At 60.7% G+C, this 57165-nt stretch carries 55 protein-coding genes (1 of these 55 running past the window's edge); 16 read left to right on the plus strand and 39 right to left on the minus strand.

Translation table 11 applies throughout. The annotated features are described in order from the left end of the window. The 25 genes from flgK to motA all read right to left on the minus strand — a co-directional run. Positions 1 to 1465 carry the 5' portion of a flagellar hook-associated protein FlgK gene (gene flgK, locus BLW80_RS08810; protein ID WP_093757662.1) on the minus strand. Its footprint begins 5 nt before the window's first position, so only the first 1465 of its 1470 coding nucleotides appear in the window; the start codon lies at positions 1463 to 1465; its stop codon lies off the left edge, out of view. A 32-nt stretch (positions 1466 to 1497) separates the two neighbouring features. Beyond that, the gene (locus tag BLW80_RS08815) at positions 1498 to 2748 is read right to left on the minus strand and encodes a flagellar hook protein FlgE (RefSeq protein WP_093757663.1); all 1251 of its coding nucleotides are present in this window, start codon (positions 2746 to 2748) and stop codon (positions 1498 to 1500) included. A gap of 74 nt (positions 2749 to 2822) precedes the next feature. Then, complete coding sequence (locus BLW80_RS08820; protein WP_093757664.1) at positions 2823 to 3308, minus strand: transglycosylase SLT domain-containing protein; 486 nt, start codon at positions 3306 to 3308, stop codon at positions 2823 to 2825. A gap of 43 nt (positions 3309 to 3351) precedes the next feature. Further along, positions 3352 to 4575, minus strand: a complete 1224-nt coding sequence (gene fliK / locus BLW80_RS08825) for a flagellar hook-length control protein FliK (protein WP_093757665.1) — start codon at positions 4573 to 4575, stop codon at positions 3352 to 3354. After that, positions 4572 to 5759 (minus strand): chemotaxis protein, encoded by a 1188-nt coding sequence (locus BLW80_RS08830; RefSeq protein ID WP_093757666.1) that lies wholly within the window; start codon positions 5757 to 5759, stop codon positions 4572 to 4574. Before BLW80_RS08830 ends, fliK begins: the two co-directional genes overlap by 4 nt. Continuing rightward, on the minus strand, positions 5756 to 7093 hold the full coding sequence (locus BLW80_RS08835) for a MotB family protein (protein ID WP_093757667.1): 1338 nt from the start codon (positions 7091 to 7093) through the stop codon (positions 5756 to 5758). The genes BLW80_RS08830 and BLW80_RS08835 overlap by 4 nt, the downstream gene beginning before the upstream one ends. A 1-nt stretch (position 7094) precedes the next feature. Next, the gene (locus BLW80_RS08840; protein ID WP_093757668.1) at positions 7095 to 7790 is read right to left on the minus strand and encodes a FliH/SctL family protein; all 696 of its coding nucleotides are present in this window, start codon (positions 7788 to 7790) and stop codon (positions 7095 to 7097) included. Then, positions 7787 to 9430, minus strand: a complete 1644-nt coding sequence (fliF, locus tag BLW80_RS08845) for a flagellar basal-body MS-ring/collar protein FliF (protein WP_093757669.1) — start codon at positions 9428 to 9430, stop codon at positions 7787 to 7789. The genes BLW80_RS08840 and fliF overlap by 4 nt, the downstream gene beginning before the upstream one ends. A gap of 129 nt (positions 9431 to 9559) precedes the next feature. Then, positions 9560 to 10813: a flagellin N-terminal helical domain-containing protein gene (locus BLW80_RS08850; protein ID WP_093757670.1), complete on the minus strand. Its 1254-nt coding sequence runs from the start codon at positions 10811 to 10813 to the stop codon at positions 9560 to 9562. A gap of 222 nt (positions 10814 to 11035) precedes the next feature. Beyond that, positions 11036 to 11773, minus strand: coding sequence for a flagellar type III secretion system pore protein FliP (gene fliP, locus BLW80_RS08855; RefSeq protein WP_093757671.1), 738 nt, complete (start codon positions 11771 to 11773; stop codon positions 11036 to 11038). Further along, entirely contained in the window at positions 11770 to 12255 is a 486-nt protein-coding gene (locus BLW80_RS08860; RefSeq protein WP_244528073.1) for a flagellar basal body-associated FliL family protein, read from the minus strand. Before BLW80_RS08860 ends, fliP begins: the two co-directional genes overlap by 4 nt. Positions 12256 to 12267: 12 nt before the next feature. Next, positions 12268 to 12963, minus strand: a complete 696-nt coding sequence (flgH, locus tag BLW80_RS08865) for a flagellar basal body L-ring protein FlgH (RefSeq protein ID WP_089263698.1) — start codon at positions 12961 to 12963, stop codon at positions 12268 to 12270. Positions 12964 to 12968: 5 nt separating this feature from the next. Then, positions 12969 to 13625, minus strand: coding sequence for a MotE family protein (locus BLW80_RS30725; protein ID WP_244528074.1), 657 nt, complete (start codon positions 13623 to 13625; stop codon positions 12969 to 12971). Between the two features lie 66 nt (positions 13626 to 13691). Continuing rightward, positions 13692 to 14792, minus strand: a complete 1101-nt coding sequence (gene flgI / locus BLW80_RS08875; RefSeq protein ID WP_170849648.1) for a flagellar basal body P-ring protein FlgI — start codon at positions 14790 to 14792, stop codon at positions 13692 to 13694. Further along, a complete protein-coding gene (gene flgA / locus BLW80_RS08880) occupies positions 14792 to 15268 on the minus strand; it encodes a flagellar basal body P-ring formation chaperone FlgA (protein ID WP_093757673.1) in 477 nt (158 codons plus the stop codon). Before flgA ends, flgI begins: the two co-directional genes overlap by 1 nt. A gap of 24 nt (positions 15269 to 15292) precedes the next feature. Beyond that, the gene (gene flgG, locus BLW80_RS08885; RefSeq protein WP_093757674.1) at positions 15293 to 16081 is read right to left on the minus strand and encodes a flagellar basal-body rod protein FlgG; all 789 of its coding nucleotides are present in this window, start codon (positions 16079 to 16081) and stop codon (positions 15293 to 15295) included. Positions 16082 to 16090: 9 nt separating this feature from the next. Then, the gene (gene fliE, locus BLW80_RS08890) at positions 16091 to 16411 is read right to left on the minus strand and encodes a flagellar hook-basal body complex protein FliE (RefSeq protein ID WP_068729891.1); all 321 of its coding nucleotides are present in this window, start codon (positions 16409 to 16411) and stop codon (positions 16091 to 16093) included. Positions 16412 to 16413: 2 nt separating this feature from the next. Then, positions 16414 to 16830: a flagellar basal body rod protein FlgC gene (flgC, locus tag BLW80_RS08895; protein ID WP_089263697.1), complete on the minus strand. Its 417-nt coding sequence runs from the start codon at positions 16828 to 16830 to the stop codon at positions 16414 to 16416. Between the two features lie 11 nt (positions 16831 to 16841). Continuing rightward, positions 16842 to 17219 carry a flagellar basal body rod protein FlgB gene (gene flgB, locus BLW80_RS08900; protein WP_068729893.1) on the minus strand — a complete coding sequence of 126 codons (378 nt, stop codon included), beginning with the start codon at positions 17217 to 17219 and terminating at the stop codon, positions 16842 to 16844. Between the two features lie 93 nt (positions 17220 to 17312). Further along, positions 17313 to 18389: a flagellar biosynthesis protein FlhB gene (flhB, locus tag BLW80_RS08905; protein ID WP_093757675.1), complete on the minus strand. Its 1077-nt coding sequence runs from the start codon at positions 18387 to 18389 to the stop codon at positions 17313 to 17315. Between the two features lie 12 nt (positions 18390 to 18401). Then, positions 18402 to 19439: a flagellar motor switch protein FliG gene (locus BLW80_RS08910; protein WP_093757676.1), complete on the minus strand. Its 1038-nt coding sequence runs from the start codon at positions 19437 to 19439 to the stop codon at positions 18402 to 18404. A 12-nt stretch (positions 19440 to 19451) separates the two neighbouring features. Next, the gene (gene fliN / locus BLW80_RS08915; RefSeq protein ID WP_093757677.1) at positions 19452 to 19850 is read right to left on the minus strand and encodes a flagellar motor switch protein FliN; all 399 of its coding nucleotides are present in this window, start codon (positions 19848 to 19850) and stop codon (positions 19452 to 19454) included. A 33-nt stretch (positions 19851 to 19883) separates the two neighbouring features. Continuing rightward, positions 19884 to 20168: a hypothetical protein gene (locus BLW80_RS08920; protein ID WP_093757678.1), complete on the minus strand. Its 285-nt coding sequence runs from the start codon at positions 20166 to 20168 to the stop codon at positions 19884 to 19886. Continuing rightward, positions 20149 to 21084, minus strand: a complete 936-nt coding sequence (locus tag BLW80_RS08925) for a FliM/FliN family flagellar motor switch protein (RefSeq protein ID WP_089263426.1) — start codon at positions 21082 to 21084, stop codon at positions 20149 to 20151. Before BLW80_RS08925 ends, BLW80_RS08920 begins: the two co-directional genes overlap by 20 nt. After that, a complete protein-coding gene (gene motA / locus BLW80_RS08930; protein WP_256461226.1) occupies positions 21084 to 21989 on the minus strand; it encodes a flagellar motor stator protein MotA in 906 nt (301 codons plus the stop codon). Before motA ends, BLW80_RS08925 begins: the two co-directional genes overlap by 1 nt. Before the next feature lie 154 nt (positions 21990 to 22143). Here motA and BLW80_RS08935 point away from each other — a divergent pair, with 154 nt between their 5' ends. The 3 genes from BLW80_RS08935 to fliI are packed head-to-tail and all read left to right on the plus strand — an operon-like array spanning position 22144 to position 25058. Beyond that, positions 22144 to 22926 (plus strand): DUF1217 domain-containing protein, encoded by a 783-nt coding sequence (locus BLW80_RS08935; RefSeq protein ID WP_093758188.1) that lies wholly within the window; start codon positions 22144 to 22146, stop codon positions 22924 to 22926. Between the two features lies 1 nt (position 22927). Further along, positions 22928 to 23698, plus strand: coding sequence for a flagellar basal-body rod protein FlgF (gene flgF, locus BLW80_RS08940; RefSeq protein ID WP_093757679.1), 771 nt, complete (start codon positions 22928 to 22930; stop codon positions 23696 to 23698). A gap of 28 nt (positions 23699 to 23726) precedes the next feature. Further along, positions 23727 to 25058: a flagellar protein export ATPase FliI gene (fliI, locus tag BLW80_RS08945; RefSeq protein WP_089263423.1), complete on the plus strand. Its 1332-nt coding sequence runs from the start codon at positions 23727 to 23729 to the stop codon at positions 25056 to 25058. 15 nt (positions 25059 to 25073) lie between these two features. On the opposite strand, the gene hutH is transcribed toward fliI, so the two are convergent. Then, the gene (gene hutH, locus BLW80_RS08950; protein WP_093757680.1) at positions 25074 to 26600 is read right to left on the minus strand and encodes a histidine ammonia-lyase; all 1527 of its coding nucleotides are present in this window, start codon (positions 26598 to 26600) and stop codon (positions 25074 to 25076) included. Positions 26601 to 26760: 160 nt separating this feature from the next. Beyond that, entirely contained in the window at positions 26761 to 27090 is a 330-nt protein-coding gene (locus BLW80_RS08955) for a GCG_CRPN prefix-to-repeats domain-containing protein (RefSeq protein WP_231078751.1), read from the minus strand. A 425-nt stretch (positions 27091 to 27515) separates the two neighbouring features. Here BLW80_RS08955 and BLW80_RS08960 point away from each other — a divergent pair, with 425 nt between their 5' ends. Beyond that, entirely contained in the window at positions 27516 to 28196 is a 681-nt protein-coding gene (locus BLW80_RS08960) for a spermidine synthase (protein ID WP_093757681.1), read from the plus strand. A gap of 24 nt (positions 28197 to 28220) precedes the next feature. On the opposite strand, the gene BLW80_RS08965 is transcribed toward BLW80_RS08960, so the two are convergent. Together BLW80_RS08965 and BLW80_RS08970 are read right to left on the minus strand one after the other, a co-directional pair. Further along, entirely contained in the window at positions 28221 to 28478 is a 258-nt protein-coding gene (locus tag BLW80_RS08965; protein ID WP_089263421.1) for a DUF3551 domain-containing protein, read from the minus strand. Between the two features lie 158 nt (positions 28479 to 28636). Further along, positions 28637 to 29626 carry a Bug family tripartite tricarboxylate transporter substrate binding protein gene (locus tag BLW80_RS08970; RefSeq protein WP_093757682.1) on the minus strand — a complete coding sequence of 330 codons (990 nt, stop codon included), beginning with the start codon at positions 29624 to 29626 and terminating at the stop codon, positions 28637 to 28639. Positions 29627 to 29780: 154 nt separating this feature from the next. Here BLW80_RS08970 and BLW80_RS08975 point away from each other — a divergent pair, with 154 nt between their 5' ends. Both BLW80_RS08975 and BLW80_RS08980 read left to right on the plus strand, forming a co-directional pair. Then, entirely contained in the window at positions 29781 to 30194 is a 414-nt protein-coding gene (locus tag BLW80_RS08975; protein ID WP_093757683.1) for a VOC family protein, read from the plus strand. Between the two features lie 122 nt (positions 30195 to 30316). Continuing rightward, the gene (locus BLW80_RS08980) at positions 30317 to 31912 is read left to right on the plus strand and encodes an AMP-binding protein (protein ID WP_244528077.1); all 1596 of its coding nucleotides are present in this window, start codon (positions 30317 to 30319) and stop codon (positions 31910 to 31912) included. Between the two features lie 12 nt (positions 31913 to 31924). Here the strand turns inward: BLW80_RS08980 and BLW80_RS08985 are convergent, their stop codons facing one another. Further along, positions 31925 to 33019 carry an HD-GYP domain-containing protein gene (locus BLW80_RS08985; protein WP_089263417.1) on the minus strand — a complete coding sequence of 365 codons (1095 nt, stop codon included), beginning with the start codon at positions 33017 to 33019 and terminating at the stop codon, positions 31925 to 31927. Positions 33020 to 33234: 215 nt separating this feature from the next. Between BLW80_RS08985 and BLW80_RS08990 the strand changes: the two genes are divergently transcribed. Both BLW80_RS08990 and BLW80_RS08995 read left to right on the plus strand, forming a co-directional pair. Next, on the plus strand, positions 33235 to 33576 hold the full coding sequence (locus tag BLW80_RS08990) for a hypothetical protein (RefSeq protein ID WP_093757685.1): 342 nt from the start codon (positions 33235 to 33237) through the stop codon (positions 33574 to 33576). 76 nt (positions 33577 to 33652) lie between these two features. Beyond that, positions 33653 to 34324, plus strand: a complete 672-nt coding sequence (locus tag BLW80_RS08995; protein ID WP_089263694.1) for a dienelactone hydrolase family protein — start codon at positions 33653 to 33655, stop codon at positions 34322 to 34324. Between the two features lie 162 nt (positions 34325 to 34486). Here BLW80_RS08995 and BLW80_RS09000 read toward each other — a convergent pair whose 3' ends face one another. The 4 genes from BLW80_RS09000 to BLW80_RS09015 form a co-directional block, all read right to left on the minus strand. Further along, positions 34487 to 35488, minus strand: a complete 1002-nt coding sequence (locus BLW80_RS09000) for a Bug family tripartite tricarboxylate transporter substrate binding protein (protein WP_093757686.1) — start codon at positions 35486 to 35488, stop codon at positions 34487 to 34489. Positions 35489 to 35715: 227 nt separating this feature from the next. Continuing rightward, entirely contained in the window at positions 35716 to 36342 is a 627-nt protein-coding gene (locus tag BLW80_RS09005; RefSeq protein WP_093757687.1) for a polysaccharide biosynthesis/export family protein, read from the minus strand. Between the two features lie 183 nt (positions 36343 to 36525). Then, on the minus strand, positions 36526 to 37182 hold the full coding sequence (gene msrA, locus BLW80_RS09010; RefSeq protein WP_093757688.1) for a peptide-methionine (S)-S-oxide reductase MsrA: 657 nt from the start codon (positions 37180 to 37182) through the stop codon (positions 36526 to 36528). A 184-nt stretch (positions 37183 to 37366) separates the two neighbouring features. Continuing rightward, positions 37367 to 37681 carry a hypothetical protein gene (locus tag BLW80_RS09015; RefSeq protein WP_068729932.1) on the minus strand — a complete coding sequence of 105 codons (315 nt, stop codon included), beginning with the start codon at positions 37679 to 37681 and terminating at the stop codon, positions 37367 to 37369. A 355-nt stretch (positions 37682 to 38036) separates the two neighbouring features. On the opposite strand from BLW80_RS09015, the gene rpsT reads away from it, so the two are divergent. The 7 genes from rpsT (at position 38037) to gyrB (ending at position 49874) form a co-directional block, all read left to right on the plus strand. Next, positions 38037 to 38303 carry a 30S ribosomal protein S20 gene (rpsT, locus tag BLW80_RS09020; protein ID WP_068729934.1) on the plus strand — a complete coding sequence of 89 codons (267 nt, stop codon included), beginning with the start codon at positions 38037 to 38039 and terminating at the stop codon, positions 38301 to 38303. Between the two features lie 1225 nt (positions 38304 to 39528). Continuing rightward, complete coding sequence (gene dnaA, locus BLW80_RS09025) at positions 39529 to 40962, plus strand: chromosomal replication initiator protein DnaA (protein ID WP_089263412.1); 1434 nt, start codon at positions 39529 to 39531, stop codon at positions 40960 to 40962. Between the two features lie 244 nt (positions 40963 to 41206). Next, the gene (gene dnaN, locus BLW80_RS09030) at positions 41207 to 42325 is read left to right on the plus strand and encodes a DNA polymerase III subunit beta (protein WP_089263411.1); all 1119 of its coding nucleotides are present in this window, start codon (positions 41207 to 41209) and stop codon (positions 42323 to 42325) included. Positions 42326 to 42534: 209 nt separating this feature from the next. Further along, positions 42535 to 43683: a DNA replication/repair protein RecF gene (gene recF / locus BLW80_RS09035; protein ID WP_093757689.1), complete on the plus strand. Its 1149-nt coding sequence runs from the start codon at positions 42535 to 42537 to the stop codon at positions 43681 to 43683. Between the two features lie 160 nt (positions 43684 to 43843). Next, on the plus strand, positions 43844 to 45961 hold the full coding sequence (locus BLW80_RS09040) for a hypothetical protein (protein ID WP_139285797.1): 2118 nt from the start codon (positions 43844 to 43846) through the stop codon (positions 45959 to 45961). Between the two features lie 93 nt (positions 45962 to 46054). After that, the gene (locus tag BLW80_RS09045) at positions 46055 to 47206 is read left to right on the plus strand and encodes an FUSC family protein (RefSeq protein WP_093757691.1); all 1152 of its coding nucleotides are present in this window, start codon (positions 46055 to 46057) and stop codon (positions 47204 to 47206) included. A 226-nt stretch (positions 47207 to 47432) separates the two neighbouring features. Continuing rightward, on the plus strand, positions 47433 to 49874 hold the full coding sequence (gene gyrB, locus BLW80_RS09050) for a DNA topoisomerase (ATP-hydrolyzing) subunit B (RefSeq protein ID WP_093757692.1): 2442 nt from the start codon (positions 47433 to 47435) through the stop codon (positions 49872 to 49874). Between the two features lie 66 nt (positions 49875 to 49940). Here the strand turns inward: gyrB and BLW80_RS09055 are convergent, their stop codons facing one another. The 4 genes from BLW80_RS09055 to BLW80_RS09070 all read right to left on the minus strand — a co-directional run bounded on the left by BLW80_RS09055 (position 49941) and on the right by BLW80_RS09070 (position 54719). Further along, entirely contained in the window at positions 49941 to 51170 is a 1230-nt protein-coding gene (locus tag BLW80_RS09055) for an ABC transporter substrate-binding protein (RefSeq protein ID WP_093757693.1), read from the minus strand. A 76-nt stretch (positions 51171 to 51246) separates the two neighbouring features. After that, positions 51247 to 52005 carry an enoyl-CoA hydratase/isomerase family protein gene (locus BLW80_RS09060; RefSeq protein ID WP_093757694.1) on the minus strand — a complete coding sequence of 253 codons (759 nt, stop codon included), beginning with the start codon at positions 52003 to 52005 and terminating at the stop codon, positions 51247 to 51249. Continuing rightward, positions 52005 to 53243 carry a CaiB/BaiF CoA transferase family protein gene (locus BLW80_RS09065; RefSeq protein WP_244528078.1) on the minus strand — a complete coding sequence of 413 codons (1239 nt, stop codon included), beginning with the start codon at positions 53241 to 53243 and terminating at the stop codon, positions 52005 to 52007. The genes BLW80_RS09060 and BLW80_RS09065 overlap by 1 nt, the downstream gene beginning before the upstream one ends. 165 nt (positions 53244 to 53408) lie before the next feature. Then, a complete protein-coding gene (locus BLW80_RS09070) occupies positions 53409 to 54719 on the minus strand; it encodes a hydroxymethylglutaryl-CoA reductase, degradative (protein ID WP_093758190.1) in 1311 nt (436 codons plus the stop codon). A 273-nt stretch (positions 54720 to 54992) separates the two neighbouring features. Between BLW80_RS09070 and BLW80_RS09075 the strand changes: the two genes are divergently transcribed. Further along, positions 54993 to 56387: an aminotransferase-like domain-containing protein gene (locus BLW80_RS09075; protein WP_093757696.1), complete on the plus strand. Its 1395-nt coding sequence runs from the start codon at positions 54993 to 54995 to the stop codon at positions 56385 to 56387. Positions 56388 to 56401: 14 nt separating this feature from the next. Here the strand turns inward: BLW80_RS09075 and BLW80_RS09080 are convergent, their stop codons facing one another. Beyond that, complete coding sequence (locus tag BLW80_RS09080) at positions 56402 to 57103, minus strand: GntR family transcriptional regulator (RefSeq protein ID WP_093757697.1); 702 nt, start codon at positions 57101 to 57103, stop codon at positions 56402 to 56404. Positions 57104 to 57165: the final 62 nt, after the last annotated feature.

Genomic DNA, 57165 nt, shown 5'->3' on the forward strand with positions numbered 1-57165 from the left:
CCACCGCCATCAGGAGTTCTTTCAGCATATCGTCGATCGTCGAGATGAGCTTCGACGATGCAGAGAAGGTGCGCTCGACCTGCAGCATGAAAGACATTTCGTCATCCATATTGACGCCATTGACATTCGACAGCGCGTCGGCGCTACGCTCCAGGAGCGTCTGACTATAGGTCGCCTCGTCGCCCACGCTCTTGCGCTGCGATTCCAGCCAACTCACCGACGAGCCGGCAAAGTCGACAAGGCTTCCGCTGGGTTTGCCCAGGGCAGCCGGATCGAAGGTTCGAGATGCCGCCATGCCGTCGACGAGGCCCTGAATACGGGCGAAAAAGCCTGCTTCGCCTCCGGTATTGTAGACGTAGTTTGCGCCGTTGATGCCGCCGTCGCGAATCAGGCTCGGATTGCCACCCAGCGCTTGATCGACCAGAGCAGTAACCTTGATCGTCCCGGCGAGCCCGACATTGATCACGCCCGTGGTCGGCATGGTCGGTCCACCGGCATAGGTGAATAGTCCGGCTTGATCTGGCCCAGCGGCAGCGGTCTGGTCCTTTTCTGCAAAGACCTCGATCACGCCACGCGCTATTTCGTCAAGCTGGTTCTGATAGGTTACCATCTTGTCGTCGCGAAGCGTCGCCAGGCCAGCGAGCTTGCCGGAGCTGATCGGCATGATCGCGTTAGCGCCGGTGACGGGAACGCCGTCGATGACCACAGCGTTACCCGTTGTGCCGGCCGTGTAGGAATTTGTCGGACTGAAGGTTACGGAGCGAGCGGTACGCTCGAACAACGTGACCCCAGAATCCGTATAGACAACCATGTCATTGTTTGCGCGGGTGGCAAACGTGATCCCGACCTCCTGGGACAGCTTCGACAGAATACTATCGCGCGTATCGAGGTAGTCGGTGACGTCGGAGCCGGAGATCGTTCCCTTGATGATCGCCGTATTCACCGTCTCGAACTGAGCCAGCAACTGATTGATATTGCCAACCGAGGTCGCCATCTCGGCATCAGCATCAGCCCGGGTCGTTTGTACAGTATTGGTCGCATCGTTCAGAGCCGTGGCGACGCCCTTTGCCGCCGTCACGGCAGTCTGTGCAAAGGTGACGTTGTTCGGCGCCGAGGCATATTGCTGCAAGGCGTTTTTCAGCTTGGCGAGCTGGGCCGCAGCCGATTGATCGAGTTCGGGGTCGTCGATCGTGACCGCCGCAACTTTTTGCAGACCGTTGTAGAGGGCATCCTGCTGTGCCGAGGTGGAGACAGCCTTGACGACATTGTTGAACAGACCGGCACTGGCGGCCCGCTGAATACCACTGACATAGACACCGCTGCCCGGCTGGGAAACGATCAGAGCATTCTTGCGGGAGTAGCCGTCCTGATGCAGGCCGGCGACGTTGCGCGAGATGACGGAAGACTGGACGCCCGACGCCATAAGCGACGAGCGGGCCGAATTGAGTGCGACCGTAAGTGACATTGGAGACTCCCGTCAGTGATCCGCGCTGTGCGCTAGCGCTTCAGGTTGACGAGCACGTCGAGCAGGTCCGCACCGGTCTGGAACACCTTGGAATTCGCGGTGTAGCCACGCTGCGACTCGATCATCGCTGTGAGCTCGTTGGCCAGATCGACGTTGGATGCTTCGAGCGCCTCCGGCTTGATGGTGCCGAGACCGCTATTGCCCGCGAAATCGACCTGGATGTTGCCGGAGTTGGTGCTGATCGAATAGACATTCCCGACTTCGGGCGAGAGATTGTCAGGGCTCGGCACCGTCGCCAGCGGGATCTTGTAGCTCGCGATTCGCGTGCCGTCGTCGAAGATCGAATACATGGTGCCGTCTGAGCTCACCTCCACACGGTCGAGCGCGCTCGGCGCGTTGCCGTTGGTCGTGGCCTTGAACTGGAACTCGTCCGCGACCTGCGTCATACTCGACATATCGAAAGTGACGGGCGAGCCGCCCGGGATTGTGAAGGCCATCGAGGTCGGGCTTGCGGCAGCGAGGCGGCCCTTGCCGGTGGCGCTGACGTCGAAGGTAAATGTCTGGGTGGTGCCCAGCTGCGACCCGACTGCATAGGGGAAGCCGCCGCCTGCTGCCGCGCCTGCGCTGTTGTAGATCTGCACATCCCATGTATTGGCGGCTGTCTTGAACATGTACATGTCAAGTTTCACCGCATTTCCAATATTATCGTAGGTGATGACCGACGTTTTCGACGTAAAGTTCGGCGGCCCGGCGCTGATCGCAGCATTGGAATCCAGGTTGGCGCTACTGATGCCTGCCTGGGTCGTCGGATTTCCCATCAAGGACTGCTGCGCGATGTTTACGACCTCGAGATTGCCAAGGCCGTTGGCAACGACGTTCGGCTGGGCGCCATTCTTGATGTTGTAGCCCATCAGATAGTAGCCACCGGTATTGTAGAGATTGCCCTGGCCATCCGGAACGAAAGAGCCAGCGCGCGTGAGGTAAGGCGTGCCACCCGCATCGCTGACGACGAAAAAGCCACTGCCCTGAATCATCATATCGGTCGCAGAAGTCGTGTAATTCGCCGTACCGGGATCAGAGATCGCGTAACGAACCTGCGTCTCGACGCTGCCGGAATTGTAGTTTCCGGTTCCGCTGCGAAGGATCAGAGAGGAGAATTCCGTCGAGGCGCGCTTGTAGCCTGTGGTATTCACGTTCGCGATATTGTCTGCGACCGTTGCCAGCTTGTTCGACTGGGCGTTCATGCCGGAGCCGCCTGTGCGCATCACCCCATACAGACTCATCGATCATCCTCCATTTCACTTGTGAAGTATTAGAATTGAAGTTGCTTGTGCGAGGCTGGCGGTTATCCACAGGGTCATCGTGACGCAGTGCGTTCCGCGCAGAAGTCGCGTGCCTTGCTCGTCCATGACCCGAATCCGCTCGCGACAAGACTGCCGATAACGCTGCAGATGTAGCGTTTCTGGCCGACGACATTGGTCGGACCGGCGTTGTAGCGCGCGACAGCCATCGTCCAGTTTCCCTCGCGTTCACGCAGATCTTTCAGAAATCGCGCGGCATAATCGACATTACGCGCGGGATCGAACATCGCCTCTACACTTGGAAACTTTTCCCCGTGATAGCGATGATTGATCTGCATGCAGCCGAGATCGACCAGCTTAGCGCCCTTGCTCTTCTCCTCGGCGAAACGCGCAACGGCATTGCGCAGATCGGTGGCCAGCACAGTCCTACCATCGACATTGAGCGCATAGGGATTCAGCACGCCCTTGCGCCCGGTCTCGCTGAGACCGACCGCAAAGAGAACGCCGAGTGGCACATTGTGGCGACGTGCCGCGCGCGCCATCTCCCGTTCGCACGGCCCCCCGGCGCGAGCGTCAGTCGCAGCGCTAGATATACACAGTGCTGCTGCGAACCCGATTGCCATTCTGATCCTGCTGCCGCTCGGACGACCTTGGCGATTGCTCATGATCCTGCCTGTTATGCCGTGCGCCGCTCTGCGCATCGCCGGACGACCGGCCCGAAGAACCACCGTCCGCCTGCGATCCACCTGACGACGGCAGCGAAGAACGCTGATCGGACGGCGCTTGCTGTTGCTGCTGACCGTTGTTCAGATTTGCGTCGGGGGTGCGGGTATGATCGATCGCTGCGATGTCGAAGGTGTAGCCAGCCGACTGCATGGCGTCGGTGAGCGCACCGCGCTCCTGTCGCAGCATCTGCGTGGTCTCGTAGCGATCCGCAGTGAGGTGAATCTCCACAGAATCGCCGGCAAGCCGCATCTTCACCGTGACAGAGCCGAGATTGGGCGGATCGAGTTCGAGCGTCATCATGCGCACCGGCCGGCTATCCGCGACTTTGTTCGTTTCGAGCCCCGACGCGTCGGCCGCGCGAGCCCCTTCAGGTGATGCGACGGTCGCCAGATCAGCCGCCATCCGATCGACGATCTTCTGCAGCGTCGTGACCTGTTGCACGGGCTCGAAATGCGTCTCTTGCTCACGGACGGCCGCTTTCGCAACCGGAAGCGGCTTCGTATCCGTCGTCTCGGCCGTCAGCGTGAACCGTTGCGTGGCGGCCGCATCGGCGTCAGGTACGTCGGCCGTTGCAGCGAGAATGAGCTTCGTGGGATCGCGCGGAGCATCATCTGCCTTCACGTCCGATACCGAAATGCGAGACGCCGCCTTGTCATCGCTTGCCAAAGGTGAATGCGCGTGATCGAGTTTGGCCATCACCGCGCTGAGCGCAGGATCCGGTCCGCGCCAGAGGGCAGATTTTGTCGCCCCCTCCTCTCCCTTCGTGGCCTTCGAATCGTCATCATCGGTTTGATCGTCACTGACGTTCGGCTTTTGCGCGACTTCACCGGTCAATTCCGCAAGAACGGATGCCGCGTCGAGCACAGGTTTAGCGTCAACGATTTTCGCGTCATCAGCTGTCTTGATAACATGCGGCGTGACTGTTTTAGGTTCCTTTGAGACCAGGCGGAGCTGCTCGCGAAAATGATCGGCTTTCTCCTTGCCGTCCTTGGCATGGGCACCGCCGTTCAACCCACCTTTCGCTCCAGCCTTTCCGGCCGCTGTCTGGCGGAGCGCTGCCATTAGGAGATCTGCATTGTTCATCGGGCTTTCTCCTTTAATTGCTCCTGCGACGCATCGAGCAGCTTTTGCGCGCGATCGACGGCAGCGAGAGAGCGACTGAAATCAATGCGCGGCCGCATAGCCGTCTTCGCTTCGCTGCTTCCGTCGCTCCTGGCCTTTGCCTCCGGCAGCGCCTTTCGAACATTCAGTCCAATGGCAAGCGCCGCGGTTTGCAGTTCGACATCACGTTCGGATAGTTTTGCCTTGTCGATCTGCTCAAGCTCGGCGATTGCCGTACTGTGTGCAGATGTGGCAACGCGTGCCGCGGCACGATACAGGCGCGCGCGTACACGCTCGGCGCTGTCGTCATCGGACAATGCGAATACACGGTCGGCGGCGAGCACCGTCATTTCAGTCTTGCCGCGAACTAATGCCGTTCTTGCAATTAGAAGATAGAGTGCCCGCTGGCTCGCCCGGTCGAGATGATCGAGCACGGCGACAAGACGCGGGAAACGATCGGGACGCTGCACGAAGCTGAAGCGTGCCACAGAGAGCGCAAAGCGCTGGCGGAAATTGCCTGCATAGATAGAATGCCTGTATCGGCGAAAGTAGCGCACCGCGAGGGCTTCGAACTTGTCGAAGTCGTCGTCCTGCCCGACGATGAAAATCTCCCGACGCAGTGCCGCTTCCTCGACCAGCGTGCCCGGCATCATCAACCGCACCTCGTCGAGCAATGCGATCGCGACCTTCAGGTCGTCCTGCGCAACCAGTGCCGATTGCACCAGCGCAATCTCCGCACCGAGCGCCGCAGGCAGTCTGCGTGGCTTGATATTGGCGAGCTTCGACTTCGCTTCGTCCGTGCGCCCTTCGACATAGGCGATAGCGCCATCGACAATGGCCTCGTCAATATTCAGCACGTTGCGGGAGCGGAGGCTCGCCACCACTTGCGGCGACCCGCCACTCAAGAGGAAGGTGACAGCTGCGCGCGAATTGCGTGGCTCCTTCCAGACGGCAGCATCGGCTTTTAGGAAGTTCTCACCCAGGCGTTTCAGCAGGGCGGGTTGGGAATTATGAGCGTCGAGATCACCGCGTGCGATCTGATCTTGCAGCATCTGCAATGAACGAACCATCTGATATGGCTCGCGCATCTGGTCGTCCACCGACTGCGCATGTGCGCTGCCAAGACAGGCTAGAAGCGTTGCTGCAATGATCCTGGCGCTAGTCATAATATGGGAGCACGGATCAGAAGTTCGATGCGCCGGTTCTGCGCGGCGAGCGGATCATTCTGAATTTTCGGCCGGCGGTCCGCATAGCCCTCGATGCGCTCGACCCGCCCGGCGTCGAGGCCGCCGCGCACCAGCATGTGATACGCCATATGCGCACGCGCGGTCGAAAGCCGCCAATTGTCATATTCCGATGTGCGATAGACCCGGCTATCGGTGTGACCGCGCACGATGACTTGGCCGCGGTTTTGCGCGATCATCGGCGTGATCTTGTCGAGCGCACGAACGAGACCGGGCGTAGGTTCGGCCGAGCCGTTGGCAAACATTCCGTAATTCACGTCATCCGTCAGATTGATCAGGAGTCCCTCGGGGGTCTCCCTCACTTCGGCCACCGGACGCGCCGGTCCAATTGCCGCCAATGCCGCCGAGATCGCGGCCTGGAGCTTGGCGGCGTCCATCGGCTGGGCCTTTTCAGCCTGGGCTGGCGCCTTGTCAGGCTGCCCCTGAGATTTGTCAGCCGGCGCTGCGGTCTTGTCAGCCTGCGCCGGTTGCGGGCGACCCGCTGCCGGATTGGGCTTGTCGCCATCGTCGGCGAACAACCCGGCGGGCTTCGGTGCCTCCTGCTTGTCGGATTTCGCGGGAGTTGAATTCGATCCGGACATTTCCTGACCCGGGGTGCCGGTGGCATCAGGCTTGGCATCGAGCGGGCGCGGCTCCTGGCCCTCGCTCGTCGCAGCAGCAACATCCTCACCGAATGGAAGGCTGCCGGCGTCCTTGCGCCCCGACAGCTTCTTCTCGAGCGACGAGATCGACGCCATTGGCCAGTTGATCGGATCGAAGGGGTCCCGATAGGCCTCTCCGCCCTTCAACCCTTCCTTGCGATTTGGGTCGAGCGCCGCGCTGGTCTGTCCCGGACGCGGAGGACCGCCGGCAATCTCTGACAGCACCGCATAAGGATCGCGAAACAACGTCGCCTCGCCATAGCGTGGTTGCGGAGGCTGCGGACGCGCGAGCGAATCCGTCGGCTGACCTGGCTCCGGATGCGGCCACTTGCTCTCGCCTTCCACGGCCTTGCCGGGGTCAACCCGCCGGGCATCGTTGATGCCTTTACGATCCGGCGTCGAGTCCGTCAGCTTGATCGGATTGAAATAGTTGGCAACGCTCTCACGCGTTTCCTGATTGGTGGCATTGATCAGCCACATCACCAGGAAGAATGCCATCATCGCCGTCATGAAGTCGGCGTAAGCGATTTTCCAGACACTATTCTTCGTCTCGCCGCTCTCAAGCGAACTGCGGCGGCGGATGATCACTATTTCTGGCGGAAGCGGATCGGCCATCTCAGCTTTGGACCGCCATTTTCAAGCGCTCGGTCCATATCTTGAGCTGGGTCTCAAGCACGATCTGGTCGACGACAATCGACGCTTCTGTTTCGGGGCCGGCACGCAACTCCGATGCAATGGCGCGGACACCGAGCTTGCTGCGGATCAATTCGAGCAAGTCCGATGGACCGGTGATGCGCAGGACCGGGCGGCGGCTATCGGTCGTGATTGACGACAGATGCTCGATGAACGCAGTGACGGCCTGTTTCTGTACGGCGTTACTGATGAGCGGCTCGAGAAGTCGAGCGGCTACGCCAGCGATTCTTCCCTGCAACTGATCGCCCATTTCGGTGATATCACCGGCGAGCTTGGCCGCCGTCTCGTTGAGAAATTGCTGCCGTTCTTCGGCGGCCTGCGCCACAAGTGCCTGCTTCTCCTGCTCCATGCGCTGTTCGAACTCGGCGAGTGCACTCGCATAGCCTTCGGCGCGACCGCGCTCATAGCCATCATCCTCCTGCACGGGGAGCGGCTTTGGCTGCATCTGCGGCTGCGGTTGAAACGACGGTTGCTGCTTTGCCTTCTGCAGAAGCGACTGATGTTGCGGCTGCAGGCTGGAGTGATGCAGATGGTCGAACGGAACGACGCGGCTCCGCGTCTTTGGCGGCTCCGGTCGATCGAAATCGGCGATCAGACGTGCGACTTGCTCTGCGCTCATACCGCTTCCTCTTGTCTGATCCATTGTTTCAGAATCGCTGCCGCCTGCTTCTCATCGAGCTGGATGATCTGTTCCAGCCGCTTTTGCGGCGTATTCTGCATACTGCTCGAGACATCCTGGATGAGATTGGGCGGAGCCTCGCCTCCTGACAGAGCCGCGGTCGCCATCGTGCTGCCGCCACTGAGCAGCGCATTCGTCTCTGCCTGGAACTGCGTCGTCTCGTCCGTCTTCGCGCTGGCCAGGATCGTATTGATTGCCGGGCGCAGACCGAACCAGATCAGCATGCCGGCCACAGCTAGAATGGTGATGGCACTCACGAGACTGCCCGCTTGGCGCATCATCACCTCTGTGAAGGTGATCGACGGCACCGGCGCGAGATCGCGCGCACCTTCCATGAATTCGACCGCCGAAACCTGAATCTGGTCGCCGCGCGGGCGATCGATGCCAGCTGCGGTCGCAGCAATCTGCGAGATCTCCGCGACTTTGGCTTCGATCGCAGCATCGCTCACCTTGTCGCCAAGGCTCGCAATGAGACGCGGCCGGTTGACCAGAACGGCAAGGAACATCTTGTTCACCACGAAACCATCGCTCGTGGTCGTCACCGTCTTCGACGACACTTCGTAATTGGTGATGTCTTCGCGGCGCTGCTTCTCGTCATTCTGATTCTTGGCGCCGGTCGCATTGACCTGCTGATCTGGCAGGTTCTGCTGAACGGTTGTCGGTTGCTGCCGATCGAGGCTCTGCGACGTTTCCTTCTCTCGAACGGCGCGCACAGAGCGCTGCACCCGCGAATCCGGATCGTAGACCGTCTCGTTAGTCTGTTTCTTGTCGGTCGACAGCTGGGTCGCAACGCTGACCTCAAAGTTATCGAGCCCCAGATAGGGTGTCAGTGCCCGGCTCACATTCTCCTGGATCGAGCGGCTGACGACCTTCTGCAAATTGGCCATCGTGGTCGGCGTTGCCCCGACGCTGCCGCTGCCGTCATCGTCGGAAAGCAGCGAACCGTCACTGTCGAGCACGGTGACCTTGTCCGCGGTCATTCCTGGCACGGCCGCGGCCACGAGATGACGGACCGAACGTGCCGTGCGTGCATCCGCCGGACCATCCGTTCGTAATACGACCGAGGCCGACGGCGGCGACTGCTCACGCCGGAATGAGCCCCGCGCAGGCATCACGATATGAACGCGGGCTGCCTTGACTCCCTTGAGAACCTGGATCGTCCGCGCAATCTCGCCCTCGAGCGCGCGTACGCGCGTGATTTCCTGCATGAACGATGTGAGGCCGAGCGAGCCAATCTTGTCGAACAGCTCATAACCGCCGCCGGTGGTGCTGGGCAGACCCTTGTCGGCCAGCAGCGTACGCGCCTGCGCAGTCTGTCCCGGACGAACATAGACCGTATCGCCCGCCGTGTTCAGATCGAAAGCGATATTCGCGTCGCGCAGCACCGAGCTGACACGCGTCACGTCCTCGCGGCTAAGACCCGAATAGAGGACATTGTATTCCGGTCGGCTTATGTAGTACGCGCCGCCGCCAACGCCGCCGAACACAGCGAGGCCAACCACCGCGAGCAGAATGAGACGCTTCGTACCCAGCTCAAGCAGATTGTTCCAGAGCTTCTGCGCGTGCTCGCGATTGACCATAAATACCCCTGCCCACTTCCGAATCGATCATCGATTGTGAAGCTTGTCCGAGGGTTACGGAGAGCCTGAATGCGAAATGGCCGCGACCATGATTGGTCGCGGCCATTCCTATTCACGATACGAGAGCGATTAACCGCGGAACAGCGACAGGATGCTCTGGCTGCCCGAGTTGGCGATCGACAGCGCCTGGATGCCGAGCTGCTGCTGGACCTGCAGAGCCTGGAGTCGGGTCGATTCGGCGTTCATGTCCGCGTCGACGAGCTGGCCGATACCGCGATCGAGCGAGTCGGTCAGTGTCTTCACGAAGTTCTGCTGCAGGCCGATACGGTTCTTGATGGCACCGAGGTTGGTAGCCGAGTCGGTGATCTTGGCCAGCGCCTTGTCGGTACCCGAGATATAGGTCTCGAGCTTGGCGAGGTCTGAAGCGTTGTCGGTGAGCTTCGAGATATCCAGCGACGAAACGCTGAAGGTCTCCCAGGCAGCGCCGGTATAGGCATCCATGGTGGCGTCGAGAATGCCCTTCTTGGTGTCGACGGCGCCGACGATCGCGGTCAGCGTGACATTGGGCCCGAGGCCGGAAACGGCGGCGTTGATCACGATGTCGGAGTCGTTGCGGCTCTTGAATGCGAGCTGCGTGCCGGCGGTGTTGACGCCGACCGACAGACCGTCAATGCCAAGCTTGTTGATCGCGGTGGCAATGTCGGAGAGCGAGGTCTTGGCCGCAACTGCGATATTGATCGCAGGAGCTGTACCAACCGTCACGGTGATGTTGCCGCCGACGTCGGTCGCAGCAGCGTAAGCGGTAGTGGTGCCCGTCGGGAAGGCCTGGGCGTTATAGGCCGTATCCAGATTGGCGTCGTACAGCTTGACGGCGTTCAGGTCGACCGTGAGCGTGTCGATCTTGACAGCGCCACCGGCACGAGAGAACGACGACACGACGCTCTTGGTCGCGTTGTAGCTGGCCGAGGTCGAGTCGCCCGAGATCCAGTTTTCACCGTTGAACACGGCGCTGTCAGCGGTGTTCTTCAGCTGCTTCTGGAGTTCGGTGATTTCGCTCTGGATCTTCGCACGGTCAACGCCCGGCGTACGGGCAGCAACCAGCTTGGCCTTGATCGACGAGACGACGTCAACGGTCGCGCTCAGGCCGGTATACATGGTGTCGATGGTCGCGGCACCGAGACCGAGAGCGTCCTGCACGGCGCCCAGAGCCTGAACGTCCGAACGCATCGTGGTCGCGATGGACCAGTAGGCGGCGTTGTCCGACGCGGTCGACACGCGATAGCCGGTGGAGATGCGGTTCTGCGTGGTGGAGAGGTTGGACGTAACCGAACGCAGAGTCTGCAGTGCGGTCATGGCCTGGGAGTTGGTCATCAAGCTAGACATCGTATGTCCCTTTAATTTGATTGATTTGCTGGGGACATACCGGACTTTCACCGGTACGAGAGGGCGGCATCATGCCTTTGGGATGTCGATTTCTGATCGACCCAACCTGTCGTGAATTGCAAGCTAGCCGCCAAACCTTACCCAAAGCTGAAGGGAGCGGCGGCTCGTATAGTTAACAGCGATCATTTGATTCGTCACTTACCTTGTGATGAATCAAATGATCTAGAGAAACGACTTCACAAGACCGACTGCGAGCAGATTCCAGCCGTCGATCAATACGAAGAATAGTACCTTGAACGGTAGCGCGAACACCGTGGGCGGCATCATCATCATGCCCATCGACATCGTTAGCGTTGCGACGATCATGTCGATCACCAGGAACGGCATGACGACAAGAAAGCCGATTTCGAATGCGCGGCGAAGTTCCGACACCATGAAAGCCGGAATGATGATTCGCAGATCGATCCGCTGACCTTCGAGTTTTATCTTCATGCTCTCGGCAGCAAGGTTCTCGAAGGTTTGCAGATCCTTCTCACGCACATGCTGCAGCATGAAATCGCGGAACGGATCTGTGACCCGCGAATAGGCCTCCTGCTCTGTGATCTCATTCTTCATCAGGGGCTGAAGGCCGTTCACCCACGCGCGATCGAAGGTCGGCGCCATGACATAGAATGTGAGAAACAGCGCAAGGCTGATCATCACGATGTTCGCCGGCGTAGTCTGCAGGCCAAGCCCTGTGCGCAGGAATGAGAGTGCGACAACGAAGCGCGTGAAGCTCGTCACCATGATGAGCAAGCCTGGCGCCAGTGACAGCACCGTCAGCAGCGCGACCATCTGGATGATTCGGCCGCTGGCACTACCCTCGCCCTGCGGAAGCAAGGTCGACAGATCCGGAACCTGCGCCACTGCAGCGCTCGGCAAAAGCACCAGCAGAAGCAGGATCGGAATAATACGCTTCATTGCACCACCAATGTCTCGATGATCAGTTCACGTACTTTCCCGCTCGAACGCGTAAGCGCGCGTTCGTTCAGATCTTCGCGTAGATACTGCAGACCGCGGGCGCCCTCGATCTGCGTCGGTGTGAGCGTGCGCAGATAGGCTGCGACATCCTCGCCGATGCGGGCGACCACGATACTCGCCTCCTCCTCGGTCAACTTATCGGTCACGATCGAGGCCTCCATGCGGATCCAGGCATTTGGCGGCGCCGCCAGATTGGTCACGACCGGTGTGATCTTGCGCAGACGATCATTGGCATTGAAGGCCGACGAGATCGGCTTCTCCGGGACTTCCTTCTGGTTTTCACTGATGCGCTGGAACGTCGACATCAAATGCAAGCTTGCCAGCGCTCCAGCCCCGACCGAGAGCGCCGTGACGAGCAGCAGGGCGCCAAACCACTGCATGAACCCGGGGCGCTGGCCTTCATTCGCGGTGTCATCGGCCATGAGCGATCCTCATCAGAACGGCGCAACCTGGTCGTAGACCTGTTGACCCCAGTTCGGCTGCTGCACTTCCATGGACCGGCCGCGCCCGCCATACGAAATGCGGGCTTCGGCGATCTTCTCATAGGCGATGGTGTTGTTGCGGCTGATATCGATCGGGCGCACGATGCCGCCGACATTGACGATGCGCATTTCGTAATTGACGCGCATCTCCTGCGAACCGCTAACCAAGAGATTTCCGTTCGGCAACACATCGACAACGACTGCAGCGACCGAGAAGCGCACTTCCTCATTGCGGTCGATCTTGCCAGCGCCCTTGTTCGATGATTGGGATTTGACGTTGGTGTCGAAATTTCCGGCCGAGAGCCATTTGGCAATATTGGCCGAATAGTCGGACTCCACCTTGATCTGCGAGTCCCGCGACCGATCCGTCTTGTTGTCGAGGATCGCCTTGTCGTTCATCAGAATATTCACGGTCAGAAGATCACCGACCCGCGTCGCCCGCGAATCACGATAGAGGTCCTTGCGGTCATTCCAAATCGAGTGAGGGCCCGCGCTACGATAGGCGCGCCGCTCGATCGGAATTGCGCGCGCATCGACCTGCATACCGTTGCCGATCGGCGACATGTAGGGTGCCTGGCCAACCTCGGCGAGATTGCTGGCGCAGCCGGTCAGGCACGACAGTGCGACCGGAATCAGAATCACTCTCAACCACATCATTTCTTGGCTTTCCCGTCGTCGGTGCGACGCATCCCGGCGAGTGTGTCGGCGAGATGTGCGCCGCGCGCCGGTTCCATTTCATTGAGGATCGCGCTGGCGACGCGGACCCTCAGCTTGGCAAGTACGGCAGCTGCCGTATCGTCGGCCATGCTGGCGATCTGCTGCGCCGCAGCTTCGGGGTTCATGCGCGAATAGATTTCAACGACGCTGTCTTCCGCCTTCTTGAGAAATTCTTCGCGCAGCTTCAGCCATTCCTCATATTCGGCTCGCTTGGCCTCAAGTTCGGCAATGCGCAGCTTCAGCTTGGATTCAGTGGCTTCCAGCTCTTTCTGCTGCCACGCCACACGGGCATCGAGCGCCTGATCTGCGATGTTGCTGCAAAAGCGGGCGACGTCGGATTCCTGGGAGTTCGCGGCTGCGCTATCCTTTTTGTCGATGGCGCCCGTGATCAGCGCCGAATCGGCAGGCGGACGCACCACCGGGTCCTGCTTGTTTGCAGCCGGGCGGGGGCGCGCAACTTGCGGCGTCTTTGCAAATTCACCAAGGTTCAGCGGCTTTGAGAGCTTCTGCTCGGGTTCGGCCGATGCTTGTGTGGACAGCACCATACCGACCAGCATGAGAAACTTGATCGATCGATTTGCGACGCGCGCCATTCGTGTTCTCGTGATTCAGCTGAGCGAGCGTTGCACGCTTTGGCTTGCGTGACGCTGACCCGCGCCTTACTGGATGACGAGTTCCGCCTGAAGCGCACCAGCCGCCTTGATCGCCTGCAAGATCGCGATGATCCCCTGTGGTTTCAGCCCGATCTGATTGAGACCACGCACCAAACGCTGCAGATCGGCGCCGCGCAGAATTGCGATCTTGGCGCCGGGCTCATTCGCTTCGATGAAGGTCTGCGGTACCACCACGGTCTCACCACGACGGGCAAACGGCGACGGCTGCGACACGATCGGCGCCTCGGTGATTCTCACGGACAGATTGCCATGGGTCACCGCCACCGTCGAAATCTGTACATTCCGGCCGATGACCACTGTTCCCGTACGTTCGTCGACCACGACCCGCGCCGGCGTATCCGGCTCGACCAGCAGTTCCTCGATCTCGGCGATAAAGCGCACCGGCGAAGTGCCACGCGGTCGGGACAGTACGATAGTACGATAATCGCGTTCGAAGGCTACCGCCTTTTGGTAACGGCCACTGCCATGCGCGTTGATCGCATCCATGATGCGCGTTGCGGTGACGAAATCCGGGTTTTTTAACTCAAGGATGAGCGATTCCATCTCGCTGAAGCGGCCCTTAACCTCTCGTTCGATCAGCGCACCATTTGGAATGCGGCCAGCTGTGGCCACACCTTGGCTGAGCGTTTGTGCAGCGCCTTCGACGTTGTAACCGCCTACAGCGATAGCACCTTGCGCGACAGCATAGGTTTCGCCATCGGCGCCGCGTAACTGCGTCATCACCAACGTTCCACCAAGCAGGGATGATGCGTCGCCCAATGACGAGATCGCGACGTCGATTCGCGAACCACCCGCGACAAACGGCGGCAGATCGGCCGTCACAACGACGGCGGCAACGTTGCGCGTGCGCAACGAGGTGCCACGGATATTGATGCCCATATTGTCGAGCATCGATTGCAGCGATTGTTCGGTGAACGGTGCGTTGCGCAACGTGTCGCCGGTGCCCTTGAGGCCGATCACGAGGCCATAGCCGAGGATTTGGTTCTCCCGCACGCCCTTGAGATTGGCGATGTCCTTCACACGCACAGCGGCATCTGCCGCCGAGATCGAAAGCGAAAGCAGGAGACCGCAAAGGAGACGCAGCATCATCCGTTCTGAATCCGTACTGATCCGTCCTGCTGGACGATGCCCCGGATAGTGACGCCGGTATCGAGGTTGCGAAGCTGCACCATCATGCCGGCACTGCCGGACTGCAGGGATGTTGCATAGGTGACGATAATGAGCCCATCATCCTCGACGAGCACCTTCACCACAGCCCCGCGGGTGACGGCCTTCAGATCTTCGAGACCGTTGATCGGAATCAGGTGCCCCGCCAACAGTGTACGACGCGCGATGCGGCCAACGAGGGACGCACGGTCGTTGATGAAGGCACTTGCGCCCTGAATATTGGGCGCAAAATTGCGATCCATAATCATCTCATCCCGGATGACGTCACCGGGATAGATCGCCGTGGCCGGCACGGGATAGCGGACGGCATCTTCCGCAGCATTTGCGACGCCCGTGATGCCGGCCGCGAGCACGAGGCTCACGACCCAGCGGGTAATGATGGTAACTGCGCGCATCAGGCCGAGATCCCGTTCTGTGGATTACCGCATGCCCTTCGAGATGGTTGATGCCATCTCGTCAGCCGCCTGGATGACTTTTGAGTTCATTTCATAGGAACGCTGCGCCGAGATCAGCTCGGTGATTTCCTTCACCGGATCGACGTTCGAGCTCTCGAGATAGTGTTGATGCAACTTGCCGTAGCCAATGTCGCCCGCGAAACCGACAACTGGCACGCCGGATGAGACCGTCTCGCGATAGAGATTTCCGCCGAGTGGGTCCAGACCGGCTTCATTGGAGAAGTTCGCGAGCGAGAGTTGCCCGAGCTGAACAGGCGCAACGGTCCCGTCGACCTTCGCGAAGACCTGGCCGGACTCGTTGACAGTGACATCCACAGCATTCTGCGGGACAATGATCGCAGGCGTCACCAGATAGCCGTCCGGCGTCACGAGCTGGCGGTTTTCATTCAGGTTGAACGCACCCGCGCGCGTATAGAGCGTCTCGCCGTTGGGGCCTGCGATCTGGAACCAGCCGCGACCATTGATGGCGAGATCGTAGGTGTTGCCGGTTTGCGCCATGGCTCCCTGCAGATGCAGCTTGCGCACGGCAGCCGAACGGACGCCTAAACCGAGCTTCGCGCCTTCGGGCACCGCACCCTCACCGCTTCGGTTGGGCACGCCCTGTGCGCGGTCGATCTGATAGAACAGATCGGTGAATTCCGCGCGGGAGCGCTTGTACGAGGTCGTATTGATATTCGCGATATTGTTCGCGATCACTTCGACATTAAGCTGCTGCGCGCCCATACCGGTGGCAGCAATGGCCAGAGCTCTCATGATTAAACCTCAAATCGCCATTCGGCTGACTTCTTGATACGCCTGAACGACCTTGTCGCGGACGGCGACAGCCATCTGCAATGACCGTTCGGCAGACATGACCGCCTCGACCACCTTCTGTGCCGAGAGCTTGCCGTGGATGGACTGGATCGACGCGGCTTCGCCGGCCTTGATCGAACCGATGGCATCGGCTGCGACCTGTTCGAGGACGTTGTTGAAACCGACGGTGGCCGCACCGGGCTGCACCGCGGGTGTCGCGGAATTGATGACTTCGCTGGTTTTGGCGAGCTCGCCAGCACTGCTGATGACTGAGGATACCGCTTCAAGCATGGTTAGCTCCTCAAGAGATCGATGGTCATCGACACCATGGATCTCACTTGTTTGATGACCTGTAGGTTGGCCTCGAAGGACCGGTTGGTTTCCCGCATGTCGCCCATTTCAATCAACGAGTTCACATTGGGCAACTTTACATAACCCGTTGGATCGGCAGCCGGGTGGCCTGGCTCATAGTCCACGCGGAACGGCGCCTGATCGGTTCCGACATCCTTCACCTTGACCATGCGCACACCAGCGGCACGGTCCATCTCGGCTGTGAAGGTCGTGGTCTTGCGGCGATACGGATCCGAGCCTGGCGTGCGCCCGGTTGAATTGGCGTTAGCAAGGTTCTCCGACACGACACGCAAGCGGGTCGACTGCGCTTCGAGGCCGGAACTTGCGATCTGAACAGATGCTTGCAACGGATCAATCATCGTCATTTCCCTCAGGTCTTCATGCTTGTCATGAACATGCGATGAAACGATTTGACGATCGCCGTATTCAGCGAATAATCGCGATTGATGTCGCCGGCCTTCAGCATTTCCTGCTCAAGGCTGACGGAGTTGCCGGAGTGAACGGTCTCCCAGCTCTTTTCCTTGCGCATGCCCTGGGCCTCAACCGAAGAGCCGGTCGTGATATGCGCCGGCGACGTCACCGTCACAGGCACGACTTTCGATTCGAGAATCTTGTTGAACGGTTCAATGTCCTGCGCGCGATAGCCCGGCGTGTTCGCATTGGCGACATTCGCCGAGATTGCGGACTGCCGCAGCGACAGCCATCGCTCATGCGATGAGGCAACATCGAAGAGATAGACGGGTCCCACTTATCCCCCAGGCAAACATGATTCCTTGATCATGGTTTACAAATGGAAACTTGTCCGAGGCTGGAGATGCGCATCACGACATGCGCGGAGCGCTTACGCGTTCGTCTTCTGCTTGCGCGAATGCAGGAAGTAGATGATTTCCGCGACAGGGCGGAAAAACTCCGACGGAATCATCTTGTCGATGTATGCGACATCGTACATCGAGCGCGCCAGCATCTTGTCTTCCACCACCGGAACACCATTCTTCTCGGCGATTTCTCTGATCTTCAGCGCGATCAGGTCCTGCCCCTTTGCAAGTACCGTCGGCGCAGCGTCTTCGCCCTGCTTGTACTTCAGCGCAATCGCGTAATGCGTGGGATTCGCGATCACCAGCGTGGCGCGCGGAACGGCCGCCAGCATCGACTTGCGAGCGCGATCGCGCGCCAACGAACGCAACCGCGATTTGACGATCGGATCGCCTTCGGCCTGCTTGAACTCGTCCTTGATCTCCTGCTTCGTCATGCGCAGTTCGCGGCGCCAATGGAAGCGTGCCCAGACGAGATCGAGCGACACCAGGACAATGGTCGCAATGCTGATGGCGGAGACAAGCCGCATTGCGGTAGTCAGCACCAATTCCGGAACGGCCGCCGGATCGCTAAACAATGCATTCACGGCCACGGCCTCCTCAGCCCGCAGGACGATCATCACGACCAGACTGATAGCGACGAACTTGAAGACCGACTTTCCGAATTCCACACGTCCCTGCGCGCCGAAGATTCTGCCCCAACCTTTCGCTATTGAGATGCGCGAGGCTTCCGGCTGGATGCGATCGAACACAATTCGCGGTGCGTTCTGCAGGAAAGATGATGCCAGCCCGGCCAGCATCAGGACGATAACAATCGGAATAACCAGTCCCGCCGCACTCATACCGACCGCGGTGAGCAACTCAATAGCATCCGTTCCATTACGGATGCGGATGCCCGACGGATCGTCGATCAATCGGGCTAAAGTGAAAGTCAGCTTTCTGACGTTGTCGGTGGTCAGAAAGCTTTGAATAATCAGCAGTGCGAGCATAGAGGCGAAAATCGGCGCTTCGCGCGAGACCGGGATTTGGCCCTTCTCAACGGAATCACGAACCTTCTTCTCTGTCGCCTCTTCGGTTTTACTGTCCTTATCGGGTTCGTCAGACACAATGCTCTATCTTCAGGTGAATACCGGCTGATCTTCTTGATCGGGGTTGAGTTCAATTTCGCCGCGTCCGGCCATATCGAGCGCAAGATCGGTAATGGCGCGCCGGGCATCCAGGATTTCGCGCTGATTGGCGGGGATACCGTTTGCCAGTTCGTGATCCACAAGACGACGGGTGCGTGAGGCGAGCGACGACAGAATGAGCTCGCGGAATGTCGTATCCGATCCCTTGAGCGCCATCACCACACGGTCCGTCGGCACCTGATCGAAGATCAGCATGCGTGCCTTGGCGGTCAGGTTCACGATGTCGTCGAAGGTAAACAGCATGCCCTTCAGAATCTCGGCCGACTTCGGCCGCGATTCGGTGAGGTTCTTCAGCGATTCCTCCATCTGCGTCCGCTCCATCTTGTTGATGATGTCAGCCATGCGCGGATAGGTGTCGGATGCCAGGTTCCGAGCGAAGTTGATCATGAAGTCTTCGTGCATCGTTTTCTCGATAATGCCCATGGCATCCTCGACAACAGGCTTGAGGCTGAGCATACGCCGCATCAAGTCGTGCCGGATATCCGGCGGAAGATGACTCATCACGCGGGCAGCACACGCCGGCTTCACCCGCGAGAGAATGAGTGCAGCCGTTTGCGGATGCTCCTTGAGGAGATAGTTGGCGAGCAGGCTTTCGGACACGAGTGAGATGCGTTCCCACACCGACTTCGTCTTGTTGCCCAGAACTTCGGAGATAATGTCAGTAATCTGTTCCGGCGGCAGCACGCCATTCAGCAGCTTCTCCAGCTCACCGACGGTGCCGAAGATATTCGGACCTTCCGAGAAATTCTGCGCGAATTCCTCGATGATCGCCTCAAGCTCAGGCCCCGAGATGGGCTTGAGCTCGGCCGCCGCGCGCGTGACCAGTTTGATCTCTTCGGGATCGAACTCCCGAAGCAGGCCGCCCGAGAGCTCACGCCCCATGGCCAGTAGAAGAGCTGCCGCTTTCTCGGTGCCACCCAGCGGTTTGATGCTGGTGCCGGCGCGCTTAGCAGGTGCATTGAATGCCATGGGAAAATCTCTTTAAGCGTCCGGATCCCCGGCCGCTCCTCCGACGATTTCCGTCAGCGATACACCGAAACGCGAATTTTCGTCTTCCACGACCACGACCGCACCGCGCGCGACGATGCGTCCGTTGACGACGACCTCGACAGGCTCACCCACGCGGTGATCGAGCGGGATCACTGCGCCGCGGCCAAGCTTCATCAGATCCGCGACCGGCATGGTCGCTGAGCCGAGCAGCACCTGCACCGTGACCGGGATGCGCAGGATAGGTTCAAGATTTGTCAGCCGGCTGGTTTCCTCGGCAGCGCGAGCTGCAAGATCTGCCAGTTTTCCGAACGACGCGCCGTCAGCCTTGAGCGGGTCGGCGCCTGTAGCGATCGCTGCGCTTACCGGATCGATATCGAATGGTTGCTTCATATCCCCTGCCTTCTTGAAAACTCAGATCGTGGCCTAAGCCGGATTTTGTGCCGCAGTGCGAGTATCGATTTCCGCGATAGCTTTGCGCGCCTCATCTATTTTGTCGCCAAGCGCCTGAACCATTTGCCGTCCGTCCGAACTGAATTCGCGTACCATCAATACCATGTCGTCCACCGTCTCATTGGTCTTGCCGACCACCGCAGTGAACTCCCCCTGATGTGCGCGCAACTTCACGAGTTCACGATGCATCTTGGTAACGCGGATGCTCGTGAAGAGCAGAGCCGCAAAAAGGATGATGTCAACGAGCGAGGATACCATCGATAAATTCCCGTTTTTGGTCGGCCGATTCCTTGACCTGCAGTGAATAGACGCCATTCATCTGGCCGAGCTGGCACCAGAACAGGCGTTGATCATTGCATTCGAGGCGAACCATCGTGTCCGGCGTGGCGTTAAGCTTGAGCACCTGGCCGACGTGAAATTTCGCGACCTCGCCGAGAGTAAACTGTCGCTCTTCGAGAACCGCCTTCAGAACGACTTCAGTCCGTTTGATCTCGCTGTGCAGCTGACGGCTCCAGTTCGGATCGGTGGATGCCGACTCACCGGATACGATCTGCGACAGCGACTGCCGGATCGGATTAAGCGCTGCGTGCGGAATGACGATGAACATCTCGCCGCCGCGATCGAGACCCTGCAGCAGGATCTTCGCACACACGGCCATGTTGTTGAGGCGGCCGATCGCAAGATAGTCCATGCGCGTCTCGACACGTTCCAGGTTGAACGTCACGTCGGATGCGCGGTCGAATGACGCCTGCAACGCCTTGCCAAAGCGCTCGAACAGCGATTGCGCGACATGCAACTCCACATTCGAGAATACCCGCGGCATATCCAGCGGCGGCTCCGCACCATCGGCGCCGAACAGGAGCTCGATCATGGTGTAGACGAAATCGCGATCGAAACCGATCAGGATGCGCGCATCCCATGCTTGCGCATAGAACACCGCGGCAATGGCTTCGCCCTCATAGCGATCGAGGATATCGGAGAGGCGATCGCTGCCCACGCTGCTTAACGAGAAATACGACTGCGAGGGCGACATGGATCGCAGGCTTTCGGCACAAAGATTCGTCATCTGGTCGAAAATCACATGCAGCATCGGCATGCGTTCGACGGAAATTCCGGCAGCCCCTAAAAGTTGATCTGATCCTTGATCTACGCGGCCTGACTTTACTTCTGACATCAGGCCCGTGCTCCCGCTTTCGCCGAGGATTCAGCAGGTGCCGCCTTCGCGGGACCGCCGGAGATGGTTTCGCTTTCGACGACATCAATCGACGGGCGTTCACCGGGGCCGATCATCTTGCGGCCGTGTTCGATCGCGATCTGCGGCAGGGCCCCGTTCATGAAGGCGAGCAGTGACTGCTTGACGATTACATACATCCGCGCGCGCTGCTCGCGCACCAGCTTGATCTTGTGGGCCAGCGGCGCGACAAGACCGTAGGACAAGAAGATGCCGGCGAATGTGCCGACCAGAGCTGCGCCGATGAAGCCGCCGAGCAATTTCGGGGATTGGTCGAGAGCGCCCATCGCCTTGATGACGCCGAGTACCGCGGCGACGATACCGAGCGCCGGCAGTCCTTCGGCCACCATCATCAGCGAGCCATATGGTTTCATCTTGCTGCGAATGATGGTTTCGATTTCCTCGTCCATCAGCGCTTCGATCTCATGCGGCCGCGCGCTGCCCATGATGATCAGGCGGAAGTAGTCGCAGATGAAGTGCAGAAGCGGCTCATTGGCGAGAACGGTCGGGAAGGCGGTGAATATTTCTGACGATGATGGATCGTCGATATGAGCTTCCACCTCGTTGCGACCCTTGTTTCGTACCTCGCGCATCAGAGAATGCAGAAGCCCGAGCAGATCGAGGTAATGGCGTTGCTTCGGCACTGCGACCGTCAATGCCTGCACGGTGGCGCGGCCGGTGTCGACCACGGTTTTCCAGGGATTCGCAATGACATAGGTGCCCAGCGACATCCCCATGATGATGACGAACTCCCAGGGCTGCCATATCACGCTGAGATGCCCGCCCATCGCGGTGAAGCCGCCGATCAGACTGGCGAGTGTAATAATGACGCCAAAGAGAATGCTCAAGCGCACCGCTCCAAATTGAGGATACGATTCACTTAGGCAACGATGCTTGCACGAGGCTGACATCGGCCTGCGGCGGCCAGCCCCGCGCAAGCTTGTGCGGGGAGTTTGAGGCCAGTCTCGCCGCATGCGCCCGCAGACTGGGAACCCACTGCCGATGGTCTCGACAATCGCAAGCTACCAGCTGATCTCCAAGAATATCGTCAAATCGTTGCAGCAGACGATGGAGAAGCCGGACGTGTCGAAGGACACAGAATACTACCTGTCACACATCCGCGATGTGAATACGATCGACGAATTCATCGGCGACTATCGGTTGTTCAGCTATGCCATGAAGGCGTACGGGTTGAGCGACATGACCTATGCCAAGGCGTTCATGCGCAAGGTTCTTACGGAAGGTGTTGCCAGCTCGACCACATTCGCCAACAAGCTTTCCGACGCCCGCTACCGCGAGTTCGCCACTGCATTCGACTTTGCCAAACTGGGTGACCAGGCGACGAGCACGACCGCCGCGCAGGTCGGCACCGTCGAGAAATACGTCCGGCAGCAACTCGAGGAAGACGCCGGATCGCAAAATGAAGGCGTTCGTCTGGCACTCTATTTCGAGCGCAAGGCGCCCAAGATCACCAGCATCTATCAGATTCTTGCTGATCCGGCGTTGATCAAGGTCGCCCAGATCGCGCTTGGCATCTCACCGATGACCTCGATGGCGGATGTCGACAAACAGGCGAACATGCTCAGCGCGAAAGTCGACATCGCGGATTTCCAGACCCCCGAAAAGCTGCAGACGTTCCTGCAGCGTTTTTCGGTGATGTGGGAGATGGAGAACGGAACGTCCACCGCCCAGTCGGCTTCAAGCACCCTCATCACGCAGCCGCTCGAAATGGGCCTCAGCACGGATGTGCTGACCACCCTGCAGAACCTGAAAATCGGACGATAAAATGCAATCAGCGCTCTATGTCAGCCTCTCGGCCCAGGTCTCGCTCGAGAAGCGACTCGAAACCATTGCCAACAACATGGCCAATATGAAGACCGCCGCGTTCCGTGCCGACGCGGTGAAGTTCGAGACTGCAATGTCGCGCGCGGCAACGCAGGCGGTCGCGTTCTCCTCGCCCGGCGAAAACTTCATCTCCCGCAAGGAAGGCGCTATCACCCAGACCGGCAATACCCTGGACGTGGCGGTCACCGGGAACAGCATGGCCGCGTACCCCGGCGGCCCCGATCCCGGCCACACGACGTGGATGGCGTTTGCTGGGCCGAACGGCACCGTCTATACGCGCGATGGCCGCATGCAGATCGACATCAACGGGCAGCTTCAGACCCTCACCGGCTATCCAATCCTCGATTCAGGCGGCACGCCGATCATCGTCGATCCCGACGCCGGCCCGCTGACGATCGTGCGCGACGGCACCATTTCGCAGGGCCGAATCCAGGTCGGTCAGCTTGGCCTGTTTGACATCGCTCCGGACGCAAAGCTGGAACGATTCGGAACGTCAGGCGTGATTCCGAGCAAGCCGGCGACCACCGCGCTCGACTTCGTCACGGTCGGCTTCCAGCAGGGCTACGTCGAAGGATCGAATGTCGATCCTCTGACAGAACTCACGCAGATGATGACCGCACAGCGCACCTTCCAGAGCGTCAGCTCGTTGATCGACAATTCCGAAAGTACCATGCAGAACGCCATTCGCACGCTGGGCGATCCAAAAGCCTGATGCCTGATGTGACCGGCGGGAGAGCTCGATGAACGCGCTTGAAAAACTCGAATCGACCATCGCAACCCTGCGCCGGGACGTGCCCACGGTTCGTGTCGGTGGCATGGTGTCCGAGGTGACGCCGACACATTTTCGCGTCTCCGGCCTATCGCGCTATGTCAGGCTCGGGGAATTGATCGGACTGGAAATCGACAAGCAGGTTCATCTCGGTGAGGTCGTGCGGATCGATACTGACGGCGTAACGGCCAAACCATTCGATTCCCACTTTGCTGCCGGCCTCGGCGTTCCCGCCTTCCGAATGCCTCCCAAGACACTGTCTCCACATCCGGCCTGGAAAGGTCGCGTCATCAATGCGCTCGGTGAGCCACTGGATGGCGCCGGCGACATGCCGGTCGGCGAGCGCGAGATGCAAACGGATGCTAATCCCCCGCCAGCGATGAGCCGCTCGCGCGTGAGCAAGCCGCTCCGTACCGGCGTCCGCGTCGTGGATCTCTTCACACCGCTCTGTATCGGCCAGCGCATCGGCATTTTCGCTGGTTCCGGCGTCGGCAAAACCACCCTTCTTTCGATGCTGGCACGCAGCGCCGGCTTCGACACCGTCGTCACTGCACTTGTCGGCGAGCGTGGACGAGAAGTACGTGAATTTCTCGAAGAATCGCTGGTCCATCACAAGACCCGCGCGATCACAGTCGTCTCAACGAGCGACGAAAGCCCGATGATGCGTCGACTGGCGCCGAAGACGGCGATGACCATCGCCGAATATTTCCGCGATCGCGGTGAATCGGTGCTGTTGATCGTCGATTCGGTAACGCGCTTCGCCCACGCATCCCGTGAAGTCGCGCTCGCTACCGGCGAGCCGGCGATCGCACGCGGCTATGCGCCGAGTGTCTTCAGCGAACTTCCGCGGCTGCTGGAGCGTTCAGGACCGGGCCTCGAAGGCCAGGGCTCCATTACCGGCGTCTTTGCCGTGCTGGTCGATGGTGACGATCACAACGAGCCCGTGGCAGATACGGTGCGTGGTACGCTGGACGGGCACATCATGCTCGATCGCGACGTCGCCGATCAAGGCCGCTATCCGGCCGTCAATGTGCTGTCATCGGTGTCGCGCCTCGGCCAGCATGTGTGGTCGCCGGAGGAAGCTAATCTGGTGCGTAAGCTGCGCGCCATGATCGCCCGCTTTGAGGACACCCGCGACCTTCGCCTGATGGGCGGCTATCAGCCCGGCCGCGACAGTGAACTCGATCAGGCCGTCCAGCTCGTGCCCAAGATCTACGACGTGCTGCAACAGCACCCGACCGACCCGTCCTGCGCGGAGCCGTTCCAGGAATTACTCAGCGTGATCAAGACCGCAATCGGCTAACTGCGCTCCCGCGTTCTAGACACCCGGGATCGTATCGAGATTGGCTGCCGCGACGATCGCACCGGATCGCACAAGGCGCAGCGACTTCTGAATGTCGTCGTGAAAATATCGATCCTCGTCGAGATGGGCGACGTCTGCCCGGATCCGTGCTCGAACGCTTTCCAGACGATCGCTGGACTTGAGCGGCGCATGGAAATCACAGCCTTGCGCGCCCGCCAGCAGCTCGATGGTAATGACGGCCATTGCATTCTCGATCATCGGCAGCAGCCGGCGCGCCGCATGGGCAGCCATCGAGACATGATCTTCCTGATTGGCCGATGTCGGAATCGAATCGACGCTGGCCGGATAAGCCCGCTGCTTGTTCTCAGATACCAGCGCGGCGGCCGTCACTTGCGCGATCATGAAGCCGGAATTAAGCCCCGGCTTCGGTGTCAGGAACGCGGGCACACCGGATAACACCGGATCCACCAGCATGGCGATCCGGCGCTCTGAGATCGATCCGATCTCACAGATCGCAAGCGCCATCATATCCGCCGCAAAGGCAACCGGCGCTGCATGGAAATTGCCACCGGAGATCGCGATATCGTCCTCGGCAAAGACCAGAGGATTGTCCGAAACGCCATTCGCTTCGGTGAGAAGTGTGGTGGCCACCTGTCGCAAAACGTCCAGCGCAGCGCCCATCACCTGCGGCTGACAGCGGAGGCAATAAGGATCCTGAACGCGGACGTCGCCAGTGCGGTGCGACTCGCGAATCGCGCTGCCGGCGAGAAGTTCCTTCAATGCCTGGGCCGATACGATCTGCCCTTCATGCTTGCGCAGTTGATGGATGCGCGGATCGAACGGCGTATCCGAGCCACGCGCGGCGTCGGTGGATAAGGCACCACTGACGAGCGCTGTCTTGAAAAGAATTTCAGCCTCGAACAATCCCGCAAGTGCATAGGCCGTCGAGAACTGCGTGCCGTTCAGCAGCGCCAGTCCTTCCTTGGCCTGCAGCTCGATCGGCCGCAGACCCGCACTGGCGAGCGCCTCCGTCGCCGGCAATCGGCCGGACGTCGTCAGCGCCTCGCCGACGCCGATCATGACCGACGCCATATGCGCGAGCGGGGCCAGATCGCCGGAAGCACCGACTGATCCCTGCGCGGGCACGATGGGCGTGATGTCATGCGCAATCATGGCGCTGAGCAACTGGACCGTCTCCATGCGGACGCCGGAGAAACCCTGTGCCAGGCTCGCAAGCTTGAGGCACATCATCAGCCGCACCACCGGCGCTGGCGCTGGATCGCCGACGCCCACGCAATGCGACAGCACGATGTTTTTCTGGAGGGCCGTGATGCTTTCGGCTTCTATGCCGACATGTGCAAGCTTTCCGAAGCCTGTATTGATGCCATAGACGGGTTCGCCCTTGGCGACGATCCGGGCAACTGCCGCAACACTGGCATTGATGCGGGGAATACAGCTCTCATCGAGAACTGGTACTGCCCCCCGATAGATCGACCGCCAGTCCGCCAGCGTCACCGTACCCGGTGTGAATCGCATCGTCATTAAAGTGTCTCCAGGCCATCCGTAGATGGCCCAAGGCAACACATTCAACGCTGCGCTTCAATGTTTGCGCGCAACAAAAAGGCCAGCCTTGCGGCTGGCCTTTCAGCTGATCGACAGTCAGATCGTCCGCTGCGACGTGCGACGCAGCGTCACGTTTGCCTTATGGCTTCCAGCCGCCGCCCGGCAGATTGCCGTGATAGGGCGTGTTGCGGCAGTGGCCCCACGGACCGCGCCAGTAACCGGGAGGGCAGCCGTTCCCCATTACGGGAGCTTCCTGATAGTAGCCGCCCGGGAGTGGGCCGTAATAAGGTGTATAGCGGCAGCCCCCATAGGGACCGCGCCAGCCGTTCGGACCGCAACCACCCGCAACCGGGATCACGTGCGCTTCGACAGCGATGCTCTGGCCCATCATCGGCGCAGCACTTGCCTGCGTCGAGACGATGAACATGGCGACGAGACATGCCGCCATCATGTGCAGAATTTTGGTCATTCTATTCCTCTCGATGAGTTGAAGATCACTCGGCCCCGACGAAAGCGTCTTCGCCTTGCCGCGCGATGCGCAACCCGAAGATGCATTGGTCTTCATTCTGCTTAGAGGCACCAGATACCGTTGACAATTCCGTTCTATCAATGCACCGGCACAACCCGTTCGGTTAGTTATCCGCCCGTTAAGAACGGCGAACGGAGCTGCCGCACGAAGTACTCCATCAGTGTAGTTCCCTTTAAACGAAGATGCAGCGACGTATTGGAGCTATTCCAGAGACCGGAACCCTGCATCCGCCCCCGCTGCGATCGAAGTGCTGCGACACGAGCGACTTCAATTGCCGCAAGGCCTTTGCATGATAGCTGAGTTGCGTGGAGCTCGGTTCTCGCGCTACCACGGGCCGCCGCGCAATCGCTTGATGAAAGACACCCGTGCTACCCTGGAAACTGATCGATACGACCGAAGTACCCGGCGGCGGCGTGCCGCTGCGCCTGATGCAGCGCGGGCAAGAGTTCACCATCAAGCTCGGCCAGAACGAGTTGATGAGCAGTCGGCTGTTCGGCTCCGAGGAAGCGCTGGCGACACTCACCTGCTTTCGCCTCAAGGACATGAAGGCGCCGCGGCTTTTGATCGGCGGCTATGGGATGGGCTTTACATTGCGCGCTGCGCTAAAGGTGCTCGGCCCGAAGGCGAAGATCACCGTGGTCGAACTGGTGCCCGCGATCGTCGCCTGGGCGCGTGGCCCAATGGCCGAGCTGTCTGGCGACAGCCTGAGTGATGAGCGCGTGGAGATTGTCGAGGGCGATGTCGTTAAAGCCATCGCTGGTGCACGCGGCAAATATGATGCGATCCTGCTCGACGTCGATAACGGGCCCGAAGGCCTGACGCGAAAATCGAATGATGCGCTCTATGACCTGAAAGGGTTGCGCGCGGCCCAGGCCGCGCTCAGTCCGGGCGGCGTACTGGCCGTCTGGTCGTCATTTCCTTATGACAAATTCACGGCGCTCCTCGGCAAGGCAGGCTTCAACGCCGAGGAAATCAAGATCCGCGCCACCGGCACACGCGGTGGCGCCCGTCACGTCATCTGGCTGGCGACGAAGCCAAAAACATAGCCGTCGCCGCCATGAAGATGGATCTTAATAGGCAATCGAACGACGACTGCGGCGCGGTTCGGCATAAGGCTGCGGGCTGAACGCCAGACGCGGATTGACGATGCAGTCGACGCCGCGGCCCGATGCAGTGGCCTGGCACGCTTCATAGCTCGGATAGGAGCAATCGGTCCCAAAAGCCTGCGACTGGATGCAGTAGGGATAGGTCGGGGCGGCAGCTGCAGGGCTGGAAGCCATGGCCGAGACACCACCAACAGCCAACACGGCCAGCATCAGATTGCGCATCACGTCTTCTCCTTCGCGGCAGCGGTCCTGTGACATCCCCAGAAAGCAACAGAGCCTGCGGATGAACGTTCCCGCAAGCTCCGATACATCCCAGTCTTGTGATTACGCGCTTACGCTGGCGTCATCACAAGGGCTAGACACCATAGTGCCGCATGGGTTCATTCGACCTTAAGGCCCGCGGCTTTGACCACTTTCTCCCACTTCTCGGTCTCTGCGACGATCATCTTGCCGAACGCTTCTGGCGGTCCGATCAGCGGTTCGCCGCCGAGATCGATCAGCTTGGCCTTGACGGCCGGATCCGCCAGCACCGCATTAACGTCCGCGTTGAGCTTGGCGATAATCTCCGGTGGCGTCTTCTTCGGCGCACCCATGCCGAACAAAGCGCTGGCCTCATAACCCGGCACGGTTTCCGCGACGGTCGGCACATCGGGTAGAAGCGACGATTTGTCGGTGGTCGTCACCGCCAGCGCGCGAAGGCTGCCTGAGCGGATATGCTGGATGATTGACGGCATATTGTCGAAGATCACCTGGACCTGACCGCCGAGCATGTCGGTGATCGCCGGCGCAGCACCGCGATAGGGCACATGCTGCATCTTGGCGCCTGAAAGCATCATGAACATCTCGCCGGACAGATGCACCGAGGTGCCGTTGCCCGACGACGCCATGTTCACCTTGCCCGGATTGGCCTTCACATAGGCGATGAATTCCCCGACGGTCTTCGCCGTGATGTCCTTGTTGACGGTCATCACATTGGCGGTGCGATGGAAGGCGGCGACAGGCGCGATATCACGCACGAAATTGAAGCTCAGCTTCCCATAAAGCGTCGCGTTGATGTAGTTCGCCGGATTGACCAGCAGGATCGTGTAGCCGTCGGGTTCTGCATTCACGACAGATTCGGTGCCGATATTGTTGCCCGCGCCCGGCTTGTTTTCGACGACGAATTGCTGGCCGGTTCGCTCGGATAGCTTCTGCCCGATCAGGCGAGCCAGAATATCGGTTGCACCGCCAGCAGGATAGCCGACGACAAAGCGAACCGGCCGCGTCGGATAATCCACGGCCAGCGCCGAGCTGACCGGAACGAGAGCGGTTGCAGTAAAAGCAGAAAAGCCAAGCGCAATTAGACCGATCGCGACACGACGTGACGTCATATTTTATTCCCTCCGGCTGCCGCAACTTTGCGCGCGGTCAGCGTGTGTTGAATTGACAACGGCCGTATCTACCAAACAATTCAACTATCGGCCAGTGCGACACTACTGCGGCACCAGCCCAAAGAAACGTCAAGGCAACGCCAAGGACCATTTCATGTCCCTCACCGTCACGGCCCTCGATCATCTCGTCCTGAATGTCACTGACGTCCAGCGCTCAGCCACCTGGTATCAACGCGTCCTGGGCATGGAGGTGAAGGTGTTCGATCCCGGTCCGGGCAAGTTGCCGCGCACATCGGTGAGTTTTGGCGTGCAAAAGATCAATCTGCGGCCGATCGGCGCCGATAAGGTCGAGTGGTTCACGGCGGATCATGAGATGGCCGGCAGCGACGACCTCTGTTTTCTCACTGCATCACCGCCCGACGCCGTGGTTGCGCATCTCGGCGCTTGCGATGTTGCTATCGAGGAAGGCCCGGTGGCCAAACAGGGCGCGCGCGGCACCTTGCGCTCGGTCTATTGCCGGGATCCCGATGGCAGCCTGGTTGAAATTTCGTCTTACGAAATAGGCTGATCCTGCACGCGTTGCGGTTTGCGCACCGCCGCCGCTGATGGCACAACATCTTCCGTAAAAACAAGAATAAGAAAGCCGCACCCGCGTAAGCGGTCGCTCCGGCGGCTTTCAACGGAGGATACATGCCCCACCAGCTCGCCACAAATCCCGCCATGATTCCCGGCTCGATCGGCCCGTTCGACGGCATGGATGTGCCGTGGCTGCTGCGCATGCGCGCGGAAACGCGGCGCGATCACCCCTTTATTATCTGGTCGCCATTCGATGCGCCCGCGCGGCCATGGACCTATGGCGAGTTTCACGATCGCGTCGGCGCACTGTCCGCAGGCCTTGCCCGACGCGGCATCGTCCAGGGCGACTATGTGCTGATCCATCTCGACAACTGCGTCGAGATGCTGCTGGCGTGGTTCGCTTGCGTCGAACTCGGAGCCATCGCCGTCACCACGAATACGCGCTCTTCAGCCGCGGAGATCGAATATTTCGCCGATCATTGCGGCGCGGTCGCCGCAATCACCCAGCCATCCTATGTCGAGCCTGTCGCCACCAATTGTCGCAAACTACGCTGGATCGCGGTGACGTCGCACAACGCCGGCGCGTCGGCCGACGGCCATGCTGTGGGCAAGGCTGAGCGGTTCGAATCCCTGTTCGCCGACAGCGCCGATCGTCCACGCCGCCCGGTCGATCCCTGGGCGCATTGCAGCGTGCAATATACGTCGGGCACTACATCGCGGCCCAAAGCCGTGCTGTGGACTCATGCCAATGCGCTGTGGGGCGGCAAGGTGAACGCGGCGCATCAGGACCTGCATGCGTTCGATACGCATATGACCTATCTGCCGCTATTCCATACCAATGCACTGGCCTATTCGATGTTGGCGACGCTGTGGGTCGGCGCCTCCATCGTGCTCCAGCCCCGCTTCTCTGCGCGCCGGTTCTGGTCCGTCGCCACCGAACATCGCGCAACCTGGCTTTCGACGATCCCGTTCTGCATGAAGGCGCTGCTCGAACATGAGGTGCCGAAGCATCATTTCCGGATGTGGGGTGCGTCGTTCTGCGATCCGCCGGCCTTCGCCAAATTCGGCGTCAAGATCATCGGTTGGTGGGGCATGACCGAGACCATCACCCACGGCATTATTGGTGAGGTCGACCAGCCCAATACGCCGATGGCCATCGGCCGCGCCGCAACCGAATATGGCATCCGCGTCACCAACGACGACGGCACGCCGACTGCCGTGGGTGAGACCGGCAATCTCACGATCAAGGGCATTCCCGGCCTGTCGCTGTTCAAGGAATATCTGCACAACGAGGCCGCGACTTCAGACAGCTTCGACGCGAACGGCTTCTTCATCACTGGCGACCGCGTCACGCTACTCGAGCGCGGCTATATCAAGTTTGGCGACCGTGCGAAGGACATGCTGAAAGTTGGCGGCGAGAACGTTGCCGCATCGGAGATCGAACAGGTCGTCATCACCGTGCCCGGCGTGCGCGAAGCCGCCGTCGTCGGCAAAAAACATCCGATGCTGGATGAAGTGCCGGTGGTTTTCATCATCCCGCATGCCGGCGTCGCGCAGGCACCACCAGCGCTGTATGAGAGTGTCATGGCGGCTTGCAAGCGCGGGCTGGCGGATTTCAAGGTGCCGCGCGAAATCCACTTCGTGGACGAGATGCCGCGTTCGACGCTTGAAAAAGTGGCCAAGGCGGAATTGCGCAAGCTGCTGGCCTGAGGCGAACGGCGCTTACGCGCCGAGCGCCACCGGGCGGAACACCTGTAGCAGTTGCTGGTCGATCTTGTCGCCCATCTGCTCCATGATCTCGAACGCCTTGGCATGCGTGAAGGCCATGCGATACGCACGCCGCTCCACCAGAGCCGCGTGGATGTCGACGATGGTCATAAGGCGAACGATGTCGCTGATCTGGTCGCCGGCCAGCGCATCGGGGTAGCCGCTGCCATCCAGGAATTCGTGGTGATGCAGCACCACGTCGAGCATCTCGCGCGGAAAACTGCCCTGCGCCACCAGCGCTTCGAAGCCGAGACGCGGATGTTTGCGCATCTCGAGCGTCTCGTCCTCGGTGAGCTTGCCCGGCTTGTCCAGGATCGAGACCGGGATGAAGGCCTTGCCCACATCATGGACGAGGGCTGCGCGCGTGAGGCGGCGCTGATCTTCGTCGCGCATGCCGAGATGCTGCGCAAAGGCCACCGCGAACCCCGTCACGAATAGGCAGTGACGATAGCTGTGATTGTGATGACGGCCGACTGCGGCCAGCCATTCGCGCAGCGATGTACGCTTGATGGCCTTCAGAATCTGGTTCTCTGCCTGCATCACGTCGTTGAAGGTGAGCGGCACGCCCGCCGGCAATTTCTCGAAGATCTTGACCATGACCGCATGCGCCGCCTCGACGCCGCGATTCAGCGCCTTGCCGCGTGCGGAGAAGTCCTCGTCATGCGGGTTTGGAAATGCCGCGCGAATACGCTGCATGATGCCACGTGCATCGAACGGCCGCGCGATCGTATCGGTGGCGCCGAGCGCCCAGGCCTGCATGGATCCGTGATGCAGCGAGTCGGCCAGCACGAACAGGCGCGGTATCGCTTCATAGGATTTGTGGCGCAGCTTGTTGCGCACGCGCTGCACGGCCTCTGCCGAGCGCAGATTGATATCGACCACGATACCCGACAGCTCGCTCGGCGGCGTCTCCGGAATGGCTGACGTTGGGACAACATCGACTTCGCCGACCTTCTGCAGGATATCGACGAGTTCGCTGCTGTGATCGCTGCGGTCCGATGCCAGAAGCAGTCGGCGGCGCGCCGGCGATTGGTTGACTGAAGCGGTCATATGCCCTCGATCTATTGCGGCGAACGGGGCCGCAAGCAGGACATACATACCTTGGAACAGGGTTCTTGAAGCTTAATGGGTATTGTTAATGCTTCCTGATCGCCCCCCGGAAGGTTTCATTCCGGCGGATAGCACTATCAGTCGGTTAGGGCTTTCGCGAAAACTTTAAGCAATGCCGCCTTGCGCCGGGATCCGATCCGGAAAACAATCGCGCCATGAAGACCATCAGGTTCATCCTCGGCGTCGCGACCGCCCTCGCCGTCACGGTTCCGGCCCACGGGCAGCCCGCCGGGACGAGGCCCGATCTGCCATTCACGGCAACCCTTTCGAACGCCACCCCGCTGGCTTTTGGGATGGCGGCGGATGACGCCGCCCGTATCTTGGGCACCCCGCTAACCTATGTCAGCGGCCGACCGGGCGATGAGATCTATCTGGCGATCCGCACCTTCGGCGGCAGCGGCTTCTTCGACCGCCGCGACCGCCTCTATCTCCAGTTTCGCAAGGGACGCCTGACCGGCTGGAAGGGCGACTGGGGCCGGCATTGGATGTGGCAGTAGCCGCTTTGTGAGTAGACCCGTGCTGTCGTCCGCGCCAAACAGACCTCACCCCTTCAACAACGATATGGAATACCTCGTGGGACAAGACATCACGCTGACTGCATCTGACGGCTTCAAACTCGGCGCCTACCGCACCCAGCCTGAGGGCAAGCCCAAGGGCGCCGTGGTGGTGATCCAGGAGATCTTCGGCGTAAACGACCACATCCGCACGGTCTGCGATCGCTTCGCGGTGCAAGGCTATGTGGCGGTGGCGCCGTCGATCTTCGATCGCACCGAACCCAACTTCCAGTCCGGTTATTCGCCCGAGGAAATCGCCATCGCGCGCAAGTTCGTTGCTAATCCGGATTGGCCCGCGATGCTGCGCGATACCCAGGCCGCGATCGATTCCGTTGGGGATGTCGGCAATGTCGGTATCATCGGCTTTTGCCTTGGCGGCAGCGTTGCCTTCGCCGCCGCCACGAAGCTGACCGGCCTCAGCGCCGCCATTGGCTATTACGGCGGCGCCGTGGTGCGCTTTGCCGACGACAAGCCGACCGTACCGACGCAGCTGCATTTCGGTGAAAAGGATCACGGCATTCCGCTGTCGGACGTCGAGACCATCCGCGCCAAGCGGCCGGATGTGGAGATCTTCGTCTATGACGGGGCCGAACACGGCTTTAATTGCGATCAGCGCGCCAGCTACAACAAGGCCAGCGCGGACATCGCAAGGGAGCGCAGCCTCGCGTTCCTCGCGAAGCATCTGAAGTAAGCCGCCGCCCTCTCCACGTCATTGCCGGGCTTGACCCGGCAATCCACCTTTGCGGCACCAACAAGCGCTTGGGCAAAGCTGGATACCCGGGTCAAGCCCGGGTATGACGACTGAGAGGGAGCAGCCTCGATCTTTCCCTGCCAGTCGGGAGAAATTGGAACATCACTCGCCCTTCACGCCCGCTGTCTTTGCCACCGTCGCCCAGCGATCGAAATCGCGGCGCAGGCTCTTCTCGAAGGACTCGGGGCTGTCTCCGACCGGAACGAGATTGACCGCCTGCAGGCCGGCGGTCCCCTCCGGCGAATTGATGATGCGACCGAGCTCGGCCGACAGCTTGCTCACAATGTCCTTCGGCGTCGCTGCTGGCACGAAGACGCCGACCCAGCCTTCAGCCTCGAAACCGGGATAGCCGAGTTCGGCCATGGTCTGCACGTTCGGCAGCTTGGGCTTGCGTTTCTCGCCGCCCACCGCGAGCGGACGGATCTTGCCGGCTTCGAGCTGCGGACCGGCCGTGGTGAAGTCGAGGAAGGCCGCCGTGACCTGATTGCCGAGCAAGTCGTTCAAGAGCGGCGCGGCGCCACGATACGGCACATGGGTCATATCAATGCCGGTGTTCTTCTTCAGAAGCTCGCCGTAAAGATGCGACGTGGTGGCGTTGCCAAAAGTGCCGTACGGATATTTTCCGGGACTGGATTTGGCAAGATCGACCAGTTCCTTCACCGACTTCATCGGCTGCGCTTCGGGCACGACGAGCACGATCGGCGAGATCGCGACCTGCGTGACGGGCGCGAGATCCTTGAACGCATCGTAGGGCAATTTCGACATCAGGCTCGGCGCCTGGATGATCTGCGTGATTGCGATCAGCACCGTGTAGCCATCGCCCGGAGCCTTGGCAGCGAAATCGTTGCCGATCACGCCACCGGCGCCCGGCTTGTTCTCCACGGTGACGGTCTGTTTCCAGGACTCTTGCAGCTTCTGCGCCAGCAGGCGCGCAGCGACGTCAGTGGCACCGCCGGGCGCATAGGGCACGACGAAAGTGATGCGCCGATCGGGATAGGATTGCGCGGTCTGCGCAAATGCTTGCGAAGACAGCGCCGCTCCCAGCGCCACGATGGCTGCCAGAGTGACGCCGCGCATCACGTTGACCGACGGACTGGTCTTCATCTCTTCTCCCCCTGATATCCATATGTGCCGACATGGCGGCGCATTTCAGCGAGTTGACCTCGCTTGATCATTGCTACAGGGCGGGAGACGATTCTGATACAGAGCAACGCGCATCCTGACGCCAATGCGCCGATACATCGCAGCCAATTTCATCGCGGGAAAGCGCGTCTATTCCGTGAAGCGGAGAAAATCGCGTGTGAGGTGATGACCGCGATCGATGCGTGCGATCAGAACCAGCGCTCGCTGACCAGCACCGTATCACCGGGATTGATCGGCGTGCCCAATGGCACCACGGCGCGGTACGAGCCCTCGACGGTGGTATGGGTCAGCGTGACTTCATCACGCTTGGCGCGTGGCGAAAAACCACCGGCGATGGCGATCGCGCTCTCGACGCTCATATTGGGCACGTAGGGATACTGTCCGGGAGCGGCAACTTCACCGAGGATGAAGAACGGACGGTAGGCTTCGATTTCGACAGCCACCGACGGCTCGCGAATGAAGCCATTGCGCAGGCGACCGGTGATGCTCGCAGCCAGGGCAGCGGGCGTCATGCCACGCGCCGGCACGCGGCCGATCAGCGGCATGGTGATCGCGCCACCGGCATCGATGGCGTAGGAATTGGTGAGACCTTCCTGGCCGTAAACCACGACGCGCAGCTTGTCGCCGGCATCGAGCTTGTACTGCGCATCATAGGTCGAGACGGGGGGAGCATAAGCGACCGGCACTGCCGCCGGCCCGTAACCCGGGCGACCGTAAGCGAGCGTGTCGAGATCGGCAGCCGGCGCAACCACTGCAACAGGACCCGGTCTCCGCATGCAGCCGGACAAAGCCAGCGCGGCAACCGCGACAATCATGGGCAGACGAAACGCGCGGGCAGACGACACTGGACATATCCCTCATAGAGGCAGCCTCGGTTTTGGCCTCTTATGGTTAAAATTCCGTTGTCACGGCCTTCCATCAGGCAGCAAAAAACCCGCCTTCGGGAGCTCCGAAAGCGGGCTTTTGACGTTGTTTATCTACACTTAGCCGTGGTCAGCTCAGGCCGTAACGCCGACCCCGATCGGGCACGACACACCGGTGCCGCCGAGACCGCAATAGCCGCCAGGATTCTTTGCCAGATACTGCTGGTGATAGTCCTCGGCGAAGTAGAACTTCCCGGCCGGCGCAATCTCGGTGGTGATGGCGCCGAGGCCCTTCGCGGACAGTGCCTTCTGATACGCCGCCTTCGACGCTGCGACGGCATCGCGCTGTGCATCGCTGAAGGTGTAGATCGCGGAACGATATTGCGAGCCGATGTCGTTGCCCTGACGCATGCCCTGGGTCGGATCGTGGCTCTCCCAGAACGTCTTCAGCAACTGCTCGTAAGAAATCTTCTTCGGATCGAACACCACCAGCACCGCTTCGGTGTGACCGGTACGGCCCGAACAGGTCTCTTCATAGGTCGGGTTCGGCGTGAAGCCGCCGGCATAGCCGACCGCGGTCGTATAGATGCCGTCGCCGAGCTCCCAGAACTTGCGCTCAGCACCCCAGAAGCAACCGAGCCCGAACACCGCCCACTCAACTCCTTCTGGATAGGGCGGCTGGATGTTGCTGCCATTGACGAAGTGATGCTTGGCAGTGGGGATCGGCGTATCGCGACCGGGCAGTGCTTCGGCGGCGGTCGGCAATGCAGCGGTCTTGCGCATGAAAAGCATGGATCATCTCCCGGCGCGCTCGCGAACGAAGTGGACTCCGGTTCGCTGGACGAACGTGCAGATCTGGGGGCCAACAGCACCCGCGAGGCAGAACCGGATTCACTCCTGCCGCGCGGCGTATCGCAGGTGGCAATATAGGTATCTACGAGGGAAACGGCAGGTGTGTTACGTCGTCGAGCGCCGTTCAATTCCGCGAATAGCCGATCAACGGCTTGCTTGGCCGAAACAACAGCATCAGCACGATGCCGAGCACGCCCATGACGGCCCAGGCCGGCTGGTTGAGCAGCAATTTGAGAAGCCCGCTGAGGAACGGCGCATTGGCATCGACCATCGCCTGGAAGGAACGCTGGCTGGCCTGGTTGATGTCGTTCCAGAACTCCCCGAGCCGGGTCAGCCGCAGCGCTTGATCGGCAATCGAGCGCGCCCCATCATAGACCAGGAACACGAACCCACCGGCCAGCAATAACAGCCCTATCAGGCGGAAAAACCCGCGGATCATCCGAATCCCCTCATCGCTCTCACCCCCGGCAATACCGGGCAAACCCGAGAAATTCAACCTCATCAGCAACTTAACCGCCACTCTGCGGCTGTTTTTCGTCTAAAGGCGCAGCCGGAAGGCGTTGACGGTGGAAATCGGGCACTCTATAAGGAGCGCCAATGGCGGTGGGCGCAATCCCGCCGCCGCTGTTCTTTGAGCGGCGCGCCCCGTGAGTTTCGAAACGCGTGAGCTTTGCCGCTCCGGGGATAGCATTTTCAGGAACACCCCGGAAACAGATCAGCGTTGGCCGCAGTCGAGCGGCAGACGTCAATCAGCCCGGCGCCCGAGACGGGACGCTGCTGAAGGATAGTGAGATATGGCCAATACGACCTCCGCCAAGAAGGCGACGCGCAAGATTGCCCGCCGCACCATCGTCAACAAGTCCCGCCGCACCCAGATGCGCGGTGCAGTCCGCACCGTCGAGGCGGCGATCAAGAGCGGCGACCGCGAAGCGGCGCTGAAGGCGATGAAGCTCGCCGAGCCCGAACTGATGAAGGCTGCTCAGCGCAACCTCGTTCACAAGAATCTCGCAAGCCGCAAGGTCTCGCGTCTCGTCCATCAGATCGCGAAGCTCGCGCAGTAATCTGACGACAACATTCTTTCCAAAAAGCCCGGCTTCACGCCGGGCTTTTTTTATGCCGCAATGCGTTCGCGCTATCGCGTCACAAATTCTGATGAAGCGCAAAGACCGCCGCGCGCTTGCGCGATGCGCGTCTCGTCATGTCTCTTCAACGGCACAGCCGGAACGCACAACGCATCACACCGAGTGCCAATCCGCGTTATCGCTTGCGTCAGCGTGATTCTGAAAAAGCAACAGCGCCACGCCGCCAGCACGAGTCCGATGTCTAGGGTTACCCTGACTCAACGCACAGAAAAAAACGCGCGGCTCTAATCACTTATCGGCATAGCGAAGCGGACCAGTTTGAAAACGCGGACTCGGCCCCTTCATTCGTAAATGAATTATGAATTTCTTTTTTCGCTGGATCGAATCTGCAACGGCACTGTCACATTACGATTCAGCGCGTTGATTCAAAACCTTGACGCATCGTCAAAAAAATCACGACGTGTTCCGGGCTGCGCAAGTGAGGCTTTTGCGGGGCACCTGAAAAATGATTCCGTTGCGAGAAACCGGGCGTGCTGTATTTCTTTAATCACTCGCGGCGCCCGCGGTTCTTCAGATCAGCGCGATTTAAGAACCAGGACGGACCTTAGGATCAGCGACGGTCTTCAGGTTAGCGACACCTTCCAAGCTTTGATCGGATCGCAGCCCATAGCAATATGGGAAGGGTTGTTCTGTGTCGAAATTTCTCGGGTATCCATCCGGATGCTTTGAAAAGAAATGCGCACCGGCCAATCGCAACCAGCAAAGCTGACGGTGCGGAAGTAAGCGGGCAGGCGAGCGGGCAAGACGACGATACGGGAATGCGACTGAACGAGTTTCGATGTTCAGCGTTGCGGACTGACTTTGAACCACATGTGAACTGACATCTTGCCGCGAGCGACCGCGGTGAGCGGGGGAGGCTTTATGCGCAAATCGACCACGACAGCATTCCAGCGACCGCGATCTGCGTCTCGTTTAGATACGGCGATCCACACCTCCGCCCACGTTCCCGACAGACCCTCCAGTACGCGCTGACCTCGCGACGAGGTCCTCTTCGACATCACTGATCTGACCTCGGCCGGATGGCCGTTGGCGGAGCTGTGCCCGAAGACGACGCGTCACACGAGGTCGCACCGCGTCTCCATACGCGGACATTCATCGGCAGCGTTGTGCCGGACACTCACTCTATCTGAAAAGTTCTCTGACAATGGCTAATATGGAACAGGATCACTGGTCTCGCGTGAAAGGTCGGCTGCGGTCGACGGTTGGCGAAGACGTTTACTCCAGCTGGTTCGCGCGGATGGATCTCGAAAGCGTGCAGGACGACAGCGTCCATCTTTCGGTACCCACCCGATTCCTGAAGAGCTGGATCCAGGCCCACTACGCCGAGCGCGTGCTGAACGCCTGGCAGGCCGAGATGCCGCAAGTTCATCGCGTCGATCTCACCGTGCGTTCGGCGATGCGCAACGTTGCGCCCGCCAACAAGGAAGCCGCAGCGCCGACCGAAGCGCGCCGCACCGAGACGTTCAACAACCGTCCCGCGCCCGAACTCCGCGCTACGGCCACCGCGCCGGTGTCCGCAAGCCATGAAGCACTCGGCGGCTCGCCGCTCGATCCGCGCCTAACTTTTGCGAGCTTCGTGCTCGGCCGCGCCAACACGCTGGCCCATGCTGCCGCGCGTCAGGTCGCCGAAGGTCGCCGCGGCGATCCGGTGATGTTCAACCCGCTTTACATCCATGCCGGCGTCGGCCTCGGCAAAACCCATCTGTTGCAGGCCGTGACCTGGGCTGGCAATTCCGGCCCCGACCGCAAGGTGCTGTATCTCACCGCCGAGAAGTTCATGTACGGCTTCGTCGCTGCGCTGAAGACGCAGACGGCGCTCGCCTTCAAGGAAGCGCTACGCGGCATCGACGTGCTGGTGATCGACGACATGCAGTTCCTGCAGGGCAAGACCACGCAGGCCGAATTCTGTCACACACTGAACGCGCTGATCGATGCCGGCCGCCAGGTGGTGATCGCCGCCGATCGACCGCCGTCGGATCTGGAAAGCCTTGACGAACGCGTGCGTTCGCGCCTGGCCGGCGGTCTCGTCGTCGAAATGAGCTCGCTCGGCGAAGAGCTGCGCCTGGGCATCCTGAAGTCGCGCGTTGCTGCGGCCCGTGCACATCATGCCTCGTTCGACGTACCGGAACCGGTGCTGGACTATCTGGCCCGCACCATCACCCACAATGGCCGCGATCTCGAAGGCGCAATCAACCGCCTGCTGGCGCATTCGAAGCTGAACGCCACGCCGGTCACGCTGGAAATGGCCGAGCGCGAAGTGCGCGACCTGATCCGCCCGCAGGAGCCGAAGCGCATCAAGATCGAGGACATCCAGCGTGTCGTCGCGCGTCAGTACAATGTCAGCCGGTCCGACCTCCTGTCGTCGCGCCGCACCGCCAATGTCGTGCGCCCCCGTCAGGTTGCGATGTATCTGGCCAAGACCCTGACGCTGCGCTCGCTGCCGGAAATCGGCCGCCGCTTCGGTGGCCGCGATCACACCACGGTTCTGCATGCCGTACGCAAGATCGAGGCGCTGGTTGGCAAGGACGTGGCCCTGCAGGATGAGGTCGAGACGCTGAAGCGCCAACTGCAGGAGTAAAAGCGTCCCCGCCCCCGACGCGCCAAAGCGTGCGCCGGGGCAGGACGAGGGTGTTAACCGTCAAAACATTGGGGGCCGGAAGCGCATCTCTCTTGCGCTTCCCGGCTATCCACGCCACCTTGCGGTCCCCCGCGGGATTGAGCAAAATCCACTTGATCGAGCTTGCGGGTGTCATCGCCGCGGCGCCCATTCGGGCCGCCAGGCATTTCCACACGACACCGGATTGAATCGGGCGGGTTTTGTTATGAAGGTCACCGTCGAACGCGCGCAACTCCTGAAGTCGCTGAGCCACGTGCATCGCGTGGTCGAGCGCCGCAACACGATTCCGATCCTGGGCAACGTGCTGATCCGTGCCGAAAATGCGCGGCTGTCGCTGAAGGCCACCGACCTCGACCTTGAAGTCACGGAAACCCTGGCCGCCGAAGTCGGCACCGCCGGTTCCACCACCGTGCCCGCCCATATGTTTTACGACATCGTCCGCAAACTGCCGGATGGCTCGCAGATCGTGCTCGAAGCCGATGGCGACCGCTCGGTGATGGCGATCCGCGCCGGCCGTTCGCGCTTCACGTTGCAGACGCTGCCGGAGAATGATTTCCCGGATCTCGCCGCCGGCGAAATGACGCACTCGTTTGCGCTGCCCGCCTCCGACGTCAAGCGCCTGATCGACCGCACGCAGTTTGCGATCTCCACCGAAGAGACCCGCTATTATCTCAACGGCATCTATCTCCACGCCGCCGGCACCGCGACCGCGGCGACCCTGCGTGCCGTCGCCACCGACGGTCATCGTCTGGCGCAGATCGACCTCAAATTGCCCAAGGGCGCCGACGGCATGCCGGGCGTCATCGTGCCGCGCAAGACGGTCGGTGAAGTGCAGCGCCTGATCGAGGATCTGGAAGCCGAGATCACCATCGAGCTGTCGCAGGGCAAGATCCGCTTCACGCTTGGCAATGTGGTTCTGACCTCGAAGCTGATCGACGGCACATTCCCCGACTATGGCCGCGTAATCCCGCAGAACAACGACAAGGAACTGGTGATCGACAAGAAGGATTTCGAGAACGCCGTCGACCGCGTCTCGACGATCTCCAGCGAACGCGGCCGCGCCGTGAAACTCGCGCTGTCGGCGGGCAAGCTCGTGTTGTCGGTGACAAATCCGGATTCCGGCAGCGCGACGGAAGAGCTCGAGGTCGAATACGCCTCCGACGCGCTCGATATCGGCTTCAACTCGCGCTATCTGCTCGACATCGCTGCCCAGATCGAAGGCGAAGTCGCCGTGCTGCGCCTCGCCGATCCCGGTTCGCCGACGCTGGTACAGGACAAGGACGCCAAGGGCGCCCTCTATGTGCTGATGCCGATGCGGGTGTGAGTCTTTCAGGTGTCGTCCCCGCGAAAGCGGGGAGCCATAGCCTCCGAAGAATTAGTTGCAGCTAGGTAGCCACGACTCTGCCGTTTTAATTGTGCCGGCCGTGGTTATGGATCCCCGCCCCGCATGTGCCTTCTGCGCACTAGGCGGGGATGACAACGGAGATTGGCGCGGCGCGTTGCGACGACTTTAGCTGAGTCCCATATTCACGAATGACCGCCTCCCGCATCCATCGCCTGTCGCTCACCAATTTCCGCAGCTACCGCGCGGCATCGCTGGAGACGTCGGCGGATATGGTCGCCCTCGTCGGTCCAAACGGCGCCGGCAAGACCAATTGCATCGAAGCGATCTCGTTTCTGTCGCCAGGCCGCGGCCTGCGCCGCGCGACACTCGAAGACGTTGCGAATAACGAAGGCGACGGTTCCTGGGCAGTCTCGGCGACTGTCGAGGGTGAGGTTGGTCTCGCCACACTCGGCACCGGCATCGATGCCCCCGCGGCAGAAGGTGCGTCCACCAGCCGTCGCTGTCGTATCGACCGTGAGCCGGTAGGCTCGGCCACCGCATTCGGCGATCACCTGCGCATGGTGTGGCTGACACCAGCGATGGACCAGTTGTTCATGGGCGCCGCCTCCGAACGCCGGCGCTTCTTCGACCGCCTCGTGCTGGCCATCGACAAGGATCACTCCGGTCGCGTCTCCGCGCTCGAGCGAAGCCTGCGTTCGCGCAACCGCTTGCTCGAAGACCGGAACAGCGACGCCCACTGGCTCGATGCCATCGAGCGCGAGACCGCCGAACTCGCGGTTGCCGTCGCCGCGACGCGCGGCCAGACCGCGATGCGGCTCGGAGAGATGCTCCGCGTGCGCGGCGAAGCCTCGGCCTTTCCATCCGCACTCATCATGCTCGACGGCTGGATGGAGAATGCGCTGGTCAATGAACCGGCCACGGCGGTCGAAGATCGCTATCGCCAGATCTTGCGCGATGGCCGCCCGCGTGATGCCGCCGCCGGCCGCACGCTCGACGGCCCGCATCTCACCGATCTGCAGGTGATCTATGCGCCGAAAAACATGCCGGCGCACGATGCCTCCACTGGCGAACAGAAGGCCCTGTTGATCGGGCTCATCCTCGCCCACGCCACCCTGGTCGCGGAGATGACCGGTATCACGCCGCTCCTGTTACTTGACGAAGTCGTCGCCCATCTCGACCCTGATCGGCGCAAGTCGCTGTTCGGCGAACTCTCGAAATTGGGCGCCCAGGTTTGGATGACCGGCGCCGATCCTGTTGCTTTCGCAGATATCGGCCCATCCGGCGAGATTTTCGACGTCGCCAATGGGCATATCGCGCGGCGCCAGCCGGCCGGTTGAACCAAAGCAACACCTCCTACAACTCACTCTAAGTGCCCCGCGCAAATAATGTCGCTGCCCTTGTGGGCAGCGCTTTTGCATGCACGCAAGCAAACGCCGGAGGCTTTCAGTGATGTTTTCAAGCAAGCGCGGGATACAGCTCCCGGCCAGACACTGCCTGTTGGCCCTGCTCGTCAGCACCGCCATCGCCGGCGGCTCGCTGGCCTGCCGTGCGGAAGACGGCCTGGTGGATGTGAGAACGCTGCCGCATATCGAAGGCGCGATGGCCCGGCCTGAAGCCACCAAATACCCCAATCTCAGCGCCAGCTATTTCGGCGCAGGCAACGTCGCGGACACCATTGCCAACACCGGAAAATTACTCGCAGCCGATGGCTGGATCGCCTACACGCCGCCACTCGAGGGATCAGATCGCAGTCGCTGGTACAAGAAGGGTGCGCAGGGTGTGTCGGCCTCTTTTATGAGCGACGGCAGTAGACCCGATCGGTCGGGCGTCAGCTACAGCTCGCAGCGCCTGGAAGTGAACCTGCCTTTCCCCGATCTCGCGACCGATATCGTCTATGACGAACGGCGGCCGTATCTTGGATGCACGACGGCTGAAACCGTTGATGCGACGCTCGCCTTCTTTCAGAAAGAACTCGCTACATTGGGTTGGTCGCCGCTGTCCGCGGGCGCAGCCGAGGCGCGTTGGCCGGATGCGAAGATCGACGAGACGATCGCGAATGGCGTGCGCGTCTATTTTTCTCGTGACGGCAACACGCGGCAATTGCCGGTGATGCTGACCTTGCAGCGGAGCGCCGATAACAAGACCAGCGTCGAAATTCGCGTCGCGCCCTTCGCGCTTCCGCAAGATCTCGCTGCGGGCCCTGAATCCGCAGGCCTGCCGCGACCGGAACGCATTAAATCCGCAGGAACCACGGGCAGCGCGGATTCCATCAAACGTGAAGCGCATGCGCTGATCCCGGCTGAACTTGGCCCGGTGCTGGCCTTCTATCGCCGCGAACTCGGCAAGAAGGGCTGGGTCGAACAGAGCAAGGACACCGTTGTCACTGCCGATCGCGCCTCGCTCGCATTCACATCGCCGGAAGAGACGGCAACGATGCAGATCGGTCGCAAATACGATCTGACCACCGTGCAGATCAACGTACAGGTTCTGCCATCGGTGATCACCGCGCGCGCCAAGGCCAAGAAGGAAGCAGACGACCGCTTTATCAAGGATGCACTCGCGTTCGGGCAAGCGGCTATTGCCGAAGCGGATGCGAAGCGCGCAGCGGCACAAGCCGCGCGTGGGCCGGAAACTGCGTTGCGCGCGATGGACGGTTCGAGCACACCGATTCCCGTGCCCGACACCGCCAGCGAGATCGACTTCGACGGCGCCGATGGCAGGCTCGCATTTACCAGCTCATCAAGCGTCAGCGCGCTGGCAGATTTTTACCGCAGCGGATTGAAAACGCTCGGCTGGAAGAGCACGCCGTCAGTCATCAACAATCCCAATATGGTGGTGTTGAATTTCAGCAAGGCCAAGCAGAGCATCTCAATGACGGCGATGCAGATGGGCCCGAAGGTCAATGTCACGGCGACAGGCTCGGGCCTGAAGGGCGTGCCTGTCGCGGTCGTTGCCAACACCACCACCACGGGCAACGCCAAGAGCGCCGAACAGGTTCTCGAGTCCGATGGCGACACCGATTATCCCACGCCGAAGCAGCGGACGTTGCGATCGCTGGGTACTTCAGGGCTGCCAGGCGGCGCGCCGTTCAGACATGAGTTGAGTGCATCTGTGCCTGCGGGACTGGACTCCGTTCTGGCGTTCTACCGACGCGAACTCACGCAGCGACAGTGGCAGGAAGACACGAAGAGCGCTGTCATCAAGCCGGACAGCGCCACGCTCTCCTTCAAGGCCCCCGATGGGCCGGCCATGCTGAAGCTGGAACGCCGCAACGACGAGACCACGGTCAGTCTGGTGGTGCGCCATCCCGCAGAAGCGACGAAGGCGGGCATCCTGCCTGCACTGGGCAAGGTTCGGCTGCTGTTCGGCAATATGGGTGACACGGAAGTATCGGTCAGCGTCAATAACAAGACGATCAAGGTCGCGCCCGGCGTGGGCGGACCGCAAAATCCGAACGGTCCGACGATGGAACTGCCGCCCGGCGCCTACAAGGTCACGATCAAGGCGGCGGGCAAGCCCGGACATGACAGTACGATCAAGGTGGCGGCCAACGATAGCTGGGGCCTGATGGTTGGCCCTGACGGTCGGGATATCCTCCCGCTGCAGCTCTACTGAGGACAAAGCGCGCAAGCGCGCGCGTCCGCCACTGCATTGGGCCATGAGAAATCGTCTGTTGTAGACCACGTTCGACAGCATAAATATCTGGCCATGCTGGTATTTTTGGCCATTCATCTGTCGCGGATCGCACGCGCGTTCGGAACCGAAATGCGTTCGCTGCCGATCCCCGGGCCGCGCATGATCGATGAGGCCGAATGCATCTGTTCGGTGCTGCTGGCGATCGTCTTGTCGCACGCCATCGGCGCTGAGAATGTCGGCTGGGCCGCATTCTCCGGCTACATGGTGATGCGCTCGCACGTCACCGAAAGCTTCACCCGCGGGCTGCTCCGTGTGATCGGGACGCTCGCAGGTGCAGGGCTCGCGCTTGCCGCGGCGCCGTTCGTGCTCAAGCAGCCATTGTTGCTGAGTCTCGGTCTTCTGATCGGCGGCGGCGTCACGCTCTATTTCGCCATCGTCGGCCGCCGCGCCTATGCGTGGCTGTTCACCGGCCTCACCTTCCTGATGGTACTCATCGAAGGCATGGAACATGCGCGGGAGCCGATCCTGCGTTTTGCCTCGACGCGCGTGCTCGAAGTGCTGGCCGGTACCACCGCCTGCGTCATTGTCAGTGCGATCTCGACCTGGACAGTGCGACGCGCGCTACCGAATCCGGACAACAATCTGCGCGCCAAGCCGGTCGACCAGCCGACGCGGCAATGGCACGCCACGGTAGCGCGTCACGCTCTGGTCGGCGGCATTGCATTGGCACTGATCCCCTGGGCCTGGCAGTGGCTCGGCATCCCATCGCTCAGCCAATCCAGCATCACGATCTTCGCGGTCATGCTGGTGCCCGCCGCATCGCTGGCGGAAGGCATGCTCAGCCCGGTTTCCTCGCGCATGATGAACCGGCTGGTTGGCTGTCTCGCGGGCGGTCTGCTCGCCAGCGCAATCCTGCTGGTCAGCCAACATTCGCCTGTCGTGATGACCATCGGACTCGCGCTCGGCGTCATGATCGGCCGTCACATCGAAAATGGCCCGCCCTCCATGAGTTATGCGGGCCTGCAATTCACTTTGGCCTTCCTCGTGGTGCTGGTGCCTGACAACTACGCCAATGCCGCCCTGGAGCCCGGCTATGACCGCCTGTTTGGCATTCTGTTCGGAATGGTTCTGCTGGAGCCGGTCGTGCTGGCCGCGCATTTGATCGCCCGGCGCGGCCTCAAGGCAAACGCCGCCAAACCAGCTACGGGACTGGCCGACAAATAGCCTCTCGGATGCATGCAAGCGGGGCATTTCGATGCCCGGAACAGGCGCGAAATCAGGCTACGAAAACGGCCTCAAATCGGCTTGAAATGACGCCAAAAAAACCTATTTATTCAATAGCTTGCTGCGCGTTACTTTGCGCTAGGCGCAATGCGCCTTTCGTGGCACAAATAGAGCGATTCAGACGCCGTTTTCCGCGCTGATTCGGCACACCTTCGAAGGCCCCTACATGACTGAACCAGCCCGGCAACCCATCGCCGACACTGAGCATGCCATTCCCATCGAATACGGTGCGGAATCGATCCGGGTCCTGAAGGGACTCGACGCCGTCCGCAAGCGCCCGGGCATGTATATCGGCGATACGGACGATGGTTCGGGCCTGCATCACATGGTCTACGAAGTCGTCGACAACGCGATCGACGAAGCGCTTGCGGGTCACGCCAGCGCCGTCGAAGTTATTCTGAATGCCGATGGCTCGGTGACGGTGCGCGACGACGGTCGCGGCATTCCCGTGGACATTCACAAGGGCGAAGGCATTTCGGCAGCCGAGGTCATCATGACCCAGCTCCATGCCGGCGGAAAATTCGACCAGAACTCCTACAAGGTATCCGGCGGTCTGCATGGCGTCGGCGTGTCCGTCGTCAACGCGCTGTCGAGCAAGCTGATCCTTCGCGTCTGGCGCAACGACAAAGAGCACCGCATCGAATTCGCCCATGGCGACGCGGTGGCGCCGCTCTCGGTGGTCGGCGATGCCAATGGCAGGCGCGGCACCGAAGTGACATTCTATGCCTCGGCGGAAACATTCACGACACTCGAATATGATTTCGCGACACTCGAACATCGTCTGCGCGAGCTCGCCTTCCTGAATTCCGGCGTCAACATCAGATTGTCGGATCTGCGTCATCCGGTCGAGAAGACCGAGAACATGATGTATGAGGGCGGCGTCGAGGAATTCGTCAAATATCTCGACCGCAACAAGAAGGCGATGGTGCCGACGCCGATCGTGATGCGCGCCGAACAGAGCGGCATCAGTGTCGAAGTCGCGATGTGGTGGAACGACAGCTACCACGAGAACGTGCTGTGCTTCACCAACAACATCCCGCAGCGCGACGGTGGTACCCATCTGGCCGGTTTCCGTGGCGCGCTGACGCGTCAGGTCAACGGCTATGCCGAAGTTGTCGCCAAGAAGGAAAAGATCGCCCTGACCGGCGACGATTGCCGCGAAGGTCTCACTGCCGTCCTGTCGGTGAAAGTGCCCGATCCGAAATTTTCATCACAGACCAAGGACAAGCTGGTGTCCTCGGAAGTGCGTCCAGTGGTCGAGAACGTTCTCAACGAAGCCCTCGCCTCGTGGTTCGAGGAACATCCGACCGAAGCCAAGATCATCGTCAGCAAGGTGATCGAGGCCGGCGCTGCCCGCGAAGCCGCCCGCAAGGCCCGTGAACTGACCCGGCGCAAGGGCGCGCTGGATATCGCCTCCCTGCCCGGCAAGCTGGCCGACTGCCAGGAGCGCGATCCTGCCAAGTCCGAACTGTTCATCGTCGAGGGCGACTCGGCAGGCGGCTCCGCGAAACAGGGCCGCAACCGCGAATTCCAGGCCGTGCTGCCGCTGCGCGGCAAGATCCTCAATGTCGAGCGCGCGCGCTTCGACAAGATGCTCGGCTCCGAACAGATCGGCACGCTGATCACAGCGCTCGGCACCGGCATCGGCCGCGACGACTTCGACCTGTCGAAACTGCGTTATCACAAGATCATCCTGATGACGGACGCCGACGTCGATGGCGCGCATATCCGCACGCTGCTGCTGACGTTCTTCTTCCGCCAGATGCCGACGCTGATCGAAGGCGGCTATCTCTACATCGCGCAGCCGCCGCTTTACAAAGTGACGCGCGGCAAGTCCGAGCAATACCTCAAGGACGAGCGGGCGCTGGAAGATTACCTGATCGATACCGGTCTCGACGACTGCATCTTCAAGCTCGCTTCGGGCGAGGATCGCACAGGCCGTGATCTGCTGGCGCTGGTGGAAGATGCTCGCATCATCCGCGGCACGCTCAACAATCTGCACTCGCGCTACAATCGCAAAGTCATCGAGCAGGCTGCAATCGCTGGCGTGCTCAATCCGAGGGTCACCGCTGATCTCGCCACCGCCAATGCCGCCGCCGACTACATCGCCAAGCGGCTGGACGCGCTGGCCGACGAAGTCGAGCGTGGCTGGATCGGTGAATTCCGCGAAGGCCAGGGCTTCTTCTTCGAACGCACGATTCGCGGTGTGAAGGACGTCTCCTTCATCGATGACGCCCTGCTCGGCTCCGCCGATGCGCGCAAGCTCGACGAATATGCCGGCAGCCTGCAGGAGGCCTATCCGAAATCCGGTGTCCTGCGCCGCAAGGACATCGAATTCCCGATTCACGGCCCCGTCTCGCTGTTCGAGGCCGTCACCGACGCCGGCCGCAAGGGCGTGGCCCTGCAGCGCTACAAAGGTCTGGGCGAGATGAACCCCGGCCAGCTCTGGGAAACCACGCTCGACACCAATGAGCGTTCGCTGCTGCAAGTCCGGGTCAAGGAAGTCGATGAGGCCGACGACATCTTCACCAAACTGATGGGCGATGTGGTCGAACCGCGCCGCGAATTCATCCAGGACAATTCGCTCAGCGCGAATGTGGACGTGTAAGCGTATTGCACCCTAGAGATAAAACTGAAAAGGCCCGCCATTCTGGCGGGCCTTTTTGCGTTTATCCTACTTCTTCACCAGCGGGCAGCGCGACTGCGCCAACGGCTGAAACGCCTGATCGGCGGGTACTGTGGCGAGCAGCTTGTAGTAATCCCACGGCGCCTTCGACTCGGCGGGCTTCTTCACTTCGAACAGATACATGTCGTGGACCATACGACCATCTTCGCGGATCTTGCCGTTCTTGTAGAACACGTCATCGACGGGCAGTTCACGCATCTTCTTCATCACCTCTTCGGTGCTGTCGGTGCCGGCGGCCTGCACGGCTTTCAGATAATGCAGTACCGATGAATATGTGCCGGTCTGAAGCATGTTCGGCATGGCGTTCACCTTCCCGTAGAAGCGCTTCGACCACTTCCGCGTCTCGTCGTTCATGTCCCAATACGACGCCTCGGTGATCGTCAGCCCCTGAGCCTCTTTCAATCCGAGACCGTGAACGTCGTTGATAAATCCCGCCAGCGCCGAGAGCTTCTGGCCGCCTGCCGTCAAGCCGAACTCTGCCGCCTGCTTGATCGAGTTAATGGTGTCGCCGCCGGCATTGGCGAGAGCCACAACCTTGGCCTTGGACGACTGTGCCTGCAGTAGGACGGAGGCGAAGTCCGCGGTCCCGACCGGGTGTTTCGTTGCACCGGCGACCTTGCCGCCCGATGCCTTGACGACATCGCCAGTGTCCTTCTCGAGGCCTTGACCGAACGCATAGTCCGCCGTCACGAAATACCAGGTATCGAAACCCTGGCTGACTAGCGCCTTACCTGTGCTGTTCGCGATCGCGAATGTGTCATAGGCCCAATGAACCACATAGGGTCCACACACCTCGTTCGTGATCCGGGTCGATCCCGGCGAGCTCAGCGTGATGATCTTCTTCTTCTCCTTGGCGATTTCAAGGACGGCCAAAGCAGGCGACGAGGACGCAACGTCGAGAATGGCATCGACCTTGTCGGTATCGAACCATTTGCGTGCAGCGTTGGCGGCAATGTCCGGCTTGTTCTGGTGATCTGCGAATACGACTTCGACCGGCATGCCGAGGACCTTGCCGCCGAAATCCTCCACGGCCATCTGCGCCGCAGTCACGGCACCCTTGCCGGTAATGTCGGCATAGACGCCCGACATATCCTCGATCACGCCGACACGGACGACGCCATCCGAGACCTGTGCGTTCTGCGCCAAAGCAGAGACGGTGCAAAGAAAAACGCTGGCAATCGCCGTCGTAAAGCACACACCCAGTTCAGATCGTCTCATATCCTCCACCCCTTTTACGTTTTTGATTTTTCAATATGCCTGCAACGCGCGATCTCTCCAGGGACCTATCGCATCGTCACTTCCCGTTTCCTCTGTTCGCAAACGCAGCCAGGCCACGCTTGGCATCCGCACTCGTGAAGGTGCGCTGACCGAGCGCGGCCTCCACGCGAAATGCTTCTGCGAGCGGCAGGTCCTGAAGCGTCAGCGCCGCTTCCTTGATGGTCTGGATGGCGATCGGACTCAGTGCCGCGATCTTGGCTGCCATCTCATAGGCCAGCGGTTCGACTTGATCGGAATCGACAACCCGATTGACGACGCCTTTGGCAAGCATGGCATCCGCGGAAAAGCGCTCTGCCGTCAGCATGATCTCCATGGCATGTGCGTAGCCGATCTGCCGGACCAGGCGCACGAGCGTGCCTCCCGCCGGCACGAAACCGTGCTTCGGTTCGGGCAGTTGAAAGACAGCGTCGCGCGCCGCGATCCGGATGTCCGTCGCCAGCAAGATCTCGAACCCGCCGCCCATGCACATGCCGCGAATGGCGCTGATGACCGGCTTATAGAATCCGGGAAACTTGATGTGGGCCGGGTCCCAGGCAGAGATGTCGATCGTGTCCGCCGCAAGTGCAGGAATAGACTCCCGGAGGTCAGCACCGACGCAGAAGGCGCGATCGCCCGCGCCGGTCAGCACTACGGCCCGGATCTCATCGTCATCCTTGATGGCGTGGAATGCGCGGCCGAGGTCGTCATACATGGCGAGCGTCAGCGCATTCATCTTGTCCGTCCGGTTGATCCGGACAGTTGCGACGTGACCGTCCTTGGTGAAATCAATCGCCATCAGATCGCTCCCGACGCCTTGAGACGCGCCAGCTCGGCCGCCGTGACATCCGCCAGCCGGGAGAGAACCTCTGCATTGTCCTCGCCAGGTAGCGGCGCTTTTTCGAACGACATCTGTCCCGCACCGGATAGCTTGATCGGCAGGCCGAACATGCCGATCAGCTTTCCGGCGATCGGAACGTCGACGATCATGTTACGCGCAGCGATGTGCGGGTCTTCCACCACTTCGGCAATGGTCTTGATGGCGCTGAGCGGAATCTTGTCGCCGGCCATCTCCTCGAGTTCGGCCTTGGTGTAGTTCGCGAACCAGCGTTCCAGCAGCGGCTTGACCCTGGTCTCTGCCACCGCGTGATCGAACCGCTTCTCCATCGTATCGATGGCAGGATCTTTGGCCTGTTCCGGCTCGCCGAACAGCGTGCAGGTAATCGCCCAGAACTTGTCGGTGTAGCCGCCGAAGAAAACGTAGCCGTCCTTGCAGGGAAACTGGCCATAGGGCCGAACGAACGGATGATCGTTGCCCAGTGGCGAGGCGACCTCTTTCTGCGCGGTGTAACGAACCACGGCGTTCTCGGTCAGTGTCAACACGGAGTCTTGCTGAGACACATCGACCACCTGACCGACGCCGGTCTTCTCCGCCTCTCGCAATGCTGCGAGCGTTCCGATAGCCGCATAGAGGGAAGCGGCGAGGTCGCCGATGATCGTGCCGACGCGCACCGGCGGCAGATCGGCATAGCCGTTCATCGACCACAGGCCGCCGGCCGCCTGCCCCGTATTGTCATAGGCCGGCTTGGATGAATTTGGACCTGTGCGACCGAAGCCACTGATAGCGGTGTAGACGAGCCTGGGATTGAGTTCGCGCAGCACCTCGTAGCTGAGGCCAAGCTTGTCCATCGTGCCGGGACGGAAGTTCTCAACGAGGATGTCGGCCTTCTGCACCAGCTTCTTCAGCAGGGCCTTGCCATCATCGGATTTGAGATTGAGCGTGATGCCGCGTTTGTTGCGATTGAACTGGGTGAAGAAGGCGCTGAGTTGCTCATCGTCGTTGCCGACGAAGGGTGGAAAGGTCCGCGCATAATCCGGCTCTCCGGGATGCTCCACCTTGATCACGGTGGCACCCAGGTCTGCGAACAACATCGAGCAGAATGGACCTGCGACAACACGCGTGATGTCAAGCACCGTCACGCCCTTGAGAGGACCGTTGCGCTCCTTGAGCCCACCTATCTTTTCTGCTGTGTTCACATCATCCTCCCAGTCCATACGAATATCCGCCGACAACATCGGCACGCATGGTTTTCGTACAAGAGCATGAGTATCGAAGATACATTTTCATACCCGCCGGCCGTGCAGGCGTGATGCCTGCACGAAGTTGCGTTGCACAAAGTGGCGTTAGAACGCCTCCACTTTTTACGAACGCAGCTTCTCGAGAACTTCCTTGGCGCGATCAACACGCACGTCGTGATTGGCGGCGAGCGCGACGGCGACCATCTCGATCTCGTCACCGGTGGCGCCGGCGACGATGGCGATGTTGCGCGCATGCAGTGCCATGTGCCCCTTCTGGATGCCTTCGGTGGCCAGCGCACGAAGCGCGCCCATGTTCTGCGCCAGACCGACGGCAACGGCGACTTCCGCCAGCTCCTGCGCACTCTGCACGCCAAGTATCTTCAGGGCCGCTCGCGCAGCGGGATGGGTCTTGGTGGCACCGCCGACGAGGCCGAGCGCCATCGGCATCTCAATGGTGCCGACGAGATTGCCCTTGCCATCGATTTCCCAATTGGTGAGCGAGGTGTAGCGGCCGGAGCGCGAGGCCCAGACATGGGCGCCGGCCTCGATGGCGCGCCAGTCATTGCCGGTGGCGACCACGACGGGATCGATACCGTTCATGATGCCCTTGTTGTGGGTCGCAGCGCGGTAGGGATCGACGATCGCAAACGCACAGGCTTCGACGATGCCGCGGGCGATCCGCTCGCCATCATATTCCTCGGTCTTCAACGCCTCCGGCGTCACTGACACCATTGCGCGGGCGATGCGCAGATCGGCATAGTTCGACAGGATGCGCAGACGCACGGTTCCGCCTGTGATCTTCTCGATCAGCGGCGCGACCGTCTCCGCCATTGTGTTGACGGTGTTGGCGCCCATGGCATCGCGCACGTCGACGATGAGATGCACGGCCATCATCGGCCCTACCGATGTGTTTTCGAACACATGCACCTCGACGTCGCGGCAGCCGCCGCCGAGCGAGATCAGCACCTTGTCTTTGGTATTGGCCGCCTCAAGGATGGCATCGCGCTCGCGTAGCACGCGCGCACGGGCGCCGTGCACGTCGGTCACGCCTAACACCTGCACCTGCGCACGCATGATCGGCGCGGAGCTTGAGGTCTGGAAACCGCCGCATTTGCGAACGATGCGCGCCATATAGGACGCCGCGGCCACCACCGACGGCTCCTCGACCGCCATCGGAATCAGGTAGTCACGGCCGTTCACGGTGAAATTGGTGGCGATACCGACCGGCAGTTCGAACGTGCCGATGACATTCTCGATCATGCCATTGGCGAGTTCGAGCGGCAGCGCACCGGGGCCAAAGGCCGCGCGCTCGGTGTCACCGAGTGAGGTCGCGTCGATCACACGGCCCAGCCTTTCGGCAGGCGCGAGATTGCGCAGATTTTCCAAACGCGAATTGATCTTTCCGGGCTGTTCGCCCGACTTTGAACCGGCCATTGCGGCGCCTCCCATACAGGGTCTTCTGTTGGCGGCACGTTAGGCATCCGCGGATGACGTTCGAAAGAGACAGTTCTGAAATATTGTCCTAGACTGTACCCATGGCGATATGACCTCTCTATTCGCGGATGCAGCATTCTTCCGTGCAAATGGAGTGCAGACCAGGTCCATCTGCGCGAAGACATGAGACTGGACGATTGAATTCAATCTTGTCGCTCTTGGAGAAAGGTACGGTTCCGATGGACCGTCCAGCACTGCACCTGGAGGCATTGCTTGACCGCTTCTCGTGAGCCGTCCGACCGCAGTACAACGCTGGCCGAGACTTTGGCCGGCCGGTTGCGTGTGCAAATCCTCTCCGGCGCATTGCCGGAAGGCAACCGCCTGCCCTCGATCAGAAAGGCCGCCGGGGAATTTGGCGTGTCGAAGAACACCGTGGTCGAAGCCTATGACCGACTGGTGCTTGGCAATCTCGTCGCGGCAAAGGCAGGCTCTGGTTTCGTTGTTATCTATCGCGGGGATGATGGCGGGCGACCGAAACACGTCAGCGAAGCCGTCGACATCGCATCGCTGCTGAGTGCCCAGCTCTCGCAGAATTTCGAGATCCGCGTCGGCGACGGACGGCCGCCGGCTTCGTGGACGGAGCAATCGGAGATCAAGCGCCATCTGAGCGGGACCGGACGGATCCTGCCGGCCGCCGCTGACGCCTATGGCTCCGCGCTCGGATTCCTGCCGCTCCGGCAACAGATCGCATTGCGGCTGCAAGCCCAACAAATCGCGGCGAAGGAAGACGGACTCCTGCTCACATTCGGAGCCAATCACGCGCTCGACCTGATCATCCGCGCGATGCTGTCGCCTGGCGATACAGTACTGGTGGACGAGCCCGGCTATTATCCTCTGTTCGCAAAGCTCACGTTGGCGCAGGTTCGCATCGTCGGCGTTCGCCGCTTGGTGGATGGGCCGGATGTCCACGACCTCGCCGCAAAGATCCAGTCGGAGCGGCCGAAGCTGTTTTTCACGCAGTCGCTCGGCCACAATCCGACTGGAGGATCGATCACGCTGCCCGTGGCACATGCGGTGCTTCAGACGGCGATGCGATCGAACCTCGTGATCGTCGAGGACGACCCGTTTGCCGATCTGCCGATGGGGGTGAACAGCCGGCTGGCGACGCTCGATCAGTTGAACAATGTGATCTCGATCGGGACCTTTTCGAAGACGCTGTCGGCAAGCCTGCGATCGGGCTTCATCGCAACCCGCAGCGACCGCATCGCGACGCTGGCCGAATTGAAGATGCTTACCACCGTCAACAGTTCAGGACATGTGGAGCGACTGCTGCACCGGCTGCTCGCGGACGGCCACTATGAACGGCACCTGAAGCGGCTGGGACAGCGGAGTGAAGCCGCCATGGGCCAGGTGCGCGCCAATCTCGTGCGCGGCGGACATCAGCTCTATGCCGATGCACGCACGGGCTATTACTTGTATCTGCTGCTGCCGGACGGCATTGACGACATGGCGCTAGCGCGCAAAGGCGCGAAGGACAGCATCTTCATCGCGCCGGGAAGCCTGTTCTGCCTCGACAAGAATAGCCCGCTGGCGCGGGCGATCAGGATCAATGTGTCGCGGGCGGACAATCCAAAATTCTACGAATTTCTGCTGCGCCAGTTGCAATAGACGCCACGACGCCTTCAGGTCGCTTCCTCGGTATAGGGGGCTAGTACGTCGAGCAGATCCCGGCCCCGCGCCGGGGTCGGCTCCACCAGCGCGCGGTTGGCGACCGAATCCAGATGCGAATGCATCAGCGACATCGCCTTGTTGGCATCGCCCTCCTGAAGCGCCTCGATGATCGCGATATGCTCGCTGATGCCGCATTCCGACGAATGCGGGCGACTGAACAGCGACAGTGTCAGACAGCAGCGATAGGCGATCTCGCTGACATAGCGGACCAGCACCGGACTGTTGGTCATCGACGCCAGCATGATGTGAAATTCAGTCGCCAGGCGAATGGACACGGCGTTCGGCCCGTCATGCGCCTCGCGCTCCGCCTCGACATGCGCCTTGAGGCGCGCGATCTGACTGCTGCTGAGCTTGCCGGCGATCTTGCGGACGATCAGCCGTTCGAGATCCATCCGAATGTCGAAGATGTCGCGCGCGTCCTGCCAGCTCGGCGTCACGACTACAGCGATGCGGTTACGTCGCAGCTCCACAAGCCCCTCGGACGCCAGTTGCCCGAGTGCATAGCGCGCAATGGTGCGGCTAACGCCAAAGCGCTCACCCAGGGAGTCCTCGGGAAGCTTGGCGCCGGGTTCCAGAGCCTGCTCGATGATCGCCCGCCGCAGCGCGCGGCAGATCATCCCAACCTTGTCTTTTGAATTCGGCGCTTCTGGCATTCAGATCGAACCTGTCGCGATTTGGGCATTCTCGGCCGTGCCCGAAGTGCATGCAATCGAGG

The sequence above is a fragment of the Tardiphaga sp. OK245 genome (genome assembly GCF_900108575.1).
GTDB classification, from domain to species: domain Bacteria; phylum Pseudomonadota; class Alphaproteobacteria; order Rhizobiales; family Xanthobacteraceae; genus Tardiphaga; species Tardiphaga robiniae.

Excerpts from the sequence above, each read along its gene's own strand:
- BLW80_RS08815 (WP_093757663.1), bottom strand. The coding sequence starts at position 2,748 with ATGAGTCTGTATGGGGTGATGCGCACAGGCGGCTCCGGCATGAACGCC.
- BLW80_RS08820 (WP_093757664.1), bottom strand. The coding sequence starts at position 3,308 with ATGGCGCGCGCGGCACGTCGCCACAATGTGCCACTCGGCGTTCTCTTT.
- fliK (WP_093757665.1), bottom strand. The coding sequence starts at position 4,575 with ATGAACAATGCAGATCTCCTAATGGCAGCGCTCCGCCAGACAGCGGCC.
- BLW80_RS08830 (WP_093757666.1), bottom strand. The coding sequence starts at position 5,759 with ATGACTAGCGCCAGGATCATTGCAGCAACGCTTCTAGCCTGTCTTGGC.
- BLW80_RS08835 (WP_093757667.1), bottom strand. The coding sequence starts at position 7,093 with ATGGCCGATCCGCTTCCGCCAGAAATAGTGATCATCCGCCGCCGCAGT.
- BLW80_RS08840 (WP_093757668.1), bottom strand. The coding sequence starts at position 7,790 with ATGAGCGCAGAGCAAGTCGCACGTCTGATCGCCGATTTCGATCGACCG.
- fliF (WP_093757669.1), bottom strand. The coding sequence starts at position 9,430 with ATGGTCAATCGCGAGCACGCGCAGAAGCTCTGGAACAATCTGCTTGAG.
- BLW80_RS08850 (WP_093757670.1), bottom strand. The coding sequence starts at position 10,813 with ATGTCTAGCTTGATGACCAACTCCCAGGCCATGACCGCACTGCAGACT.
- fliP (WP_093757671.1), bottom strand. The coding sequence starts at position 11,773 with ATGAAGCGTATTATTCCGATCCTGCTTCTGCTGGTGCTTTTGCCGAGC.
- BLW80_RS08860 (WP_244528073.1), bottom strand. The coding sequence starts at position 12,255 with ATGGCCGATGACACCGCGAATGAAGGCCAGCGCCCCGGGTTCATGCAG.
- BLW80_RS30725 (WP_244528074.1), bottom strand. The coding sequence starts at position 13,625 with ATGGCGCGCGTCGCAAATCGATCGATCAAGTTTCTCATGCTGGTCGGT.
- flgI (WP_170849648.1), bottom strand. The coding sequence starts at position 14,792 with ATGCTGCGTCTCCTTTGCGGTCTCCTGCTTTCGCTTTCGATCTCGGCG.
- flgA (WP_093757673.1), bottom strand. The coding sequence starts at position 15,268 with ATGCGCGCAGTTACCATCATTACCCGCTGGGTCGTGAGCCTCGTGCTC.
- flgG (WP_093757674.1), bottom strand. The coding sequence starts at position 16,081 with ATGAGAGCTCTGGCCATTGCTGCCACCGGTATGGGCGCGCAGCAGCTT.
- fliE (WP_068729891.1), bottom strand. The coding sequence starts at position 16,411 with ATGCTTGAAGCGGTATCCTCAGTCATCAGCAGTGCTGGCGAGCTCGCC.
- flgC (WP_089263697.1), bottom strand. The coding sequence starts at position 16,830 with ATGATTGATCCGTTGCAAGCATCTGTTCAGATCGCAAGTTCCGGCCTC.
- BLW80_RS08910 (WP_093757676.1), bottom strand. The coding sequence starts at position 19,439 with ATGGCATTCAATGCACCTGCTAAGCGCGCCGGCACCAGCATCAAACCG.
- fliN (WP_093757677.1), bottom strand. The coding sequence starts at position 19,850 with ATGAAGCAACCATTCGATATCGATCCGGTAAGCGCAGCGATCGCTACA.
- BLW80_RS08920 (WP_093757678.1), bottom strand. The coding sequence starts at position 20,168 with ATGGTATCCTCGCTCGTTGACATCATCCTTTTTGCGGCTCTGCTCTTC.
- BLW80_RS08925 (WP_089263426.1), bottom strand. The coding sequence starts at position 21,084 with ATGTCAGAAGTAAAGTCAGGCCGCGTAGATCAAGGATCAGATCAACTT.
- BLW80_RS08935 (WP_093758188.1), top strand. The coding sequence starts at position 22,144 with ATGGTCTCGACAATCGCAAGCTACCAGCTGATCTCCAAGAATATCGTC.
- flgF (WP_093757679.1), top strand. The coding sequence starts at position 22,928 with ATGCAATCAGCGCTCTATGTCAGCCTCTCGGCCCAGGTCTCGCTCGAG.
- fliI (WP_089263423.1), top strand. The coding sequence starts at position 23,727 with ATGAACGCGCTTGAAAAACTCGAATCGACCATCGCAACCCTGCGCCGG.
- hutH (WP_093757680.1), bottom strand. The coding sequence starts at position 26,600 with ATGACGATGCGATTCACACCGGGTACGGTGACGCTGGCGGACTGGCGG.
- BLW80_RS08955 (WP_231078751.1), bottom strand. The coding sequence starts at position 27,090 with ATGACCAAAATTCTGCACATGATGGCGGCATGTCTCGTCGCCATGTTC.
- BLW80_RS08965 (WP_089263421.1), bottom strand. The coding sequence starts at position 28,478 with ATGCGCAATCTGATGCTGGCCGTGTTGGCTGTTGGTGGTGTCTCGGCC.
- BLW80_RS08970 (WP_093757682.1), bottom strand. The coding sequence starts at position 29,626 with ATGACGTCACGTCGTGTCGCGATCGGTCTAATTGCGCTTGGCTTTTCT.
- BLW80_RS08975 (WP_093757683.1), top strand. The coding sequence starts at position 29,781 with ATGTCCCTCACCGTCACGGCCCTCGATCATCTCGTCCTGAATGTCACT.
- BLW80_RS08980 (WP_244528077.1), top strand. The coding sequence starts at position 30,317 with ATGCCCCACCAGCTCGCCACAAATCCCGCCATGATTCCCGGCTCGATC.
- BLW80_RS08985 (WP_089263417.1), bottom strand. The coding sequence starts at position 33,019 with ATGACCGCTTCAGTCAACCAATCGCCGGCGCGCCGCCGACTGCTTCTG.
- BLW80_RS08990 (WP_093757685.1), top strand. The coding sequence starts at position 33,235 with ATGAAGACCATCAGGTTCATCCTCGGCGTCGCGACCGCCCTCGCCGTC.
- BLW80_RS09000 (WP_093757686.1), bottom strand. The coding sequence starts at position 35,488 with ATGAAGACCAGTCCGTCGGTCAACGTGATGCGCGGCGTCACTCTGGCA.
- BLW80_RS09005 (WP_093757687.1), bottom strand. The coding sequence starts at position 36,342 with ATGATTGTCGCGGTTGCCGCGCTGGCTTTGTCCGGCTGCATGCGGAGA.
- msrA (WP_093757688.1), bottom strand. The coding sequence starts at position 37,182 with ATGCTTTTCATGCGCAAGACCGCTGCATTGCCGACCGCCGCCGAAGCA.
- BLW80_RS09015 (WP_068729932.1), bottom strand. The coding sequence starts at position 37,681 with ATGATCCGCGGGTTTTTCCGCCTGATAGGGCTGTTATTGCTGGCCGGT.
- rpsT (WP_068729934.1), top strand. The coding sequence starts at position 38,037 with ATGGCCAATACGACCTCCGCCAAGAAGGCGACGCGCAAGATTGCCCGC.
- dnaA (WP_089263412.1), top strand. The coding sequence starts at position 39,529 with ATGGCTAATATGGAACAGGATCACTGGTCTCGCGTGAAAGGTCGGCTG.
- dnaN (WP_089263411.1), top strand. The coding sequence starts at position 41,207 with ATGAAGGTCACCGTCGAACGCGCGCAACTCCTGAAGTCGCTGAGCCAC.
- recF (WP_093757689.1), top strand. The coding sequence starts at position 42,535 with ATGACCGCCTCCCGCATCCATCGCCTGTCGCTCACCAATTTCCGCAGC.
- BLW80_RS09045 (WP_093757691.1), top strand. The coding sequence starts at position 46,055 with ATGCTGGTATTTTTGGCCATTCATCTGTCGCGGATCGCACGCGCGTTC.
- gyrB (WP_093757692.1), top strand. The coding sequence starts at position 47,433 with ATGACTGAACCAGCCCGGCAACCCATCGCCGACACTGAGCATGCCATT.
- BLW80_RS09055 (WP_093757693.1), bottom strand. The coding sequence starts at position 51,170 with ATGAGACGATCTGAACTGGGTGTGTGCTTTACGACGGCGATTGCCAGC.
- BLW80_RS09060 (WP_093757694.1), bottom strand. The coding sequence starts at position 52,005 with ATGGCGATTGATTTCACCAAGGACGGTCACGTCGCAACTGTCCGGATC.
- BLW80_RS09070 (WP_093758190.1), bottom strand. The coding sequence starts at position 54,719 with ATGGCCGGTTCAAAGTCGGGCGAACAGCCCGGAAAGATCAATTCGCGT.
- BLW80_RS09080 (WP_093757697.1), bottom strand. The coding sequence starts at position 57,103 with ATGCCAGAAGCGCCGAATTCAAAAGACAAGGTTGGGATGATCTGCCGC.